Origin of the sequence: Acetatifactor muris, from assembly GCF_024623325.1 — a bacterium.
In the GTDB taxonomy this organism is placed as follows: Bacteria; Bacillota; Clostridia; order Lachnospirales; family Lachnospiraceae; genus Acetatifactor; species Acetatifactor muris.
In genome coordinates this window covers 57,672-115,342 of sequence record NZ_JANJZD010000006.1, presented here as the reverse complement: position 1 = coordinate 115,342, position 57,671 = coordinate 57,672, and the positions used below count along the sequence as shown (strand labels likewise).

The 57,671-nt window shown below is 47.4% G+C and carries 46 protein-coding genes and 1 pseudogene (2 of these 47 cut by a window edge); 33 read left to right on the top strand and 14 right to left on the bottom strand.

Features of this window, described 5'->3' with window-relative positions:
* Together NSB25_RS07430 and NSB25_RS07425 are read left to right on the top strand one after the other, a co-directional pair.
* A protein-coding gene (locus NSB25_RS07430) for a type 2 periplasmic-binding domain-containing protein (RefSeq protein ID WP_242982343.1) crosses the window boundary here: on the top strand, positions 1-450 show its final stretch. 1,212 nt of this gene lie to the left of the window's left edge; only the last 450 of its 1,662 coding nucleotides appear in the window; its start codon lies off the left edge, out of view; it ends in the stop codon at positions 448-450.
* Positions 451-611: 161 nt separating this feature from the next.
* The gene (locus tag NSB25_RS07425) at positions 612-1,403 is read left to right on the top strand and encodes a hypothetical protein (RefSeq protein ID WP_103238797.1); all 792 of its coding nucleotides are present in this window, start codon (positions 612-614) and stop codon (positions 1,401-1,403) included.
* A gap of 2 nt (positions 1,404-1,405) precedes the next feature.
* Here NSB25_RS07425 and NSB25_RS07420 read toward each other — a convergent pair whose 3' ends face one another.
* From NSB25_RS07420 to NSB25_RS07410, 3 genes are all read right to left on the bottom strand, one after another.
* Positions 1,406-3,658 (bottom strand): pectinesterase, encoded by a 2,253-nt coding sequence (locus NSB25_RS07420; RefSeq protein ID WP_103238796.1) that lies wholly within the window; start codon positions 3,656-3,658, stop codon positions 1,406-1,408.
* Between the two features lie 92 nt (positions 3,659-3,750).
* Complete coding sequence (locus NSB25_RS07415) at positions 3,751-5,256, bottom strand: response regulator transcription factor (protein ID WP_103238795.1); 1,506 nt, start codon at positions 5,254-5,256, stop codon at positions 3,751-3,753.
* A gap of 65 nt (positions 5,257-5,321) precedes the next feature.
* Positions 5,322-6,896, bottom strand: a complete 1,575-nt coding sequence (locus tag NSB25_RS07410; protein WP_172455002.1) for a sensor histidine kinase — start codon at positions 6,894-6,896, stop codon at positions 5,322-5,324.
* Positions 6,897-7,318: 422 nt separating this feature from the next.
* Here NSB25_RS07410 and NSB25_RS07405 point away from each other — a divergent pair, with 422 nt between their 5' ends.
* The 3 genes from NSB25_RS07405 to NSB25_RS07395 are packed head-to-tail and all read left to right on the top strand — an operon-like array spanning position 7,319 to position 10,495.
* Positions 7,319-8,683, top strand: a complete 1,365-nt coding sequence (locus tag NSB25_RS07405; RefSeq protein ID WP_103238793.1) for an ABC transporter substrate-binding protein — start codon at positions 7,319-7,321, stop codon at positions 8,681-8,683.
* Positions 8,684-8,734: 51 nt separating this feature from the next.
* A complete protein-coding gene (locus NSB25_RS07400; protein WP_242982342.1) occupies positions 8,735-9,640 on the top strand; it encodes a carbohydrate ABC transporter permease in 906 nt (301 codons plus the stop codon).
* 3 nt (positions 9,641-9,643) lie between these two features.
* Complete coding sequence (locus NSB25_RS07395) at positions 9,644-10,495, top strand: carbohydrate ABC transporter permease (RefSeq protein WP_330406071.1); 852 nt, start codon at positions 9,644-9,646, stop codon at positions 10,493-10,495.
* Between the two features lie 45 nt (positions 10,496-10,540).
* On the opposite strand, the pseudogene NSB25_RS29650 reads toward NSB25_RS07395, so the two are convergent.
* The 3 genes and pseudogenes from NSB25_RS29650 to tadA form a co-directional block, all read right to left on the bottom strand.
* A pseudogene (locus NSB25_RS29650) lies at positions 10,541-10,738 on the bottom strand (type II toxin-antitoxin system antitoxin).
* A gap of 2 nt (positions 10,739-10,740) precedes the next feature.
* A complete protein-coding gene (locus NSB25_RS07385; RefSeq protein ID WP_330406070.1) occupies positions 10,741-11,727 on the bottom strand; it encodes an SPFH domain-containing protein in 987 nt (328 codons plus the stop codon).
* 132 nt (positions 11,728-11,859) lie between these two features.
* Positions 11,860-12,387 (bottom strand): tRNA adenosine(34) deaminase TadA, encoded by a 528-nt coding sequence (gene tadA, locus NSB25_RS07380; RefSeq protein ID WP_103238792.1) that lies wholly within the window; start codon positions 12,385-12,387, stop codon positions 11,860-11,862.
* Between the two features lie 329 nt (positions 12,388-12,716).
* Between tadA and rhaM the strand changes: the two genes are divergently transcribed.
* Entirely contained in the window at positions 12,717-13,028 is a 312-nt protein-coding gene (gene rhaM / locus NSB25_RS07375) for an L-rhamnose mutarotase (protein WP_103238791.1), read from the top strand.
* A gap of 153 nt (positions 13,029-13,181) precedes the next feature.
* Here the strand turns inward: rhaM and NSB25_RS07370 are convergent, their stop codons facing one another.
* Both NSB25_RS07370 and NSB25_RS07365 read right to left on the bottom strand, forming a co-directional pair.
* Positions 13,182-14,171 carry a 2-hydroxyacid dehydrogenase gene (locus NSB25_RS07370; protein WP_103238790.1) on the bottom strand — a complete coding sequence of 330 codons (990 nt, stop codon included), beginning with the start codon at positions 14,169-14,171 and terminating at the stop codon, positions 13,182-13,184.
* Between the two features lie 120 nt (positions 14,172-14,291).
* Positions 14,292-15,515 (bottom strand): ATP-binding protein, encoded by a 1,224-nt coding sequence (locus NSB25_RS07365; protein ID WP_103238789.1) that lies wholly within the window; start codon positions 15,513-15,515, stop codon positions 14,292-14,294.
* 179 nt (positions 15,516-15,694) lie between these two features.
* Here NSB25_RS07365 and NSB25_RS07360 point away from each other — a divergent pair, with 179 nt between their 5' ends.
* Positions 15,695-16,144, top strand: a complete 450-nt coding sequence (locus NSB25_RS07360) for an AAA family ATPase (RefSeq protein ID WP_103238788.1) — start codon at positions 15,695-15,697, stop codon at positions 16,142-16,144.
* Between the two features lie 35 nt (positions 16,145-16,179).
* On the opposite strand, the gene NSB25_RS07355 is transcribed toward NSB25_RS07360, so the two are convergent.
* Positions 16,180-17,172: a pectinesterase family protein gene (locus NSB25_RS07355; protein WP_103238787.1), complete on the bottom strand. Its 993-nt coding sequence runs from the start codon at positions 17,170-17,172 to the stop codon at positions 16,180-16,182.
* 336 nt (positions 17,173-17,508) lie between these two features.
* Between NSB25_RS07355 and NSB25_RS07350 the strand changes: the two genes are divergently transcribed.
* From NSB25_RS07350 to NSB25_RS07270, 17 genes are all read left to right on the top strand, one after another.
* Positions 17,509-19,812, top strand: coding sequence for a helix-turn-helix domain-containing protein (locus tag NSB25_RS07350; protein ID WP_103238786.1), 2,304 nt, complete (start codon positions 17,509-17,511; stop codon positions 19,810-19,812).
* 240 nt (positions 19,813-20,052) lie between these two features.
* Positions 20,053-21,018: an ABC transporter permease gene (locus NSB25_RS07345; RefSeq protein ID WP_103238785.1), complete on the top strand. Its 966-nt coding sequence runs from the start codon at positions 20,053-20,055 to the stop codon at positions 21,016-21,018.
* A gap of 11 nt (positions 21,019-21,029) precedes the next feature.
* The gene (locus NSB25_RS07340) at positions 21,030-21,935 is read left to right on the top strand and encodes a carbohydrate ABC transporter permease (protein ID WP_103238784.1); all 906 of its coding nucleotides are present in this window, start codon (positions 21,030-21,032) and stop codon (positions 21,933-21,935) included.
* An 89-nt stretch (positions 21,936-22,024) separates the two neighbouring features.
* Positions 22,025-23,605, top strand: coding sequence for an ABC transporter substrate-binding protein (locus tag NSB25_RS07335; protein ID WP_103238783.1), 1,581 nt, complete (start codon positions 22,025-22,027; stop codon positions 23,603-23,605).
* 224 nt (positions 23,606-23,829) lie between these two features.
* On the top strand, positions 23,830-25,272 hold the full coding sequence (locus NSB25_RS07330) for a serine hydrolase domain-containing protein (RefSeq protein WP_172455001.1): 1,443 nt from the start codon (positions 23,830-23,832) through the stop codon (positions 25,270-25,272).
* 54 nt (positions 25,273-25,326) lie between these two features.
* Positions 25,327-25,548: a hypothetical protein gene (locus NSB25_RS07325; protein WP_103238781.1), complete on the top strand. Its 222-nt coding sequence runs from the start codon at positions 25,327-25,329 to the stop codon at positions 25,546-25,548.
* A 193-nt stretch (positions 25,549-25,741) separates the two neighbouring features.
* On the top strand, positions 25,742-27,304 hold the full coding sequence (locus NSB25_RS07320; protein ID WP_242982341.1) for a glycoside hydrolase family 43 protein: 1,563 nt from the start codon (positions 25,742-25,744) through the stop codon (positions 27,302-27,304).
* Positions 27,305-27,882: 578 nt separating this feature from the next.
* Positions 27,883-29,421 (top strand): glycoside hydrolase family 43 protein, encoded by a 1,539-nt coding sequence (locus NSB25_RS07315; protein WP_103238779.1) that lies wholly within the window; start codon positions 27,883-27,885, stop codon positions 29,419-29,421.
* A 276-nt stretch (positions 29,422-29,697) separates the two neighbouring features.
* Positions 29,698-30,114, top strand: coding sequence for a hypothetical protein (locus NSB25_RS07310; protein WP_242982340.1), 417 nt, complete (start codon positions 29,698-29,700; stop codon positions 30,112-30,114).
* Entirely contained in the window at positions 30,111-30,326 is a 216-nt protein-coding gene (locus NSB25_RS07305) for a hypothetical protein (RefSeq protein ID WP_242982339.1), read from the top strand. The genes NSB25_RS07310 and NSB25_RS07305 overlap by 4 nt, the downstream gene beginning before the upstream one ends.
* Positions 30,327-30,408: 82 nt before the next feature.
* The gene (locus NSB25_RS07300; RefSeq protein WP_103238778.1) at positions 30,409-30,852 is read left to right on the top strand and encodes a DUF4869 domain-containing protein; all 444 of its coding nucleotides are present in this window, start codon (positions 30,409-30,411) and stop codon (positions 30,850-30,852) included.
* Entirely contained in the window at positions 30,842-31,273 is a 432-nt protein-coding gene (locus NSB25_RS07295) for an ABC transporter ATP-binding protein (protein WP_103238777.1), read from the top strand. Before NSB25_RS07300 ends, NSB25_RS07295 begins: the two co-directional genes overlap by 11 nt.
* A 35-nt stretch (positions 31,274-31,308) precedes the next feature.
* Positions 31,309-33,633 (top strand): glycoside hydrolase family 95 protein, encoded by a 2,325-nt coding sequence (locus NSB25_RS07290; RefSeq protein ID WP_103238776.1) that lies wholly within the window; start codon positions 31,309-31,311, stop codon positions 33,631-33,633.
* A 227-nt stretch (positions 33,634-33,860) separates the two neighbouring features.
* Positions 33,861-34,823 (top strand): ABC transporter permease, encoded by a 963-nt coding sequence (locus NSB25_RS07285; RefSeq protein WP_103238900.1) that lies wholly within the window; start codon positions 33,861-33,863, stop codon positions 34,821-34,823.
* The gene (locus NSB25_RS07280; RefSeq protein ID WP_103238775.1) at positions 34,820-35,680 is read left to right on the top strand and encodes a carbohydrate ABC transporter permease; all 861 of its coding nucleotides are present in this window, start codon (positions 34,820-34,822) and stop codon (positions 35,678-35,680) included. Before NSB25_RS07285 ends, NSB25_RS07280 begins: the two co-directional genes overlap by 4 nt.
* Positions 35,681-35,735: 55 nt before the next feature.
* Positions 35,736-37,277: an extracellular solute-binding protein gene (locus NSB25_RS07275; RefSeq protein ID WP_103238774.1), complete on the top strand. Its 1,542-nt coding sequence runs from the start codon at positions 35,736-35,738 to the stop codon at positions 37,275-37,277.
* A gap of 173 nt (positions 37,278-37,450) precedes the next feature.
* Positions 37,451-39,565: a helix-turn-helix domain-containing protein gene (locus tag NSB25_RS07270; RefSeq protein ID WP_172455000.1), complete on the top strand. Its 2,115-nt coding sequence runs from the start codon at positions 37,451-37,453 to the stop codon at positions 39,563-39,565.
* A 139-nt stretch (positions 39,566-39,704) separates the two neighbouring features.
* On the opposite strand, the gene NSB25_RS07265 is transcribed toward NSB25_RS07270, so the two are convergent.
* From NSB25_RS07265 to NSB25_RS07255, 3 genes are all read right to left on the bottom strand, one after another.
* Positions 39,705-41,681: an oleate hydratase gene (locus tag NSB25_RS07265; RefSeq protein WP_103238772.1), complete on the bottom strand. Its 1,977-nt coding sequence runs from the start codon at positions 41,679-41,681 to the stop codon at positions 39,705-39,707.
* Positions 41,682-41,836: 155 nt separating this feature from the next.
* A complete protein-coding gene (locus NSB25_RS07260; protein ID WP_103238771.1) occupies positions 41,837-42,400 on the bottom strand; it encodes a TetR/AcrR family transcriptional regulator in 564 nt (187 codons plus the stop codon).
* A 46-nt stretch (positions 42,401-42,446) separates the two neighbouring features.
* Positions 42,447-43,013, bottom strand: a complete 567-nt coding sequence (locus NSB25_RS07255; RefSeq protein ID WP_172454999.1) for a TetR/AcrR family transcriptional regulator — start codon at positions 43,011-43,013, stop codon at positions 42,447-42,449.
* A 338-nt stretch (positions 43,014-43,351) separates the two neighbouring features.
* Here NSB25_RS07255 and NSB25_RS07250 point away from each other — a divergent pair, with 338 nt between their 5' ends.
* The 6 genes from NSB25_RS07250 to NSB25_RS07225 all read left to right on the top strand — a co-directional run bounded on the left by NSB25_RS07250 (position 43,352) and on the right by NSB25_RS07225 (position 52,484).
* On the top strand, positions 43,352-46,009 hold the full coding sequence (locus NSB25_RS07250; RefSeq protein ID WP_103238899.1) for an efflux RND transporter permease subunit: 2,658 nt from the start codon (positions 43,352-43,354) through the stop codon (positions 46,007-46,009).
* Positions 46,006-49,008, top strand: a complete 3,003-nt coding sequence (locus NSB25_RS07245; protein ID WP_103238769.1) for a GumC domain-containing protein — start codon at positions 46,006-46,008, stop codon at positions 49,006-49,008. The genes NSB25_RS07250 and NSB25_RS07245 overlap by 4 nt, the downstream gene beginning before the upstream one ends.
* A gap of 130 nt (positions 49,009-49,138) precedes the next feature.
* Positions 49,139-50,716 (top strand): cardiolipin synthase, encoded by a 1,578-nt coding sequence (cls, locus tag NSB25_RS07240; RefSeq protein WP_172454998.1) that lies wholly within the window; start codon positions 49,139-49,141, stop codon positions 50,714-50,716.
* 52 nt (positions 50,717-50,768) lie between these two features.
* The gene (locus tag NSB25_RS07235) at positions 50,769-50,990 is read left to right on the top strand and encodes a hypothetical protein (protein WP_242982338.1); all 222 of its coding nucleotides are present in this window, start codon (positions 50,769-50,771) and stop codon (positions 50,988-50,990) included.
* 373 nt (positions 50,991-51,363) lie between these two features.
* Positions 51,364-52,296 (top strand): hypothetical protein, encoded by a 933-nt coding sequence (locus tag NSB25_RS07230; RefSeq protein WP_103238768.1) that lies wholly within the window; start codon positions 51,364-51,366, stop codon positions 52,294-52,296.
* Between the two features lie 2 nt (positions 52,297-52,298).
* Positions 52,299-52,484, top strand: coding sequence for a hypothetical protein (locus NSB25_RS07225; RefSeq protein ID WP_103238767.1), 186 nt, complete (start codon positions 52,299-52,301; stop codon positions 52,482-52,484).
* A 12-nt stretch (positions 52,485-52,496) separates the two neighbouring features.
* On the opposite strand, the gene NSB25_RS07220 is transcribed toward NSB25_RS07225, so the two are convergent.
* Both NSB25_RS07220 and NSB25_RS07215 read right to left on the bottom strand, forming a co-directional pair.
* Positions 52,497-52,976 carry a DUF3021 domain-containing protein gene (locus NSB25_RS07220; protein ID WP_242982337.1) on the bottom strand — a complete coding sequence of 160 codons (480 nt, stop codon included), beginning with the start codon at positions 52,974-52,976 and terminating at the stop codon, positions 52,497-52,499.
* A gap of 9 nt (positions 52,977-52,985) precedes the next feature.
* On the bottom strand, positions 52,986-53,426 hold the full coding sequence (locus NSB25_RS07215) for a LytTR family DNA-binding domain-containing protein (protein WP_103238766.1): 441 nt from the start codon (positions 53,424-53,426) through the stop codon (positions 52,986-52,988).
* Between the two features lie 255 nt (positions 53,427-53,681).
* Here NSB25_RS07215 and NSB25_RS07210 point away from each other — a divergent pair, with 255 nt between their 5' ends.
* The 3 genes from NSB25_RS07210 to NSB25_RS07200 all read left to right on the top strand — a co-directional run.
* Positions 53,682-54,743, top strand: coding sequence for a glycoside hydrolase family protein (locus NSB25_RS07210; RefSeq protein WP_172454997.1), 1,062 nt, complete (start codon positions 53,682-53,684; stop codon positions 54,741-54,743).
* 125 nt (positions 54,744-54,868) lie between these two features.
* Positions 54,869-55,933: a response regulator transcription factor gene (locus NSB25_RS07205; RefSeq protein WP_172454996.1), complete on the top strand. Its 1,065-nt coding sequence runs from the start codon at positions 54,869-54,871 to the stop codon at positions 55,931-55,933.
* Positions 55,930-57,671, top strand: partial view of a sensor histidine kinase gene (locus NSB25_RS07200; RefSeq protein WP_103238764.1) — the 5' portion only. It continues 52 nt past the right edge of the window; only the first 1,742 of its 1,794 coding nucleotides appear in the window; it begins with the start codon at positions 55,930-55,932; its stop codon lies beyond the right edge, outside the window. The genes NSB25_RS07205 and NSB25_RS07200 overlap by 4 nt, the downstream gene beginning before the upstream one ends.

Below are 57,671 nucleotides of genomic sequence, written 5' to 3'. Positions count from 1 at the left end.
GATGGTAAAGTAGTATTCAGCAGTGCACTCTTCGATCCTCCTGTGACAGATCCTTTCATGCCTGGTAAGAGTACAGTAATGAGGAACTGTCCTAGACTGGACACCACAGCTCCTTATGTCAGTGTGGCCTCAGGCAAGGAGCCGGAAGGCGGCGACGAAATTCGTGCGGCGGCAGCTTTTGAGACAGCGCCGGATACCGCGGAAGGCTATGTGATTGCAGGACAGCATTCGGAAGAGCAGCTTTCCAATATGTTCAACAGCGCACCTACGGCGACGATGCAGAAGAAATGGGAACAGCTTCAGACCATGGAGAAACAGGTTTACACAAATATCATTTATGGAAAAGAGTCTATAGATGCGTTTGATAAATTTGTGGAAGACTGGAAAGCCCAGGGTGGTGACGATATTACGAAAGAAGTAAATGAATGGTATAAGAGTGTGAAGCAGTAAAGAAGAGCCTGCGGGCACTTGCAGGGAAATCAGGAAAACAGGCTGTGTCAGATGGCACAGCCCGTTCCTGTTCCCGGGAAACAAAAGTTTTTATCAGTTTTTGCCTTTGGTTTCTGAAATTATGATATAATATTCCCAGATTAACGAAGGGAGTCCTTGGGATGAAGAAGATAACCTCTATCTATATGATTTTTGTTGTTTATCTGGTGTTGGTATTTGCAGGATTTATTGTCCTGCATCGATACAGTACTACAAGTCTGCGGGATTCTCTGATGAGCGTGGCGAAGATGCAGGTGGATTACTCTGATGTGCTGCTGGACCAGAAGATACGGGAGATAGAGATTGAGGCAGACGGAATCCTGAACAGCGGAAATCTGCGGAATATGCAGGTAATTATGACGGAAAAATATGATGCCTATCGCTATGTGATGGGGGTCAGGGAGCTGAAGGAATATCTGAATACAAGGCAGAAGACCAATGTAGGTATGGCGGAATTCATTCTATACTGGCCCGGCGCCGGACGAATTCTGTCAACATCCACAGTACTCAGTGTCAAGCAGGGAGTTCTGGAACAGGCGGAGGACAATAAGTGGTTCGAGTATGACAGAGAGATTTATTTCTCACGAAAGTATCGGACAAACTGGGATTCCAGAGATGATGAGCCCTGTCTGATCATACGGATGGAGCGGGATTTCCTGTATAAGATTAAAAGTATGGCTCTGGATGTGGAAAATGGGGGTACGCTCCTGAGTCTTCCGGACGGAAGAAGTATGTTTTCCGTCAATGATACGGAGGCAGCGATTCTGGAGGAACTTCAGGAAGAAATCCAGGAAGAAGTCCGGGGGGCGCGTATGAGCTGTCTGTTGGAAGAGAGCAATATCAGAATAATTTTGGAATATAAAAAGTACCGCAGCTCAAAGGAGAGATGCGGTCGTATTGTTTGGCATAAATGAGATTATCTATATTGCAGGGTCAAATTCAGACTTTCTATTACAGTGCGGTTGCCCAGGGGTACTGTTCCGGTATGATGTATTTCCAGAGCACCCATCCCAAGCTCGGAAAGTGGAATGGAAAATGTGATGGGACAATCTGAAAAATCTGGTTTGTACCTGCCGGTAGACCAGATGGAATAAGTCATTGTCCGGGTTTGGGCGCAATAAGCGGCTTGGATGTGACAATCAGTCAGATAGTTTCTGCAGCTAATCTGTTCGCTCAGGAGACTGCCCACACCGTTCTCATAGTGGCGCAGAGAGAAGGTACAGCCTGTATCACAGGAAGGCACTCGCTCAATACGCAGGGCATAGCCGGTTTTGGTGCGATAGTCAAAAGGAAGGGCCACCTCCAGAAACTGGCCGTTAGCACTGCCAAAGCCATCTGCCATATATTTTTCAGGAGCGAGTACCAATTCCATACAGAGTTCTTCAGGCGCCGTTACCGGTAGATATCTGAGGGCAGCGCCCCTTTGGGCAGTGATAAAACCTTTGCAGAAGCGGGCACCGTCACGGCCTGAGCCATAGAGAAAAGCTTTTTCTGAGTCCCCGGAATTCCACTGGGCCACATGCGCTGTTTCACATCCCTGATAAAGAGGGCGATAGGCTGTCATGCACAGAAGGCCGGAGACGGCGTTTTCCGGTGTGACAGGAACTGGTCTGACAAATGCAAAATTGGAATAGGAAACGTATTCTATGGAAGGCAGAGGACGTTGCGGAACGGAGATAGCGCATGTCTCATAGTTTCTGGCTTCCGAATGGGGGACCAGAGGCCAGAAGACAGCCTTCAGCCGTTTGCCCCAGGCGGCATCAGGAAGTGTGATGAGCCTGAGTTCAGAGGCGTCTCCTTCAAGAAAGAGATACTCTTTATCGCCATCGACAACATACCACGACACTCTGGATATATCAGGCAAAAGTGTGTCAAGTGAAGCGTAAAGTACAGCCTGATTACCGGCCAGAGCTATGGCAAGAGGGGCTTTCAGACCCGGCTGTGGGACAGGACGGGCTTTAAAGAAGGTATGACATACGCCTTCCATATCTCCATAGATTACTTTTAATTCTGCCATAAAGCCTTCCGGATGCTGAGATGCAGGAATTCTGATACGATAGTCAGGGTTGATGGGTACGGGAATACCCTGAAATAAGGCTTTTATACCGGAAGGAAGGCATGGCGGGACCGTGATTACACGATATTCGGCATCCTGGCCGTAGCAAAGTTGTTCCGGACCTTCCACCCGGATTTTTATGGGAGCGTTGGCTGTTGTAAGGAAAGCTTTTTTGTCCAGGAGCCAATCTGAAAGCTGCGTGAGGGGGATAGAGTTTTCCGGCCGTGTCTGGCCGGGAATCACCGGACAGCCATTCAGGGTAATGTCTCTGTAGTAGGAGCGCTGCCAATATTCCGGCTGAAAAGCCCATTCGATCTGCCGGATGTTTCCATGAAAATCACAATGATCCAGGATGAGTTCACTGCCATACTTGGTCAGGTAAAGACTTTGTGACTGGTATTTGTCTATTTCCACATAAAAACTGCAGTTTGTGAATACTGTGGCCGCATTTCCGGCAATATACATGGGAGCCGGACCATATATGTAGATCTTGCAGTTGCTGTGGAAAATGCGCTCGCCACCAGCCAGAAAATCGTTTGTGCCGACCAGAGTGCAGTCTTCAAAGCTGACAGTCTCCGCCTGGATAGAAAGTGTGTCCAGCATACCAAGCAGCCGACAGTTCAGAAAACTCCAGTCAGTTACATTATTTCCGCCAATGGCATAGGCTTGTGTGATGGTTTCTGAGTATTTCTTTTCATTTTTGCGGGGATCGGCCGGGTAGATCAGATCCAAATTGCAGGTATTCATAATAGTTATGTTTTCACAATGTAAGCCATCCGCATTGCAGAGCACTGTGTGTGCCGGAGAATTGGCGGAGCCGTCTGCCGGGAAAGCATTTACCATATGGCCGCGGTTGTCAGTCAGAACCGTATCCTCCGGGGATGTCCCCAGACCGATCAGGGAAAGCCAGGGCTTATCGATGATCAGTCCCTGCCTGCAGGGAGTGCCGTTCATGTGGTAGACATCCGGCTCTATGCAAATGCATGTAGGATGCTCTCTGGTGCCTGCCGGAGCAGCCGAGACGGCTTCCTGCAGAGTTCGATAAGTAAAGGGGATGGGATCAGTCATTCGACTGTCCACATGCAGACAGGTTTCATTCCATGTCAGTTTCATTGAGATACCTTCTTTCTTTTTATTTCTGCGGGCAATAAGTCATGTGGACATGCTGGTGTGCATGTCGGATATATGCCGCAAGATAACTGAGTTTATAATGCGATGAAATCGCTTGGGGTTGTTCCTGTATACTTTCTGAATACCTGGCTGAAATATCTGGGGTTGTCTCCAAAACCACATCTTTGAGCAATTTCCTGGATGCTGATACCAGGAGTGCTTTTCATCAGATCTTTGGCCTTTTCCATTCGCAGCCGATTTAGATAAACGGAAAACCGTTCTCCTGTTTCCTGTACAAATTGTTTGCTCAGATAACCGCTGCTGACATAAAGCTGCTTTTCAGCCAACCATTTCAGAGATAATTGTTCGGAATCCAGATGGCTTTTCATGTACTGGATCATGTCCGGTATCAGGGTTCGAACCCTGTCGTCTTCCCTGGGGTGAATGCCTTTGCACTTTTCCAGATAGGAAAGCAAAATGGATTCAATGGAGGCAGAGGACACATCTTTCTCAGAAATTTTGCTGAGAAAAACAGATTTGTCTATTTCTTCCATGGAATCCTGATAAGGATCATGGAACAGGAGTGAAATGGCAATGGTTCTGGCCAGATCCGTCGAGGCAAGGCTGGCGAAAACAGGGTGAAGTATTTTCTGCAATTCGGAGGTGCAGGAGACCTGACATATTTGCCGGTGTAGCCAGCTCATTTGACTGGGATTTGTAATATTGTTGGTAATTTCTTCATGTTCTCCTGTCGTGTCGAGAAGTTGGATCTGATGATATCTTCTGATTTTATCAACAATAACCCGAAAAAGGGAGACCGTATCCGCATAGTGCCAGACTTTAAGCTCCAACGCCACATCCTGAGAAAACAGTGGCATATGGGAAAGGGACATACACAGAACATTTATGGCCGTTTCATCAGGGGACAGCGGAATGATCAACGCATTGTTTCTGACATAAATAATGGGAAAGGCAAGGCGGATATCGGTATTCCGCAGAGTTTTAAACAGCCTTTCCTGGAAAACGCCGAGGGATTTGGGCTGTAAATATGCCACATGCAGCACGATACTTAAAGTATCGGTAAGGTTAATCAGAGGGGCATATTTGGCTATGGAGGCAGGTAGCTTTTCCTCGTTGTCCAAAAGCTCTATCAGAAAATACTTCTGCAGATAAAACCGAATTCCTGAGAGTCTGGTCTGTCCGATTACTTTATATCGTTCAATATTTTCTTCTCTTTCGTAATGGATTTCATTTAATGCCTGGATAATCTGTTCTTTATTTGTGGGTTTCAGCAGATAGTGTTTCACCCCGTATTTCATGGCCTGCTGCGCATACTTAAAATCATCGAAACCGGAGAGAATGACATAACGAATATCGGCATCCAGCCTGACACAGTAATCGATCAGATCCAGACCGTTCATAACGGGCATCCGAATGTCTGTGATTACCACATCGGGATATTCGTCCCGAATGATATCGCAGGCCTCCATACCGTTTTGGGCCGTACCAATTAACTCATAACCTATAGAATTCCAGTCAATCATCTGGGAGATGGATTCCCGGATAATTTTTTCATCATCTGCCAATAATACACGAAGCATGGTAAATTCTCCTGTCAGTTTTCATAATCATATCCATGTGGAAACATCCGCAGAGCAGAAAGGGGTCAGCTTACAGGTAAAGTCAGCGCGACGACCGCCATACCGTTTTTATTGGAAAGTGTCAGACCGAAAGCTTCCCCATAAATCAGTTTAAAACGCTTATCAATATTGGAGAGACCGATACCGATGCCGGATGGAACTATTTTTCCGTTCAACAGTTTCTCCAAAAGGTGTTCTTCGAAGAAGGATCCGGTATTCATTACCTGAATTTGGTAAACATCATTTTTTCGAAGCATTTCCAGCTGAATGGTACAGACTTCCGGGTTGTCTTCCATGGCATGATGAATTGCATTTTCTACCAGAGGCTGAATGCACAGCCTGGGTATCATGATATTCATATATTGCTCGGAGATTTGCTGCTTAAAATCCAATCGTTCTTCAAACCGCAATTTTTGTATCTGTATATAACTGTCCAGAAACTGTAATTCCGAACGGATAGGAATCAGCTCTTTGGAATCTGTAATGGAAGCGCGAAACAAATTGGCCAGACTCTGCGCCATAGTGCAGATCTGTTCATCATGATCTTTCTGAGCCATCCAGCAGATAGAATCCAGTGTATTGTACAGAAAATGTGGATTCATCTGTTGCTGAAGCGCCTGTATCTGCGTTTCCTGCAGTAGTATTTGTTTGACATAGTTATCATTGACAAGTTCTTTGAAATGTAAAACCATCTGATCAAACTGTACATGAAGATGTCCGATTTCATCCTGCCTTTGGGTATAATCATATGGCACCTGCAAAGGTGTCAGATCACCGGTACCAAAGCGGTTCATTTTAGTTTCAAGAATCCGAAAGTGCCAGATTATGTGTCCAAGAATACAGGAACTTCCAAGTACTGCGCTCAGTGTCGTCAGAAAAAAGACCAATAGGCAAATAGACTGTGCGAAAGTAACAGCAGAGAAAATAGTGTTGTAATCGGAAAGATAGATGTAATTCCATCCGGTAGCCGGAATATTTCCAACAGCGATAAATTTTTTGCGGTGATCAATGGTACGGATCACGTAACTTCTGTTATTTTCAGTTAAATCCAGGATAAAGGAGGGATCCTGCAAAGAGGCAGAGCCTGATATATCTTTGCTGGAATAAATAATTTCAGCGCCGTCAGTCAGAAGAAACAAATTATTTTCATTATCCTGGTAACCGGCGTTTTTCAGTGCGTCTGTCACCAAAGTAAAAAAGTTGACCTCAATATAGAGGGTGGCCAGATTCCGTAATTTCAGGTAATTGATTTCCCTGATTTCCCGAATACAATATAGACGATAGGTTTCAGACTGTTCCGGATACCAGAAGGCAACACCTTTCAGGGCAATTGCTTTTTCGTTCAGATTATCCATATCCAGATGATTGGGATAAAATAATCCCCGGGTCAGAGAACGGCCGTTGATATCAAAGCCGATAGCCCTGATAATAGTCAGGGAGGAGACAATGGAATGAAGGGTCTTGTAGATTTCCGAAAGGCAATTTGCGCTTGTCTGAAGGTTTTCCGGCGCATTTATATCCATAGAATTCAATTTGGATAAGTTTTTCTGTATGACCGTATTACTTAAAATAGAAAAAGAGGTATCCTCAATATTTTCCATGGATGCCTGAATTCCTGATGCTACTTTTGTCATCTGACTCGAATAAGATTGATAGAGCTCCTGATTATAGGCATTACAAAGAATACTGGTACAGACCAGCATAACGATACAGAAAAAAAGAAATAGTGTCGTTATAAGTGTCATCATTTTTTTCTTTAAAGGCAGATTCTGTAAATAACTGCTCAAAGAAGTAAATATTTGCATGGGAAAGCCTTCTTTCCTGAAAATGTGGAATCAAAGTGATATAATAGCGGAGTAATACATAAAAACTCTGCAACCATACTATAACACCGACTAAAAATAAAATACAGAAATATCGTTTTTTTGAACATAACAGAGCTTTTTTTTTAATTACCTTTTGCCTGAAAAAAAGTAAAATGAAGGTGTAATAAATAACCTGATAACATAGGAGGATTTAGAGTATGAAAAAAAGATTGACCGCAGTTGTAATGACGGCATCCCTGGCTGTGGGACTGACGGCATGCGGAGGACAGGAAGCTGGGAATACGGATGTGTCCGGATCGGTAAGCACAGAGACTTCCGCTGATACGGCACTTGAATCGACGGAGGGGGATAATAAAGAACCGGTTACTTTAAGCCTGTATTTTTGGGGCAATCAGACAAGGAATGATTTGACACAGCAAGCGGTAGACCTTTATATGTCCGAACACTCTGATGTGATCATCAATGTGGAATTTACGGACTGGTCCGGTTACTGGGACAAGCTGGCAGCCACCACCTCCGGCGGCAACATGCCGGATATAGTACAGATGGATTATGGTTATCTGAATCAGTATACGTCCAGCAATTCTCTGTATGATATGACGGAATTTTTAAATGATGGCACCATTGATACCGCAGATATTGCGTCGAGCGTAATTGAAAGCGGATCCGTGGACGGCGGGTTCTATGCTTTCAGTCTGGGTAGCAATGTTCCCTGTTTTCTATATGATATGGAAATTGTGAAGAATGCCGGCGTTGAAATCAAAGAGCAGATGACTCTGGAAGAGTTTTATGATGTATGTGAGACAATTTATGAGAAGACCGGTGTGAAGACATACTTTGACGGCGGTGTCAATATGGCCACAAACATCTGCAGAGCAGACGGAAAATATATCTGGGATGAGGTATCTGCGGGAGAGGCTTCATCTCTGACAAAATTCTTTGCTTATGTCGATAAGTTTCAGCAGGCAGAGTTTTCGATATCACCTGAGATTCTGGTAGAGAAGAATCCGGATGTAGTGGAGTCCAAACCCATTCTTGATCAGACGACGTGGAATGATTTTGCTCACTCTAATCAGTATATTTCCATAGCAAGTGCCTGTGGCAGGGAACTTGGTATTTCCATGTACCCCACAACAGGAGACGCAGCAGTAAATCCGTTGTTTTTAAAACCCAGTCAGTTCTTTTCGATAGCGTCAACCAGTGAACATCCGAAGGAAGCGGCAGAATTTATAAACTGGTTTGTCAACTCCGTGGAATGTAATGAAATTCTTGGAGGGGAAAGAGGCGTACCTGTCAATTCTAAAGTCAGAGACGCATTGAAGGAAACCATGGCAAAAAGCGAGGAGACTGCAGTAAACGTGAAGATTTACGAGTATATTGACAGTGCCGCGGGGGTCGCAACACCGATAGATCCTCCCAATCCTGCCGGAAGCACCGAGGCTGGAACATTGCTGACAACATATGTGGAGAATGTGCGTTATGGGAAAATAACACCGGAAGATGCGGGACAGAAGTACATAGAGGAAGCAAAAGGTATTATGGAAGAGGCAGCGAAAAATTAATTGAGGGCGGTAAAGGTGAGAATGCAAAAGTCTGAAAAGAAAAAAGCAGAAATGAAACGAAAGACATTTGCACAACGGCTTAACAATGAGAAGGCGGCAGGGCTGATCTTTGTCCTGCCCTTCATTATTGGTTTCCTTGCATTTTTGGCCTATCCTATGCTGATGTCGCTTTATTATTCATTTACCAGGTACAGTATCTTAAAATTGCCGGTATTTATCGGCCTTGAAAATTACATTACCATGTTTACCCAGGATGATCTGTTCAGAAAGGTGTTCGGCGTGACACTGTATTATGTGGTTTTTTCTGTGCCGCTTCGTCTGATTATGGCTCTTGTGGTAGCGATGCTTTTGGTAAGAAGTACAAAATTATCCGGTTTCTACAGAGCAGTTTTTTACCTGCCTTCCATTATTGGTTCCAGTGTGGCGGTGGCATTGCTTTGGAAACGGATTTGGGCCAGTGACGGCGTAATCAACGCAATCCTGAACAGAATCGGGATTCATAGTGAAATTGCCTGGTTGGGACGTGAAAGTACGGCTCTTTGGGTACTGATTTTGCTGGCCGTATGGCAGTTTGGCTCCTCTATGCTGATATTTTTATCAGGACTGAAGCAGATTCCGGTCAGCCTCTATGAATCTGCCAGAATTGACGGAGGTACGGGGCCGAGGATTTTCTTCAAGATCACATTACCCATGCTGACACCTACCATATTCTTTAACTTGATAAATCAATTGATCAGCGGGTTTATGGCATTTACACAAAGTTATGTCATTACACAGGGAAAGCCGAACAATTCCACATTGTTTTTTGCTTATTATATGTATACCAGCGCATTTACAAACCAGAAGATGGGTTATGCCTGTGCCCTGGCCTGGACGATGGTAGCTTTTGTGGGAATACTTACGCTGATTCTTTTTAAGTCGCAGAAATATTGGGTTTATTATGAAGCGGAGGGATGAGGGATGAAAAGCTATTCTATGAAAAAGAAAATCCTCCGTATTATATATCATATTTTTACATTTTGCTTTGCGGTAATTATGATATATCCCCTGTTGTGGATGGTTCTGGGCTCCTTTAAGGATACAAAAGAGATCGTTCAAAACGCGGGGAAATTACTGCCTGATACTTTTCGGCTTTTAAAATACAGAGAGGGGTGGAGGGGATTTGGAGGGATTTCCTTTGCCGTTTTTTTCAAAAACTCGTTTATTATTTCCGGTCTGGCCACAATTGGTGCGGTAGTATCCTCTTCCCTGGTAGGATATGGATTTTCACGATGTAATTTTCCGACTCGGGGTATTTGGTTTACCTGTATGCTGATTTCCATGATGTTGCCCTTTCAGGTCATTATGATTCCGCAGTATATTATGTTTTCAAAGATGGGATGGATAGGAACATACTTGCCACTTATCGTTCCGTCCTTCTTTGGCGGCGGTTTCTTTATTTTTCTCAATATTCAGTTCATCAAAGGAATTCCGAAAGATCTGGATGAGGCGGCCAAAATTGATGGATGCTCTATTTATGGTATCTATTTCAGGATTATATTACCACTGATTAAACCTGCTATTGTGACCAGCGCTATTTTTTCTTTTATGTGGAAATGGGATGATTTCCTGGGATCGCTTCTTTTCCTGAAAGAACCCAGACAGTATCCGGTGGCATATGCACTGAAAATGTTTGCCGACCCTACAGCAGGGTCGGATTATGGGGCACTATTTGCTATGTCAACCTTATCAATCATTCCTATATTTCTGATTTTTGTGACAATGCAGAAATATCTGGTGGAAGGGATCGCCTCCAGCGGTATTAAGGGATAATAAAAAATGCGGGCGGGCAGAAAAAATTTTGCCCGCCCAATTTACTTATAAATCCAGCTGTGGGGGAACATCCAGTTCTTCCGGGGCATATTTTCCGTTCTTCTTGCGCTGTCTTACACATTCTGTCAACAGATATTCAATCTGCCCGTTTACGGAGCGGAAGTCATCCTCCGCCCAGGCGGCGATGGCGTCTTATAGTTTGGGCGATAATCTGAGCGGAACCTGCTTCTTGGTGTCTGCCATAATCAGTACAGACTCCCGGAGTTCACAACCGGCTGGGCGTCATGATTGCCGCACAGCACCACCAGAAGATTGGAGACCATTGCCGCTTTACGCTCCTCATCCAGCTGTACCACATCCTTCTCATTCAGGCGTTCCAGCGCCATTTCCACCATACCCACAGCGCCGTCCACGATCATTTTGCGGGCGTCGATAATTGCGGAAGCCTGCTGACGCTGCAGCATGACTGCCGCGATTTCAGGGGCGTAGGCCAGGTAAGTAATCCGTGCCTCTACAATTTCAATACCGGCTTCTGTCACGCGCTTCTGAATTTCATCCCGAATCCGGACGGCGACGATCTCGCTGGAACCGCGCAGGCTGCCTTCATCGGCCACACCGTCTCCGGTGGTATCCACATTGGGAGCCACATCGTAAGGGTAAATGCGGACCACATGGCGCAGAGCGCTGTCGCACTGCAGGGAAAGGAATTCCTTGTAATTGTCCACATTGAACACTGCTTTTGCCGTGTCCACAATTTTCCAGGTAACGGCAATGCCGATTTCAATGGGATTTCCCAGACAGTCGTTGATTTTCTGACGGCTGTTGTTGAGGGTCATAATCTTCAGGGAAAGCTTTTTGCTGCCATAATCACCGGTGAGGCTCATGTTCTGAGCACCGTTTACCAGTGCAGTCAGCCCGCCGGTCTCCGACACATCGCCGCTCTGGCTGAGCTTTGTCCTGGAAGCCGGATTGACACCCACGCAGAAGGGATTGACATAATAGAAACCATTTTCCTTCAGCGTGCCGATATATTTTCCGAACAGAGTCAGCACCAGTGCTTCCTGGGGCTTCAGCACTTTGAGGCCCAGCAGGAGAATCCATCCAAGACTGGTAACGACAATGCCCGCCACCAGACCGGTGATATTCAGGGCATTTGCGCCCTGCTCCAGACTGATGCCGGAGAAAATCATCGCGGCGATGGCGACAGCATACATCACAACAACGAGCAGCATACACTCATTCCGTTTTTCTTTCCATTTAAAATCTTCTCATACATGGATAATACCTCCTCTTTACAGATAGCTTTAATGGACATATCTTTATGATATTAAAATGATATCATAAAGGGAGAAGGAATGCAAGAATTATTTTGGGGAAGGAAGTTCAAAACCTGAAAGAGACTTCCGACCTTCCTTTTCCAGCTTATTGCGTTTCCGAAGCTCCGTAAAAAATAATTTCAGCAAATTACTGCATTCTTCTTCCAGAATCCCCCGGGTCACTGACGCCTGGTGATTAAATTCAGGGTTCTCCAGAATATTCAGAACAGACCCTCCGCATCCTGCCTTCGGATTCATACAGCCCATGACCACTTCCGGGATGCGGGCCTGAATGATGGCTCCTGCACACATCTGGCAGGGCTCCAGCGTAATGTAGATAGTACATTCTTCCAGCCGCCAGTCCCCTGTATATTTACTGGCTTTTCGGATGGCGGTAATCTCCGCATGGGCCAGGGTACTTTTGTCCGTGTTGCGTCGGTTATAGCCCCGGCCGATAATTTTCCCTTCGTGGACAATGACGCAGCCGATGGGCACCTCCCCCAGAGAATAAGCTTTTTTCGCCTGTGTTAAGGCCTCTTTCATATATTTTTCCTGAATGCTTTTGATGATTGCCATGATAGATGCAGCCTTTCTTTCTGTAGTCCGTTGCTGATGGCCGTAGGACACCGATGTATACCTGCCCTGTAGAAGGCGAACTGTCGGAATGATTGCCCGGCGGCACAACAGTTCGGCAGGTCGCTGAACTGTTACTATAATACAGTATAATGCGGCAAAAGGAATACGTCAATTGTTGACTGGGGTCGGAAGGCGAAGTATAATTTCAGTAATGGTTCCGTGCCTGGTCTGAACAGCTGCATGGAATCGGAACAGTGGGCGGAAGTCCTTTTGCAGAGATAGGAAAAGGAAGAAGAGGCATACAGAAAATAAAGCAGGAGGTACTTAGCATGATCAAAGGATTTAAAATGAAGCTTTACCCCGGCCAGGAGGCGGAATACGAGAAGAGACATAATGAACTGTGGCCCCAGATGCAGGATATGATTCACGAGCATGGCGGGAAGAACTATACGATTTTCCTGGACCGGGAGACACTGACACTTTTCGGTTATATTGAGATTGAAGACGAAGAGCTGTGGGCAAAGGGAGCGGATACCGCAATCAACCGCAAGTGGTGGGATTTCATGGCGGACATCATGGAGACAAATTCCGACAACAGTCCTGTGAGCGTTGACCTGAAGACGGTATTCCATCTGGACTGAATTTTATATTGCCGTCAGCATTGTTCTGGAATGACACGGAAAGCGTATCAGATGAAGGATATGTGACGAAATCTGGATTTCCGGGGAAGCGCTCCAGGCTTCCCCGGAGGGAGTTATCCTGCATGAAGGCTCATACGGGCGGCTGAAAGGTCCTTATTTTACATCGTTGGGGCTTGCTTTCCCGGCCAGAAAATCCACGGCATTCTGCAGGGTGGTGGTGGCAATGGCTTCCAGGGCTTCTCTGGTGAAGAAACCCTGATGGGAGGTAATCATCACATTGGGGAAGGAGAGAAGTCTGGCTGTGGTGGAATGTTCCAGTATCTCGTCGGAGCGGTCCTCGAAGACATTGTTGGTCTCTTCTTCGTACACATCCAGCCCCACGCCTGCGAATTTATGCATGCGGATACCCTCGATTAGGTCATCGGTTTTCACCAGGGCGCCCCGGGAAGTATTCACCAGGATGACACCGTCCTTCATTTTCCGGATCGTATCAATGTTAATGATGTGGTAAGTGGAGTCCATCAGCGGGCAGTGGAGAGAAATGACATCACTGTCGGAAAGTAGCTGATCCAGAGACACATATTCCACGAACTCTTTCAGGGCCTGGTTCTCATACACATCGTAAGCGATCACCTTCATCCCAAAGCCCCGGCAGATGTGGCACATGGCGGCTCCGATTTTTCCGGTGCCGATAATGCCGGCTGTTTTCCGATAGAAGTTAAAACCCATCAGGCCGCTGAGGCTGAAATCATTTTCACGGACTTTGTTGTAAGATTTGTACAGTCTGCGGTTGCTGGCCAGAGCCAGCGCCATGGCATGTTCTGCTACAGCTTCCGGAGAATAGCCGGGAACGCGCATGACGCGGATGTCATATTTTCCGGCGGTGTCCAGATCCACATTGTTGAACCCGGCACAGCGCATCAGCAACAGACGGATTCCCTTTTCATGGAGAATTTCCAGAGTCTGCGTGCTCACGTCGGAGCTGACAAAGGCGCATACGGCGTCAAAACCTTCCGCCAGAGCGGCGGTTCGCGGGTCCAGATCGGACTTTGTGTATTCAATGGTGATGTCCGAAAAGTTCTGTAAGCACGCCTCAAAGCTTTCTCTGTCATAATTTTTGGTGTCATAAAAAAGTATTTTCATCATTGTCCCTCATTTCCGGATGCACACAACATTGCCGGATATCCTTCCTTAATTTGTTTTCTTCTATAGTATAGACTGTTTTTCATTAAAAATAAACCCGGGGAACAGGCATTTATGACATTAAATCATCCAAATGGGAATAATATAATTATCGGAATTTATGGCTGACAGGGTGGGACGCATACAGAGAAGCCCCCCTTTTCCTCTGGCGGTGCTGCTCTTATTCAATATGTCAAAAGCCCTGATCAACTCCTTGCCTGGATTGACAGAACGTTTGATTTCCAACGGATGCAGCATCCCGTCGCTTTCCATGATCATATCGATTTCTCTCATTTCCTTATCCCGGTAATACCAGAGCAGACATTCTCTGGCATGGTTCTGATAGGTCTTCAGAAGTTCGGAGACCACATAATTTTCAAGGATTGCACCGCTTAAAGCGCCGTTTGCCAGAATATCGGGAGAACTGTATTTTGTAAGATAGGCTACAAGCCCTGTGTCAAAAAAGTACAGCTTTGGGGTTTTTACAGTTCTCTTTAAAAGATTATTGGAATAGGGACGAAGATAGAAAATAACGTCCGATTTTTCCAGAACCTGCAGCCAGCGTTTTGCAGTGTCATCAGATACTCCCACATCCTGTGCGATATCATGAATGTTTAAAACCTGACCGATCCGGCAGGCGGCGGAGCGGATAAAATCCTGGAAAATTAATTTATCAGTTAAATTGACAAGATCACTGACATCCCGGTCGATATAGGTTTGAAGATAACTGCTGTAAAAGACATCCCGGTCGGAAAAACGGCCGCTGATCAGTCCGGGCATCGAGCCCTTCCAGATTCGATGATAGATCTCCCGCATGTCGGCCGGTGCGTTTGTTTTCACTCTTTCTTTTAATGCATTCAGTTCTATGGTAAAGGGTGAAGTAGATCCACTGCCATAAATCTCGTGCTGCGATAAGGAGGGCATGTGGAGCAGGGCAACTCTTCCCGCCAGAGATTCCTGAGCCAGGTTCATCATACGGAATGCCTGAGAGCCTGAGAGCCAGAAACTTCCGGGCGCTGCCCCGTTATCTATTTCTATTTTAATATAGGAAAAAAGCTGTGGAGCATACTGAACTTCATCTATAAGAATCGGCCGATCGTGAAGCTGCAGGAAAAGTGCAGGGTCATTTCTGGCCATGGACCGGTCTTCCAGATCATCCAATGTGACATAAGCCCTGTTTTCCTGTTTTAACTGGCGTAAGACAGTTGTTTTCCCCACCTGACGGGGACCGGTGATAAGAATAGCAGCATATTCTTTTGATAAGGATAGAATCTTTTCCTCCAAATCCCTTCTGATGTAGGTCATGCGGAATCCTCCTGGCTAAAATACGATATAATCTTATTATAGCCAAAATAAATCAGATGTCAATATTTTATGCCAGGACACCCATTTTTATCAGATTGATTTATGAGAAGTTCTGGAGTATGATAAAGAATAGGCAGGATAATAAGAAAAATCAGCAGTCTTGACAGGAGGCGACAGGTATGGGGATTTTTGTAAATCGTGGGAATACAAGTTTCAGAAGTGCAAGGAAGTCGCAGATATATGTGGATAAATCAGGACTGCTTCAATATACAAATGCTGTAATCGATACGGAGCAGCGCTACATTTGCAGCAGCAGACCGAGAAGATTTGGCAAGACAATGACTGCCGGAATGTTGGCGGCATACTACGGAAAGGGTTGTGACTCGCGGACGTTGTTCGCGGACCTGAAGATTGCGGAGGATTCTTCCTTTGAGAAATTTCTGAACCACTATGATGTAATTCATCTGGATATTGCATATTTGCTGGTACAGGTGAAGGACCCTCTGGAAACAGTGGCCTATATTCAGAAAAGCGTCATTGAGGAATTAAGAGAGGCCTATGTGGAACTTCTTCGGGGGCTTTTTAAGGGAGAACAGTCGAAGGATTTCAGAAGGTCTACTCCTGTGTGATTGAAGAATGGAATAAAGGAGCGTTATGAGCTCCTTTATTCTCCATTCCACCCATCCTCGCCGGCCAGAACATTTTCTCTGGAATAATATTTGGCAAGGTCAGGATGGGTCAGCTGCCTGCTGAAGGAAGCCCTTCCCTGGGTACTGGCACCGGGGCCTGCATTGTCATATTCCACATAACCGCACAGGACTTCCGCCCTGGCTTTTCCCCAGTTCTGCCATCCTTCCGGGCAGATGTGCCCGTCCATATGACAGCTGACAAAAGCGGTTTTGGCGAAATCCCTCCAGGGTCTTCCCAGATAGACAGACTCCGGGTCTCCGTCGCCTGTGAGCCTGCAATGAGAGAATACAAGGCCGAATTCCTGTCCGGCCGGAGTGCTGGCGGCGGTGATAAAGGCGCGGTCTTCACTCTGGCGTTTTCTGGAAAAAATCTCGCACTGATCAAAAAATACCACATTCGGTCCAAAGATAAAGTCCACGTCGCCGCTGATATAGCAGTCTCTGAAATAATTGCGGAGAACAGGATAGTCAACGGGGACGGAAGAACGGCAGAAGAAGTCGGGAAGCATCAGGTTCTTCATCTTGCAGGAAATGGCTTCTCCGGCAAAGACAGTATCCTGCCATCCCAGGAAACGGCAGTTGCGGAAGCTGCACCTGTCTGCTGCCGCGTAGAGGGCCAGCGCCTGTCCGGCGGTGTGGCCGGGACCGGCAGTATTTTCCACAGTGATATTTTCCATGCGCAGATTCTTACCTGCCAGCAGAATAACGGCAGTATTGAAGGTCCCGTATTCTCCGGAATGGTCCGGGCGGGGCTTTCTTGCACCATCCCCGTAACGGAAGATGGTGGTCTCCGGGTTTTCTCCCACAATTTCCAGATTTTCCTTGCGGATAAAAACCTTTTCTTCATAAATCCCGGGGGCCACCAGAATCCGGATGGTCTCCTGACGGTGGTCCGGTACGGCCAGAACAGCTTCCTGAAGAGAAGAAAATGCATCCGCTCTGTTTTTGTCTACATAAATTGTCTGCATAATAAAATACCTTTCTGAAATGATTAAATTCTGAGCGGCAGCGGACTGCCTCAGCTGAAATCATTGTAAAATACAGTCTTTGGGACTGCAATTATAAAATTTTACACTACTATTGTGTTTTTGTCATTTTATTTTTTTGCGGCGGAGACATGATATAATGTGCGTACAGGGCAGAGTCAAGTGCCCGAAGAGACAGATGCCGAGATTGCTCGAACAACTGTCTCTTTGGGCATTTGACGAGCGAAGCGAACCCGAAACCCATGCTCCTGGGTTTCGGGGCTCTGCCCGGACCCTGTGCGTACAGGGCAGCAGACAAAGAACAGGCAGGGGACAATTATGGGAAAAGGCTTATTGAGCAAGTACAAAGGAAAGAAGATTTTCAGGAATATGTTCAGCGCAGTATTCATTTTGCCGGCGCTGTGCATTTTTCTGGCATGTATCTGGGGATTTTTCTGGTTTCGGGCAAGCCGGATTGAGACGGAAAAAGTAAATGACGGCAATACGCTCTATGCCTCCTCCCTGATGGTAAGTAATTATATGGATCTGATGGGAAATACGATGGAGGTACTTCGGAATGACACCTATGTGAAAAAAGCGCTGGCAAAATCGGATTTTTCCTGGGATGGGGATATGAGTGTGGCGGCACAGAAAGTGTTGAATATGGTTATGATTGATCCCATGTTCCAGTCTGTCTATGTGCTGAAAGGCAATGAATATCGGATTAAGTGCAGCAATCCGGCGTATCCCCTGGATGAGCAGGCGGACAGAATGATGATAGAGACCTTTTACCAGAGCCAGTTCGGCAGGTATGGGGTAAAATATTACATTGATATCTATGGATGCAGCCGTACCCTTTTGTATATAACAGCAGGGGAGCAGAATCCGGGCACAGGAGAGAAGGAAAGCGGTATCTTCATCGGACTGGACATGGGGAAAATTATGGAGAATATATTCCAGCCACGGCGACAGGGAGAGCAATATCTGCTGACGGATGCGGAGGGCAATGTGGTACATGTCTGTGGTGAGGGATATGCGAAAGGAGAGCAGTTACAGGAAGAAATACTTCGGACATATCTGGAGCACAGCGATGTGAGGCAGTCGGAAGTGACAAAGGTACGGGGGGGCAGTTATCTGGTTTCCTGCGTGAATATGGAAAACGGCTTTTATCTGATGCATTTTCTCCCTTATAAATATGTGGAGGCATCCATTGTTCACATGCGGAATACATTTATCGGAATTGTCCTGCTGCTGGTATTGCTGGTGCTGCTGTTTGCTTTTGTCATGTCAAACTGGGTATATTCCCCCATTGATGCGGCTATTCAGACCACCAATTCCGCCGGTACTTCCGGACAGCCTTCAGAAAATATATCGGATCGCGTGGGAAAAACGGAGCTGGCAGGTATAGTACAGACATATCGGACTATGGTGCAGACTATGAATGATCTCAATATCCGAAAGGATCAGGAAGAGATGGCGCGTTATCTGTGCAGCAGGGCATCTTCGGCAAAACTTCCGGAATGGGTGGAAGAAACTTACGGGAAGACAGGCATACACAGCAGGGTGATCTGTCTGCGCATCAGCGATATGAAAGATTTACAGGAGAATCATACGGAGGAGGCCAGAATCTTTGTACATCATACACTTGTCAACATTACAGAGCAGGCGCTGAAGCCTTTGGGAGATGTCCTGGTCAATCCTGTGGACGAAGAATATACGGCGGTAATTCTTTTTGCGGAACAGAATCTTCCGGAGGAAGAACTGACGGGAAAAATCAGGGAAATATTTTCTGTTATCAGAGACCTGGTTCACATAGGTATGGATGCCGGCATCAGCAATGACAAGGAGGGATTTGCGGAATTATCAGCCATGTACCAGATGGCCAGAGCGGCAACCGCCTACCGTTTTATGTACGGAATAGATGCTATTGTGACGGAAGAGCAAATGGCGAGAAAGGCCCTGGGAGGCAACGGAAATATTGACATCAGAAACCTTCTGTTGAGGTTAAAGGAGGGGAACAGAGAAAAGTTTGCTGAGGAATACTTTGAAATTACCAATGAACTGAAGGAATACTCTATTCAGACCGCACAGGACATTCTTCTGGATATGGCAGTGGAAATAATGAAGTATTACAATTCTCTGAATTTTCATTTCGAGACACTTTCCAGAAACGATTATGAAAAGCTGGCCGCGGAACTGGGAAAGTTCGGTTATCTTGACGACACCTGGGAATGGTTTTCCGGGATGCAGGATAAAATCTGCGAGCTGCTGGCAAGAGCCCGGCAGGGAGACAGGGAGGATGTGGTGGACAAGGCCATGGCTTACCTGCGGGAAAATTATGCGGATCCCAATATCAGCGCACAGTTTATTGCTGAAATGTACCATATTACGCCGTCCTATTTCAGCAGACTTTTCAATGAACGAAGCGGATATGCCTTTCCGGATTACCTTGCAACCCTGCGCATTGAGGAAGCCGGGAAGCTGCTGATGAAGGAGGCGAACAAGAGCATTCAGGAGATCTGCGAGATGGTGGGGTATACAAATGCTTCTTATTTTACGGCTACTTTCAAGAAAAAATTTGGAATTACTCCAGGGCAGTTCCGCAAAAAGCATGCTCAAAGTGCGGGAAATTTGCATCAGTAAAAAATTTTGATAGTTCTGATTTAACGGAATTTAACAGCTTTACAATTTTTTTGGATTGAGACACAGGCAGGAATATGATATCTCTTACTCAACGCCGCACGCACCACCAACTGCGGAACTGGAATCAGCAACCCGTTCCTTGCCCCAGAGAATTTACGGACGCATGGTCTGGCGGCCGGAAGTGAATCTATATGGGTGCATCGAGGGACAGCTGCGGAACTGGAATAGGAGGAAGATATCATGCTTGTGTCTCGACAGAAACAGGATCCGGGCAGTGTTCAACGCCCTGAAAACCGGGTTGCCGGTCACTTCAAAAAGTATCATCAGCTTTGGCTTCTGGCCCTGCCGGGTATCGTACTTACATTAATGTTTGCCTACATACCCATGAGCGGCCTGGTCATTATTTTCAAGGACTACAATTACAGAGACGGAATTTTTGGAAGTCCCTGGGTGGGCTTTAAAAATTTTGAATTCTTCTTCGCCAATTTTTCCAAGGCATGGAGGGCCACCGGCAACACAATTATTCTGAACCTGTGCTATACCGTGTTCGGCACTGCCATGGCGGTCATGCTGGCGATTATGTTCAATGAAATCCGTCATAAGAAGTATTTGAAAGCGACCCAGTCCCTGTCCATCATGCCCTACTTTATTTCCTGGGTGGTGGCAGGCGGTATTCTGCGGGCATTATTGAATTATGACGGAGGGGCCATCAATAATCTCCTGGTTTCTCTGGGATTCGACAGAGTAGACTTTTACAATGACCCGAAATACTGGCGCGTCATCCTCACGCTCTGCAATATCTGGAAAGGGGCGGGCTACAATGGTATTATCTATTTTTCCACAATTGCCGGATTTGACACATCTCTGTACGAATCCGCCGAGGTGGATGGAGCGAATCTGTGGCAGCGAATCCGGTATATTACGATTCCTCTGCTGAAACCGACGATTATCATTATGTTCCTGTTGTCCATCGGCAAGATTATGAGCGGTGACCTGACCATGATGATGTCCATCACCAATCTGTCCTCCATGTTGCTGGATACCACGGATATCATTGATACTTATGTGTATCGGTCGGTTATCGGTATGGGTGATTTCGTCATGGGATCGGCGGTGGGACTCTATCAGTCCATGTTCGGTTTTGCGCTGGTATTGTTCTCCAACTGGCTGGTGGGTAAATTCGATAAAGAATATCGTTTGTTTTAAGGAGGTGCGAGATGGCAGGAAACAAGCAAACAATCAAACAATCCAGATCCGACAGAGCCTTACGGATTTTCTTCTATATTTTTATCGGGTTTTTCGCCATTATCTGCCTGTATCCGCTTTTGCTGGCGGTGGGCACATCTTTTTCGGATGAGGTGGCTGTCACGGTAAACGGCTACAGCGTAATACCAAAAGTGTTCAGTCTGGAGGCCTACAAAATGATATTGGGATCTCTGGGAAAAAATATCATGAATGCCTACTGTGTCACAATCGCCGTTACCATATCGGGTACACTGCTTTCTGTGCTGGTATCAGCGGCATTTGCCTATGTACTGACAGTAAAGGAATTCAAACCCAGGAGCGCTCTGAACATGTTCCTCTACATTCCCATGATTTTTTCGGCGGGACTGCTGCCCTGGTACATTATGTGCACCAAATATTATCAGCTCACCGACAAATTCTGGGCCTTGATTCTTCCTTCCTGTATGAATGCATTTAATGTGTTCCTGCTGAGAAATTTCTTCAAGTCCATACCGGAGGAGCTGGCGGAGGCGGCGAAGATTGACGGTGCCAGTTATCTGAAGATTTTCGGAATTATTTATTTCCCTCTGGCAAAGGTGGGACTGGTGACGGTGGGACTGTTCTATGCCCTGAGCTATTGGAATGATTATTACCTGGCCTTGATGTTTATTAATAAACAGAAGCTTTATCCCCTCCAGTATTATCTGTATAATATGCTGGCCAACGTGCAGTTTATCGCAAATCAGGCCAATGCTTCCCTGGGGTATAACATTAACATTCCCCTGGAAACAACTAAGATGGCCACCATCTGCGTCACCATCGGCCCCATCATTTTACTGTATCCCTTTGCCCAGAAGTATATTACCAAGGGTGTGATTGTGGGAGCGGTCAAAGGGTAGGCGAAAGGAAATAAGGAAGAAAAGTAACAGTAAGCTAAAAACTCCCCCGGGAGTGATTTATAAATCAACTATAAGAATGGAGGAAAAGAATGAAAAAGAAATTATTATCAACAATCCTTGCAGGTACATTATTGCTGTCCGTATTGACAGGATGCGGCTCTGACGGAAATCAGGGCAGCACTTCTTCCGACACCGGAAATGCTTCCGGCAGCACAGAGGAGCAGAGCACCCAGCAGGAATCCACAAATGCATCCGAGAGTAATGACGAAACAGGAGATAATGAAGGAGAGGCGTCACTCAGGCCTGAAACACTGGACAAAATCACAGTGGTATTATTCGGCGAGGAATCTCCGAGAATGCAGGAGCTGATGGAAAATGAGTTCCAGCAGATGTTCATTGATGAGATTAACACGGAAGTGGAACTGATGTATCTGCCCTGGACAGAGAACGGAGCAGGAGGCAAGGTGGACCTGATGATTGCTTCCGGTCAGGAATTCGATGCCTGTATCGTGGATCCCAGATGGGCTGCAAGCAGCTACAGCAAGGGATATCTCCAGGATTTGTCAGAAGTAATTGATACTTATCTGCCTGACTGGCATGAGAATGTGGATCCTACCGCCTTCGATGCCTATCGCTTTGACGGCGGCGTCTACGCCATTCCTATCGGCAACAAGCCTACCGGCGGCGTGTACAGCACAGTCTGCGTGCGCCAGGACATTATGGATGCCATCGACATGGACAATATCAGTACTTTGGATGATCTGACAGCCTATGCGCAGAAAGCAAAAGAGCAGTATGGCCTGTATGCCACTTATGAGCTGGCTACCGCCGAGTATATTATCCGCGGAACCAGTGACAGGAATCTGATTCCCCTTTGTACCGGAATCTGGATTGATCAGGACACCAAAGAGCTGGTGAACTTTATTGAATCACCGGAATTTGAAGCGGCGGTGAAGCTTTACAATGACTGGTATGCCCAGGATCTGATTCCGAAGGATATTCTGACGAACACTGTGACATTGCCTTTCCAGGCCAATATGACTTCCTTCATGAGAGGAACCTGCGGTACCACTTTGATTGAAAATGAACCCGGACTGCAGAGTGTGGTTCCGGAGGCAAAGACTGCGGAGTATTACATTGCACCCGAGAAGCCGATTTACAAAAAGAGCTATGAAAACACAGCATTCCAGGTGCCTGTAACTTCCACAAAAGCGGACCGTGTGGCATTGTTTGTAAACCTGCTTCAGAAAAATACCGAGATGGCGAACCTGTTTGCCTATGGTGTGGAAGGAACAGATTATGAGCTGATAGACGGTAAGGTGTCCAAGATCAACACAGAAGAACTCTTTTATGAGTGGATGATTTATAATGTTAAGATTTCCACCCCTACCACCGCCTATACGGATGAGTTTATGGAAGTCTACAAGAACTGGGATGACAAAGCACTTCCCGCGCTGAGTTTTGGATTCAGCATTGACTATTCCAATGTTCAGACTGAAAAAGCACAGATTGACAGCGCGTGGGAAGAGCTTGCGACACCTATGCTGGCCGGTCTGAAGGATTATGACTCTAATATCGAGGAACTGAAAGCTGAATTGAAGAAGGCTGGCTGGGATACCTATATTGCGGAGATTCAGAGACAGTTTGACGAATTTCTGGCAAACAAATAAGGCGTGAAAGCGGAGAAAGAAGACAAGACGGCGGCAGTGCGGAAACGTGCTGCTGCCGTTTCCCGCGGTGACACAAGAGACCGGAGAAATGCATTCAGACAGTGTAACAGTTCAGACAGGGCACACTGCAAATTTGGATGAAACAGGGCTTATACATTGAAGTTTGGCCGGATGTTGTATATAATAGGAACGACAGGCGGCAGGAGAAAAGAGGGGAGATTATCATGCTGGAATTTAAAAATGTGAAACCGGAGAAATACGGTATTTCTTCCGCAGCGGTGAAAGGATTTGAAGAACGCCTGGCGCGTCTGGGCGTTCAAATGCACGGATATCTGCTTCTGTGTGGGAAGGATATTGTGGGAGAAAAGTATTACGCGCCTTACGGACAGGATACCTTGCACAGAATGTATTCCATTACCAAAAGCTTTACTTCCATGGCCGTGGGACTTTTGCTGAAGCAGAAGAAAATTGCGCTGGAGGATGCAATCTGTGACTATTTTCCGGAGAAGCTGCCGAAAGATGGCCCCCATCCCTGGTGTCGTGAAATGACCATACGGGAGATGCTGACCATGCGTACCTGTTATGCGTCCACTACCTTTAAGCGATATGATCGGGATGACTGGGTGGAATCCTTTTTCCGGGTAAAGCCGGATCATGTGCCGGGAACGGTTTTTTCCTATGACACTTCTTCCTCGCATGTGCTAGCGGCGCTGGTGGAAAAGCTGACAGGCATGGATATGCTGGATTTCCTGCGCCGGGAAGGGCTGGACAGGCTGGGATTTTCCGCGGAGGCATACATTCTGAAGGACCCTCAGGGAGTATCTCAGGGGGGCAGCGGGCTCATGTGCACCTTGCGGGATGTGGCAAGGGCGGCCTGGCTGTGCAGTCATTATGGCATGCTGGAGGGAGAGGAGCTGCTGCCGGCAGACTTTATGCGGCAGGCCACGGCAAACCAGGTGCCCACAGATCTGCAGCCTGTGCTGGATGAGCAGGGCGGATACGGCTATCTGTTCTGGATGCCAAGGAGTGTTCCCGGCAGGGAACATCTTCATGGCTTTACCATGTACGGCATGGGCGGTCAGCTGGCGCTGTGCTTCCCGGAATTGGATTTCTGCCTTGTGACCATGGCGGATACCATCGGCAATCCGGCGGGGTTGCAGATGATATACGACAGCTTTTACGATATCCTCTTTCCGGCGGTATGTGCCGGGCGAGGGGAGAAGGAAGGGCAGGACGGAAGCGCGCAGAAGGAGGAAGAACTGCGGAAAGGAACGATGCGCGGGGATGGCATACTGCCGGTGGAAGCTGCGGTCCGGCCTGAGCGATATGTTTTCCATGAAAATCCAATGAAATGGATCTGGCTGGAGTTTGACTGGAAGCAGGGAAAGCTTCGCTTTGAGGATCCGGATGGCGTGCGGGAGCTGGCCTTTGATACAGAAGACTGGCAGATGCAGAATTTTCCCGGTACCTGCTACCAATGTGAATGCAGGGGGGCGTGGAAGCATGGTCACTTTCTGCTGCATTGCTTTATAACGGATGAGGAACAGGGACATGTGAGCATGGATTTCGGGTGGAAGGATGAGAGACTCAGTGTGCGGATGGTGAGCACCGGGGAACCGTTTTTACAGTATTATAAGGGAACAGGTTCCGGACGTCGGGAGGTCTGAGAGAAGGGCTCTGGAAAGCCAATTGAAAAGGATGGGAAAGGAGGCCGAAGGAAAATGGATAATGAAAAACTGATAGAGGACATTCTGAATCATCTGGACCAGGAGACGCAGATGGGGGTGGTTCGAATGAGTGTGGAGATGGATGACGAGAAAAGTGTCAATGGGGAAGTGTCTCACAAATGCTGCAATATGTACGGTCGCCCGGCCAACGAGACAGTGGGCCTGCTGGACTGCTATACAGATATGAATGCCGGCCGCCCGGACAATGAGAGGTGACTTTGGAACAGGAATGGGACAGGAGAACAATGCTGAGAGTGTGGGAAATGTTTCTTGTTTTTCCTGCCTGGAAATGATACGCTTATATACATAAATACCTGTAAAAGGAACAGCAGAGTCTCTGAGGGATGCCGGAAATTCTTCCCTGAGATGGCATCGGAAGAGAACTGCGGAACTAAAATGAGGAGAAACAATGGAAAAAAAGAATGTGGAAAAAATGTGGATTGCCGATCAGGGGGACGGAACCTACCGCAACCCGATTCTGTACACGGATTATTCGGATCCGGATGCAATCCGGGTGGGGGAAGACTACTTTATGGTGGCTTCCAGCTTCAGCAACGCGCCGTCAGTGCCGCTGCTGCATTCCAGAGACCTGGTGAACTGGAAAGTGGTCAATTATGTCATGGACAGACTGCCCTATGAGCGGTATGATAAGCCGGCTCATGGCTGCGGCGCCTGGGCGCCTGCTATTCGTTATCACGAGGGCGTTTATTATGTGTTTATTCCTTTTCCAGATGAAGGGATTCTGATGTGCCGGACCAGAGACCCCTTCGGAAAGTGGGAAGAGCCGGTGTGTGTGAAGAAAAATATTGGCTGGATTGACCCCTGTCCGCTCTGGGATGATGACGGGAAGGCTTATCTGGTGAACGGCTTTGCCAACAGCCGAATCGGTTTTAAGAGTGCGCTGTATATTTCTCCTTTAAGTGAGGACGGCACAAAGGTTCTCGGCGGCGGAGAAGAGGGGCGTTTTGTGTATGACGGCCATGTCACCCAGCCTACCATCGAAGGGCCGAAGCTTTACAAGAGGAATGGTTATTACTACATATTTGCACCGGCGGGCGGAGTGAAGACAGGCTGGCAGACCGTGCTGCGTTCCCGGCATATATACGGACCTTACGAAGAGAGAATCGTTATGGGTCAGGGGAACAGTTCAGTCAACGGACCTCATCAGGGAGCCTGGGTGGACACGCCCCAGGGAGAAGACTGGTTTCTGCATTTTCAGGATGTGGGGAATGCCGGAAGAATTGTGCATCTGCAGCCCATGCGCTGGGTGGATGACTGGCCTGTAATTGGTGAGGACGAGGATAATGACGGCTGCGGAGAACCGGTGCTGCAGTACAGAAAACCGACCACAGGGGCGGAGAAAACGCAGCTTCCGGATGCTCCAGAAGACAGTGACTTTTTTGAGGGAAAAGAGCTGGGACTGCAGTGGCAGTGGAATGCCAACTACAGGAAAGACTGGTATTCCCTGGATGGGAACGGTCTCACTTTGTATGCACAGAATACGGAAAAAGACCTGCCGCTGTGCGATGTGCCAAATCTCCTTCTGCAGAAATGGCCTGCGCCGGAATTTACAGTTACGGTATGTCTGCATCTGGATGCCATGGAAGACGGGGATGTATGCGGAATGATTTCTCTGGGAGGCCGCTATGACAGCATTCTGGTCTGCCGCAGAAACGGGAAACTGACGCTGCACCAGAGAATCGGACTGTTTGAAACCAGAGAAGAGACGGATACAGAGCTGGAGGCTCTGGCCGGAGATACGTTGTATATAAGAATGCGTGTGGAGGAAGAAAGCAGGATATCCTGGGAGGCCGGAGACAGCGGGGAGAATCTGCATCCGGTGGGAACAGTGACGGAGGCTCTGCCCGGCAGATGGGTAGGTGTGAAGTCCGGCCTGACGGCCATGCATGAAGGAGAAGGCAGCTGTGGGAAACTGACAGTTGAGGGATTTGTGTATGGGAATCTGATGTAAGATGGTACAGTAATGAAAGTTTTACGAAAAACCATTGAAATCCAATATGGTATATGCTATATTGAATTCATGGAGTAACTGTATTACAAGGTGGTAGCCTCCCTAACTCGTAAGACTCATTGAGAAGGGAGGTGGTGTGGATGGAAATGTTTTCATTTCGGGATTTAATCTTGTTTGCAACATTTTTAATTACACTGCTTGCCTACATAGATAGGAACAACAAGCGAAAATAAATAAGCCTACCTTGTTACTTGGCCGGTACAGGTAGGCTTAAAAACCAACTGGAGGCTAGCCACTTTGTGGGCGGTTGCTCCTTCAATATCTATAATATAGCATATGTTGAAAGCTATTGCAAGATTTTTGTCAGCTTTCGGAATTATATTCTTTAGCGCCGTGGCGCAGCGACTATAAGCAGTCACGAAACAGTTCATGCCGGAACTATAAAAAGTAAAGACATGAAGGCGCACGAGAGGAACTTTCATGAGGGCACTTTCGAATGAAAGTTCCTCTCCTAAAGTGTGCGGCGAATGACTTTACTCTTTAGTGCCGTCGCGCAGCGACTATAATAGGAGAAAATAATGAACAGAACATATCAAAATCCAGTACAAAGGGGTTTTTTCCCCGACCCGTCCGTCATTCGGGTGGGAGATGATTATTACATGGTAAATTCCAGCTTTCAGTATTTTCCGGCCATTCCCATATCTCATTCCAGGGATATGGTACACTGGCATATCATCGGTCATGCCATTGCCAATTCTGAGTGGCTGGATATCAGCGATATCAGGGATTCTCACGGAATCTGGGCGCCGGATATTTCCTATGTGGATGGGAAATTTTACATTTTTGCCACACTTCGTCTGAATGCGGACGGAAAACGGGACAATAACGTAATGCGCCGACAGCTGGTAATGGTATCCCACAGGCCGGAGGGTCCTTACAGCAAGCCTGTTGCTCTGGAAGTAGATGACATTGATCCTTCTCACTTTGTGGATACTGACGGAAATCGTTATATGGTGATAGCTGCCGGTGCACAGGCTGTACCACTGACGGAAGACAGCCTGAAAGTTGCAGGAGAGAGGCGCACCGTGTGGAGCGGGACGGGAGAGCGGTGCCCGGAGGGCCCCCATATTTTGAAAAAAGGTGATTATTACTATGCCATGGTGGCGGAAGGGGGGACCGGATATGGGCACGGCATCAATGTGGCCAGAAGCAGAGAGCTGTTCGGAGAATATGAAGAATCTCCCTGTAATCCTGTGATGCGCCAGAAGGACCCGGAGGCACCCATCCAGCGGGCGGGACACGGAAAGCTGGTGCAGGACCAGAATGGTCAGTGGTGGTGCTATTACCTCTGCGGCCGGCCTAATGGCGGAAAGTATACCACCGTGGGTCGGGAGAGTGCACTGGATCCGGTGCAGTGGACGGAGGACGGATGGTTTACCGTAAACGGGGGCAGGGGACCCAGCCTGGAGCAGACAGCGCCTGACCTTCCCGAATGTGTGTATGAACGGAATCTTTTTGACGATTTTAACGATGATAAACTGAATCTGGAGTGGGAGTTTGTGCGCAATCCGGATAATGGTTCCTGGTCTCTGACGGAGCGCCCCGGATTCTTCCGGATATGGACAAGAGACGGACAGCTGAACGAAATCCGAGCGAAAAACACTCTGCTTCGGCGGGAGCAGGAACTTTCCTATCAGGCGGAGACAAAGGTGGAATTTTATCCTGACAAAAACGGCGAACAGGCCGGACTGACCTGTTATTACAGCACGGTGACCTACGCCAGATGTGCCCTGTGTTATGAGGACGGCAGGAAAATTCAGCTGGTAATCAACCGCAACCGCGGGGAGGAGCTGATTGCCGAAGTGCCGGAGGTGAGGGAATGTCCTGTTTACCTCAGGGTAGAGGCAGAGGGACTGACCAGAACTTTCTTCTACAGCTATGACGGAGCGGAATGGACGGAGATAGGCGTATTGGAGAACTGCATCTATCTCTGCGACGAGGGTGTGCCCGATGACCGCAAGCGTCACACCGGCACGCTGGTGGGAATCTATGCCAATAACGGTGGCTGCGGCAGCAGGAAAGCGGCGGATTTTGATTATTTTAGTTATAATGACTGAGGCTGTGCTTTTCAGGAATGGTGTATTAACATTCAGGCAGAGGGAAACAGTCGGCTCAGGGAATTAAGAGAATATGAAATTAAATACAGGGGCACCCTCCATAAAAATGGATGTGGTGTCCCTGTGTGAATGTGGGGCTTTCTTACCACCAGGTGTGGAAGCCGGGTCCGCCCTGTTTCAAAACGATGGACAAAGAGTCATAACTGGGGTATGATGAGAGAGCAGATATGGCAACAGTCTCTTATTGCATTATGAGGGGGAAGGAAGTGAATGCATATGTCTTCCAAAACATTTTTATGGATAGAGGACAGAAAGGGTAAAGCAAGTTACTTATTTTGGAGCAGTCTTTTGAAGCAAATATGTCCTGATGTTGAAGTGGAGAGTAAAAAGAACAGCAGTGAACTTGTAAAGGCTGTTAAGAACTTAGAAAATACAGATAATAGATATTTGATTGTACTTGATAATTCATTTGACAATCTACATGTGGTAATGGAACAGAAATTATTAAAGCAGTATGCAGATGAAAAGGAAAATGTAGTATTGATGGATATTATTTGCTTTGAGTATATTTTATTAGAATTTCGAAATTTGATTGACTGGATTTATGCAGCGGATGATGAATTCCGGGAAAAAGGGCAGGAGCAATATCGGCAAGAGCCAAATTGGTTAAATCTATTGAGAACGGAGACGTGAACTATAAAGAAATGAAGGAAATTGTGGAATATGATAAGCATATTACAGAACACAATATAGAGCAGTTCTCGGCAAAACTTTTATTTGATTTAACCAGAAATACAGGATTTGAAGTTTCAAAGGGGAATATTGGAGAATGCTGGATTAAACCATGCTGTGAACGGGACAATCGAAAAAAGATGATGTTTGCGGACTGGATGACAGAAGGATGACGATATATGATAAAATGAAAAGCATATATATGAATACATGCCTTGAGAAGCAATTTCAGGCAGCAGGGCTGGAGGTAGTAGTATGATTACAATTTTCAGAGACAGACAGGATATACCGCAAGGCATGGAATATATAGAATTAAATGATATATTTTTTAATCAAAATACGGCAGCTTTCATAGATAAGAGAGCGGAGAAGATTATTGAAATAATCGATGATGCGAGGCTGATAGGTAAATATAAAATCAGTTCAAAATTCAATGGTGTTATATTAGATATTGACAAGCTTTCAGCGGGTTGTAAAACAGTGCTGAATGTTTTGTATTACCCAAATAAAGCGTTCTGCCTGAAAGAGTGTGGAAATAATGCTTTAGAGCTTATGTATGCTTTAGAGAGAGGATATGTGTACAGCGAATATGCGTTGATCCCCTTTACCATGAAATCTGTTGTGGTACAGACTAAGGCAAGTAAAAAAGTAATAAGTGATTATGAAGAATTAAAGGAATGGTGGAACTATGAAGAGTGAGCCGAGAGTTATGGAACATTTTTCGACAGTCCACACTTCGTTTGTTGTGGACTTCACATTTAAAAATAATATTACAATTCTGATGGGAGATTCCGGTACGGGCAAAAGTGCAATATTTTCATTTATCAGAGAATGTGCGATTGCTAATCCGAAGATAATGTGCTTTAATTACCTGGATTATCAGAAGAATATAATAGAGCTTATAGGTAAGGCGGAAGGAAACCTGATTGTAATTGATAATGCAGATATTTTGCTGGATGATAATACGAGAAAGTATATCTCTCTTGATGAGAAAAATCAGTATCTGATTATGGGAAGAAATCCGAAAAATCTTTTTGCAACTAAGGAGAACTTATTTGAGCTTGTGAGTGAAAAGATCGGAGAACAGACGAGATTTACGATGAAGGAGTACTTACTTTAGTATTGAAAATACAAAATAATAGCAGGAGGTTACACATGAGCAGATTATGGTATGAGCAGGCAGCGACCTGCTGGGACGAGGCGCTGCCCATTGGAAATGGAAGTCTGGGCGCCATGGTGTTTGGCCAGGTGGGCAGAAAGCATCTGCAGCTGAACGAAGAGACCGTGTGGTACGGCGGCCCGCGGGACAGGCATAATCCGGATGCACGGAAGAACCTGGAGAAAGTCAGGCAGCTGATATACGGAGGAAAGATTGAGGAAGCGGAGGAATTGCTGAAGTATGCTTTTTCGGCAATGCCCCAGAGTGAGAGGCACTATCAGAGTCTGGGTGACCTGTGGATAAACATGCGGGGAGCAGAAGGGCAGACGGAAGGATACAGGCGGGAGCTTTCTCTGGAGGATGCCGTCGCCACAGTTTCTTATCGCGTGGGAGAAAAGGCATATACGGAGAAATATTTTGTATCTGCGCCTGCAGGAGTGCTGGCAGGGGAGATCAGTGTCTGCGGAGGAACCATATCCCTGGATATTATGCTGGAGCGGGAACGCTTTTATGAAAAAGTGGAAGGTGTGGGAGAAGATACACTGCTGCTGAAGGGCTGCCTGGGAGACGGTGGTCTGGACTTCCGCATGGGCTGTAAAGTAGCTGTGGAAGGCGGAACAGTGAGCCGGATTGGAGAGCATCTGCTGGTGAGGAATGCGGAGAAAGTGTTCCTGTATCTGAGCGGGGGAACTCCCTTCTGGCAGATTCAGCAGGACAGAAGGGACGTGCCGGATCAGGAGATCAGGCTGCCGGATCAGGAGAGGAAGGACTACATCAGCAGGCTGGATAGAGAGATTCTGGAGCGGCTGGAGAAGGCTGCGGCAAAGGATATGGAAGCGCTGTGCCGGGAGCATGTGGAGGATTACCGGGCTCTGTACGGCAGGGTGGAGCTGGAACTTCCGGAGGATCGGGAACTGGAAGCGCTGCCCACGGACCGGAGACTGGAGCGGGTGAAGAAGGGAAGTGTGGACACCGGCCTGGTGAAGACCTATTTTGATATGGGGAGATATCTGCTGATATCCAGCAGCCGTCCGGGAACGCTGCCCGCTAATCTGCAGGGAATCTGGAATGGGAGTATGAAGCCCCCATGGGATTCCAAATATACCATCAACATTAACACTGAGATGAATTACTGGCCGGCGGAGGCCTGCAATCTGGGGGAATGCCATGAGCCGTTGTTTGGGCTGCTGAGGAGGCTGATGAAAAACGGACGTCTGACGGCAGAGAGAATGTATGGGTGCAGAGGTTTTGTGGCCCATCACAACACGGATATCTGGGCGGATACGGCGCCTCAGGACATCTACATACCGGCTACCTACTGGGTTATGGGAGGGGCATGGCTGTGTACCCACATCCGGATGCATTATGATTATAACCGTGATATTCGCTGGCTTGCGGATATGGCGGATGTGCTGGAAGAGGCCGTACTGTTCTTCGAGGATTTTCTGGAGGAGAAGGACGGAGAATATCTGATCTGTCCTTCTGTTTCTCCGGAAAATACCTACATCATGGAGGATGGGACCAGTGGGAGAATGTGTGTCAGCTCCACCATGGACAACCAGCTGTTGCGGCAGCTGCTGCAGGATTATCTGTATGTGATGAAGGAGCTGCGGGAAAAGGACGCTTTGGAAGAGACAAAGGAACGTAAGGCTGTCGTGGAGAAGGCGGAAGAGATTCTGCGCAGCCTGCCCGAAGAACAGGTGGGCAGACATGGACAGATTATGGAGTGGCGCAGAGATTATGAGGAGAAGGAACCGGGCCACCGACATATCTCTCAGCTGTATGGCCTCCATCCGGGGAGACAGATAACCACAGACGGCACGCCGCTGCTTGCCGAAGCGGCCCGGAAGACTCTGGAGAGAAGGCTGCAGTACGGAGGCGGGCACACCGGCTGGAGCTGTGCGTGGCTGGTGAATCTGTACGCAAGGCTCTGGGACGGAGAGAAAGCCTGGGAGATGGTGCAGAAGCTTCTGGGCAATTCCACTTCGCTGAATCTGCTGGACAATCATCCCATGCGGGGAGGAACCGTATTCCAGATCGACGGGAATTTCGGCGCCTGCGCGGGAATCTTGGAAATGTTGGTGCAATGTGATGAAAGCAGAGCGGCGCTTCTGCCTGCCTGTCCTGAAATCTGGAGAGAAGGCAGGGTAAAGGGTGTAAAGCTGCAGGGAAATGCCCTTCTGGATATGACCTGGAAGGACGGGCGTGTCACAGAGTGCAGGCTCAGGGCTCTGAGTGACTGGAGCCGGACGCTGAAATGGAACGGGAAGGAGCAGGAGATCTGTCTGAAGGCAGGGCAGGAAGTCAGACCGGAGTGCTGATGGATACAAATGGCAAAGTTGGAAAATTGTATCTTTCTGAATAAATAAAATGAGATGAAAGAAAAGAGGCGCTGTTATATGCATATTGCATGTAGGGCGCCTCTTTTTTGGAAAAGATTCATTTTTTAATATTGGAAAACTGTATCTTGTCTGGGGATTGCAGATGTGCTTATAGTGAAGACAGGAACAACAGTTGTGACTGCGAAAAAATGAAGGAGGACATGGCTATGGCGCATGGCAGGACCGCAGGGAAAAAGCCGGCAGAAGGAAAGATAATACGTTCCGGCAAGGATAAGCCGCTGCGGGTACAGATTTATAAATATCGGTGGCTTTATCTTATGTACTTGCCGGTTTTTCTGGTAATGCTTGTATTTTCGTATATACCTATGGCAGGTATCGTGATCGCATTCTGTGATTACACCCCGTTTTCAAAGGGACTGGATTTTATCGGTCTGGAAAACTTTGAGGTATTATTCAGGAGCAGCATATTCTGGCAGTCAGTGAAGAATACGTTGATTATCAGCTCTGTGAATATTGTGCTGAGCCTCAGCACCTGTGTTATTCTGGCGCTTTTGATCGATGAAATCAAAACGGTGTGGTTTCGCAAGGCCGTACAGTCAATTGTTTATATTCCGCATTTTATATCCTGGGTAGTAGTGGCATCTATTTTCACCATGATTCTTTCACCCCAGGGCGGTCTGGTCAATGCCTTTGTCACGGCATTTGGAGGGGAACCCGTTTATTTCCTTGCAAGTCCCAGGTGGTGGAGGCCGATGCTGTGGATTATTGAGAGGTGGAAAGGGATCGGCTGGGGAACCATTGTCTATATGGCGGCGCTGACCGCCGTGGATCAGGAGATGATAGAGGCGGCTACCATAGACGGAGCCAGCAGATTGCAGAGGGTATTAAATGTTACGATTCCCTGTATCAGTCCTACGATTCTGGTAGTGTTTATTATGGATCTGGCAAAGATTCTGAATATTTTTGAGCCTGTATGGGTATTGCAGAATGCAGCTGTAATGGATGTTTCGGACGTTATTGCCACATATGTATATCGTTTCGGTATCAACAATGCACAGTATGGAATTTCTACTGCCGCCGGATTGTTTAAATCCGTGATTTCCGTAGTGCTGGTTCTCATTGCCAATAAGCTCAGCCGGAAGATCAGAGGGGAGGGAATTCTTGCATGAAGGAGAAGCTTTCTTTTAAAAAGGGGCACAGAGGCAGAACGGTTTTTCTCATCTGTGACGTGATATTTCTGGTACTGCTAATGGTGTGTATGCTTATCCCGCTGATGAAGGTGCTGGTAGACTCGGTGGATCCGTCCACCTATGGTCTGCGGCTGATTCCGAAAAAGGTCGACCTGGCAGCTTATAAGTACATATTAAGTAAATCTTCATTGTACCAGCCCTTGTGGGTGTCTGTTTATTCCACAGTGCTGGCCACCGTAATCGGCCTGTTGCTGACAACTCTGGCAGGTTATGTGGTCATTCAGAAGGAGATGCCGGGACATAAGCTGATTGTCGGTTCCATTATGTTTACCATGATGTTTTCAGGGGGCATGATTCCCACATACCTGACTATCAAGCAGCTGGGACTGATGAACAGGGTAATAACCTGTGTGCTTCCGGTATCCCTGAGTGCGTATAACATTATCCTGATGAAGAGCTTTTTCGAAGGAATTCCCGGTACGCTGTATGAGGCGGCAGAGCTGGACGGTGCGACACCCATGAGTATATTTGCCAGAATTGTCCTGCCTCTCTCCAAGCCGGCCCTGGCTTCCATCGGCCTGTTCATTGCGGTGGGAATGTGGAACAATTACATGAATTTCATCCTGTACATCACAGATGCAGATAAGAAGAATTTCCAGGTAAAGGTCCGGGAGCTGATTCTGAGTGACGGCCTGTCGGGAACAAATATTGGCATTTCCGAAGATATGTTGAAGAATGCGATGGTAATCATTGTGGTAATGCCATTCCTGATTATTTATCCGTTTTTACAGAAGTATTTCGTAAAGGGTGTTACCGTTGGCGCGGTAAAGGGATGATCAGGGTTCTAAACCCATAATCATAAAAAAGTTACTTAAAAGGAGGACATCAATCATGAAAAAGAAGGTGATCAGTCTGTTACTGGCAGGTGCGATGGTTTTCGGTATGTGTGCCTGCGGTAATGACAACGCCGCCTCGACAAACGGTTCGACACCGGCCCAGAGCGAGAGCGGGAGCAGCGAAAGTGTCGGCGGAGACAGCGAAAGCACAGCGGAAGCGTCCGGCAATGAAGGCGAAGCAGAGGAGAAGACTGTAGAGAAGCCGGCCAGCATCTCCTGGTGGACCCATGACGGATTGAATGAGGAGGATTATGTTGCCGAGTGGGATGCCGCATACGAGGAGCTGACAGGTATAAAGCTGGAGCACACGCCTGTATCTAATAACGAGTATCATACGCTGCTGGAAACTGCGTTTGCATCAGGAACGGAGCCAAACGTGTTCGATCTGTCTTCGGAGCAGAAGCTGACTTACTATGCAAGTCAGGGTGGTGTGGCAGACCTGACGGATCTGATCAGGAGCTCCGGTATCTATGACAGAGTAGAGCAGTCGGTGTGGGATTCTCTTGCCATAGACGGACGTATTTATGGAATTCCGAAGGAAATGCCTTCCGGTATTGTAATACATGTGCGTCAGGACTGGCTTGACAGACTTGGTATGAAAGTACCAGCCAATTATGAAGAATATCTGACCATGCTGCGGGCTTTCCGGGATGAAATCGATGAGTGTGAGATTCCCCTGACCGTTCCCGGACTCCATCTGGCTCAGAATCTTCCTGAATTTTACTGGGATGCGGAAGCCGACTTTGTATATAAGGATGGCAAGTGGGTGGACGGCATGTTGGAAGAGAATTTTAAGGATGCGATGCAGAGACTGCAGGATGCCTATGCGGAAGGACTGATTGATGTGGAAGCGGTTACAAATTCTACCAGCAACTGCCGTGACAAATGGTATTCGGGCAATACGGGAGTATTTGCATACTGGGCAGGAAAATGGACCAATACTTTGACCGAAAGATTAAATGAGAACTTCCCTGACGCAAAGGTGGCAGCCATCGATGTGATCGACGAAAGCTATTACAGATATTCCGCATTTAATGTGCTCTGCATTGACGGCAGACTGTCCGATGAAGAAGTGGAGCAGGTATTTACCCATTTCCTGAACGTCATTTTTGACGGAGAGGAAGGTTCGGCACTGCTTTATGCAGGCGCAGAAGGATATCATCATGAGACGGATGCCAACGGTAATATGACGTATCTGAATATGAACAGCTCACCGGATACACAGTTCCAGTCTGTATATGGTTCCCCCTGGAGCGCAGTGGTTTCCTTTACAGAGCCTGAAAAGTTCCCTCAGCCTGTGGAAACGATAACGGCATCCATGGAGATCCTGGAAAAGAATGCTGTGTTTAAGACCAATACGCCGGTTTCAGATACTTTGAACAAAGTGACGGCAGATCTCTCTTCAACCCGTCAGTCCATTATTGCAAAGATTGTCATGGGTGAAGTTTCTGTTGAAGATGGAATGCAGGAGTACTATAATAAAGCAGCAGAATTTAATGTGGAGCAGATCCTGAAAGAAATGAACGGTGAGTCTTAAGATACCTGAACAGAAAGGAAAAGGTGTCAGACAGGTTTTTCCTGCCTGGCATCTTTTTGATGAACAGAATGCGGAAGAAACCTATAATCAATAATTATATCGTATATCTTGGCCTGTCCTATGCAACAGTGTTGTTGATTCCCCTTTTAATTATTGTCACAGGGGTTTCAACCATGCTGTACTTATATAAAGAGCAGATCAAAGAAGCCGATCTTGACAAGCTTGTACATTGTGTTCAAATGATAGACGATGAGCTGATCTCCATGACTTACAGGGTTACACAGGTAGCGCAGAATGCGGATATCCGGACAATGGCAGAACTGGATAAAATTGAAAGCTCCAATATTCTGCAGTATAAGGAAGGCATCAGCGCACTGCAGAATATAATTAATTATGCCACACCCGGGCTGCAGAATGATTTGTACATTTACTGTAATAAGGCGGATACTGTCATCTATGACAGTACGCTTTATCGCACAGGATTGTTTGAAAAATATCTGGAGGGCTGGGGAATTTCAACGGAAGAATGGCATGAGAACCTGGTTTCCTCGAAATTTACCGGCGGGAAATATGTGCGGAGTCAGTCGGGTATGCTGCAGTATGTACAGCCGATCAATGCTAAGATGAACAGCAGTGCCAATGACGGTGTGGTGGTTTCTATTATCAATACCAGCAAGATAAATCAGTATTTTTCCATTTTGCTGGAGTATGGCGATTATTCTCTCTACATTATAGATCCGAAGTCCAATCTACTCTATACAAATAATACGGAATATGAGTTGACGGTAATAGACGATAAAAACGGCTTTCCGCTGGAAAAGGCTTCGGATAGTGTGATAAGCCTCACATCCGCATATTGTGGCTGGAAATATTATATTGTGCTTTCGGAGCGGGCACTTTTCCGGAAAATGACTTTGATCTATTCCATAGGTATCGGAGCCGGCATTTTGACCATTGGCATCATGTTGATTATGATGGTACATCTTTCCGTACATATCGGGAAGCCCATTGATAATCTGTTTGCGCTGATTGACAAGGAAAAGGTAGAGAAGCGTAATTCCGCGAAATTCAGTGAAATTGTGGCACGGATTTTAGATTCTAACGAACAGCTGCAGGAAGAGATGGAGAAAAATAAACCAATGCAGAGGAAAGCTTTTTTTCATGATCTGCTGTCGCTGGACATAACAAACCCAAAGGAACTTCGCTATATGGCGGAAAACGTAGGGGTGAATATTGATTATGAGATCTGCTGTATCGCCTCCGTCAAATTGTATGCGAACAATGATTTTTATGAGATTGACGAACAGACGCTGAGTGATGCCAGAGTCATGGTACAGGCATTGATGGAACAGTTTGAAGCTCTTGTAGGAGAAAATGTCTGGAGCTATCAGCGGAACTATCTGTGTACGCTGTTCATCTTCGGGGGGGTATCGGCGGAAGGGGTGGAGGAGCTGGTGAAAGAGATGCAGAATCTGCTGGAGGAGATGTTCGGTGCGGAATCCAACTGGGGAATCAGCGGGAACTGCGATAATATTCTGCGTCTGTGGAAATATTGTGAGGAAGCGGAGATCGCCAGGGAGCATTGCAATTTTCACAAGCCTGTTGTCCGTTACACTACAGATCTTGAAGACAAGAACAGCTTTTATTTTCCGGAAGCTGCAGAGGAAAGAATATGCAGCAGCGTAAAAGCCGGGAACAGTGAGACGACAAAGGATATCCTGAATATTGTGTTCACTGAGAATTTCGAGAACAGAATCATTACACGCAGCAGTTTAATGAAATTAAACGGAAAGCTGACGGATTTGCTGGCTTCCCTCAGAATAGAAGAGGAAGAGACACTGCACTATATTTTGCGTTTGAATGACTTTATGGTGCACCCGGAGAATTTTCGAGGTGACAGTTATTTCGAGCTGGTGCGGGAGGCGTTTCTGAACCAGTGTGGTTCTGTCAACAGAGAAAAAAATTTCCAGAAAAGTCAGATGGCTGCCAGAATTCAGAAGTATATTCTGGAGAACTGGCAGAATGCGGAGCTGGGGCTGACTATGGTGAGCCGTATGTACCAGATTTCAGAAGGGTATGTGTCCGCATTGTTTAAGGAGCAGACGGGGGTTAATTTTGCAAATTATGTGGAGAATGTCCGTCTGGAACATGCCTGTGAGCTGCTGAAGACGACGGAGATGAGTATTGACGAAATCAGTGGAATGGTGGGATATAACAGTGTACAGTCCTTTCGGAGAGCATTTAAGAGAGTATACAATGCCAGTCCCAAGGAATATCGTCAGGGCTAGAAATGTACAGCAAATCCATCGGAAATCTGATGGATTGCATATCTCAATACTATTTACAAAATCTGTCTGAAGACAGAGGAAGAAGTCAGGCCGGAGGGCTTTGCATAAAAAACGGGGGCCGAAAAGCCCCCGGATTGTGTCAGAGCATCCCTTCTTTCAGGACATCATGATCACGCAGTATTTTTTCGATTACGGTACCTTTGATAAAATGAAGAAGCGGTTTTTTCAGTGCGTTTAAAGGTACGGGCAGCCCGATTTCCAGCGGAGATCTGCCGTCCATAAGTTTTACACTGCTGTCAAGAAGCTCACGGATGTCATAAACACTGCCCCAGACTTCGGGTACGCCTCTGTCCACGCCCAGCAGTCCGTATACGGCTTCCATGGCGGTACGCACGGAATATTCGGTGGTGAAGACGGTATCTCTGGGGGTTTCTGCAAACTGTCCCAGGAAAGCAAAATTGACACAGCCGTCAGGAATGACATCAGGGCGGTCTCCTTTGGTTCTGGGCATGAAGAATGCAGTGATATAAGGCATCATGGTGGGAACGCAGACGGCGCTGTGTTCTGCCAGTCCGGGGATTTCTTCCACGGGCACACCCATATGATAGAGCCATTCTTCTGTGATTTCCTTACCGGTACATTCCCGCATGGGCTTTTTCACATAATTGCCGGGAACATCTGTAAACAGGCCATATACCCAGACGCAGACTTTTTCTTTATCCTGTTCTTTGAACTGGCCCTGCCTGTTGATGGTCCAGCTCAGGAGCCAGGAGGAATCTTTGCAGCTGACAATGCCTCCGGTGACAACTCTGCCGCTTCTGGGGTCACGTTTGCAGATCTCAGTGATATAAGGCAGAATTTTGTCGTCAAGAGTGGTGATGGTGGCGGATTCCCAGTTGGTTTTTGCCACATCGGAACAGAATTTTTCCGGATGGCCGAAAGCGGGATCCTGTCCGGCAATATTTTTCCACAGGCTCCAGCAGCCGCTGGTCCGCACTTCCGCATCTCCGTTGGGGGCATGATTCTGATCGCCGTAAACAGTACCTTCCGTACAGCTTCCGTTGGTTACGAAAACCAAATCATTTTCCGTGAGCATAATGCCTTCTTCCACGCCTCTGACTTTACATTCGATGGCCTTTGCCACTTTTTTTCCGTTTTCTTTCTCGAAGATTACATTGGTTACTTCCGTGTTGAAACGGAAGTCCACACCTGCCGCTTCCAGATACTTCTGCATGGGCAGAATCAGGGATTCGTACTGATTGTATTTGGTAAATTTCAGGGCGCTGAAATCCGGCAGGCCGGCAATATGATGGATGAACCTCTGGAAATACAGTTTCATTTCCAGGGCGCTGTGCCAGTTTTCAAAGGCAAACATGGTTCTCCAGTACAGCCAGAAGGTAGAATCGAAGACCTCCTCGTCAAACACATCTTCGATAGTTTTGTCGTACAGGTCCTCGTCTCTGGTCATGAACAGTTTCATGATTTCCATACAGCCCTTTTGACTTAAGTTGAATTTACCGTCCGTATGGGCGTCTTCTCCCCTGTTTACAGTTGCCCTGCAGAGGGAGTAATTGGGATCTTCCTTATTCAGCCAGTAGTATTCGTCCAGCACAGACACGCCGGGCGTCTCCAGTGAAGGGATACTGCGGAAAAGATCCCAGAGGCACTCGAAATGATTCTCCATTTCCCTGCCGCCCCGCATAATATAGCCTCTGGTAGTATCATAGATGCCATCGCAGGCGCCGCCGGCGATATCCATGGACTCCAGAATGTGGATGTGGGAACCGGGCATCTGACCGTCTCTTACCAGGAAACAGGCTGCTGCCAGAGAAGCCAGGCCGCTGCCTACAATGTAAGCATTTTTCTCATCCACACCTTCGGGTTTGCGGGGCCTTGCAAATGCCTCATAATTGCCGTTGGTATAGTAAATGCCTTTTCTGTTTTTTTCCTGTTTTCCCAGTTCCGTATTGCGGTATTCTGTTTTCCGAGAGGAAGAGGCAGCTTTCTTTAGGGCCGTGTTCTGGGCCGTTTTATGTTTTTTAGCTGCGATAGCTGCCGCGCCTGCACCTGCTGCCAATGCTGCCACACCGATTGTGAGACTTTTATTTTTTGCCATATGAAAATCCATCCTTTCCTAACCATTCTGTCCCGGGACAAACCGGGGATTTGTTGTTCCTTATGACGACAGAATAACGCTTTCAAAAGGATTTTCCAATTTACAAACCAATCTGAATGATAAAAAATTAATCATCTGGGCCGGTTTGATAAAATTTATTTCTGCAGCTGCTCAAAATTATGGATGGAATTGGCAATGTTGCCCCGCAGAACAATGCCGATTCTGTTTGTAATCTCCATATAATCCGCCTTCATTCCCTGGGCAATCCAGTCCAGCATGATTCCCACAAATCCATATTTATAGAATTCGGCAATAAAGGTTTTGTCTTCCTCTGCCAGTGTGATTTCCCCGCATTTTTCATCAACAACCCGGGCAATCAGGCTGTAGGTTAGTTTGTACAGGTAGCTTTCAATTTTATCTTTACTGACACAGCGGTATACGTTCTGAATAAATGGTTTATTTTCCAGTACCGCTTCAAATATCTGACACAGGCCCTCCTGCCAGGTGTCATATGTCTTCTTATCCTGAAGCGCTCGCTTTCCGTCTTCCACGCACACCCATTCCACCAGGTCATAGATATCTTTGAAATGGTAGTAAAAGGACATGCGGCTGATTCCGCAGTCGGCCGTAATGTCATTTATGGTGATTTTGTCCAGAGGCTTTTTCAGCAGAAGCTTCTTCAGGGAGGCCTCCAGCAATTGTTTAGTGATGTTCGACATAGCATTTTCATCCTTTTTTGTTATGGGATTCTGTGTTCTGACAGATTTAATTTGGCATGAAGCCGTTCTCCAGCATATTTCCGCAGATAACCGCCATTATGTCCGGTGTGGGAGGCACGGGCTGGGCCAGCCAGGTTTCAATGACGCCGATGCATCCGGATACGGCGAATGCCTCCAGATAGCAGCCGTCACCGGAAGCCAGCTTTGATGCCAGAATGCTGTCCAGGCGTTTCTGCACCAGGTTTTTCAGACGGTTTACAAAGGCCAGATCACCATGTGGGCTTATCATGACCCGGGCGATTTCCCGGTGGCGTTCCAAGAAAGAAAACACTTCAAAAAGTGTGGTCTGAGGGCAGTGAGCCGCCGAATCGGAAGGCAGAGTCCGATCGATAATGTCATAAAATTCTGCGAACAGTTCGTCTTCCAGCTGCTTCAGCATATCGTAAATATCGCTGTAATGCAGGTAGAAGGTGCCTCTGTTGATATCCGCCAGATCCGACAATTCTTTTACGGAGATATCCTTTACATCTTTTGTCTCCATCAATTGTATCAGCCCCTGCTGCAAAAGGGCTTTTGTCCGCCGGACGCGCCGGTCTGTTCTGTTGTCTGCCATTGATATCTGCCATACCTTTCCGAGGCCATGCCTCATGATTCGGGTAACAATTCTGACAGGTTCTGAACTGTTACGGAATTGCACCATTTCTAAATATTTCATAAATAATCGACAAAATATAACACAAATGTTCAAAATCAAACATTCTGATAGAATTTGTTTATTGCTATCTGCCTTGATTTCATTATAATTACTTTTTGAAGAGAAATCAACTGTTGTTCAGTAAAAGACATGCATTTGGATTATAGACAGACATATGTTTAACGGGCAACGGTTCCGTAATCGGCATCACCTGTTGCCGGATGGAACTGAACATCAGAGAAAGGCGGAAACACTTTATGGAAAAAGAAAAGAAGGATGATTCCTTTATGATGAAGCTTTCCACTTTGATTGTGGATAAGAGAAAGGGATTTTATCTGGTTTTCATTCTGGTGATTTTGTACAGTGTGCTTTCCATGAACAGGGTAAAAGTCAATAATGATCTGACCGCTTACCTGCCGGACACCACAGAGACCAGGCAGGGGTTGGACCTGATGGAGGAACAGTTTATCACTTACGGCACTGCCAGGATTATGGTGTGCAATGTGACTTATGAAGAAGCGGAAGCGCTGGCAGAGCAGATTCGTGAGATGGATGGAGTCAGCATGTTGGACTTTGACAACACGGAAGATTATTATCATGATATGGAGGCTCTGTTCAAAATTACCTTTGACGAGGAGGCGGGGGATGAGGTTTCTCTTGCGGATCTGAACGGTGTTCTGGAAGCACTTTCAGCATATGATGTTTATTATTCTTCCGATATTGGGCAGGAAGAGCGGGATGCGGCGGATCTGAGCAATGACATGATTATTATTTTGCTGCTGGCAGGTGTGGTTATTGTGGCAGTGCTGCTGTTCACGTCCTCTACGTATGCGGAGATTCCCGTGTTCCTGATGACCTTTATCGTGGCAGCCATTCTGAATAAGGGGACGAATTACTGGTTCGGCACCATCAGCTTTGTTACAGATTCTATTGCTGTGGTGCTGCAACTGGCGCTGGCAGTGGATTATGCCATCATTCTCTGTCACCGGTTTATGGAAGAACATGAGGATAAGGATGCCAGAGAGGCCGTGATTGTGGCATTGAGCAAGGCCATTCCGGAGATTTCATCCAGTTCGCTGACAACTGTGTCAGGCATGGTGGCTATGATGTTCATGCAGTTCAGAATTGGCTATGATATGGGTATTGTACTGGCGAAGGCCATTGTGCTGAGCCTGATTTCCGTCTTTTTCCTGATGCCGGGACTGTTGCTGACCTTTGCCAATGCTATTGATCACTCCCATCACAAAAGCTTTGTGCCTAACATAACACTGGTGGGAAAGTTCTGTGTACATACGCGAGTCATCGTCCCGCCTCTGCTGCTGGCAATGGTGATTGCCGGAGCCATTCTTTCCGGCCGGGCGGATTATGTATATGATGTTAATACGCTGGAATCCAAGACCATGAGCGAGAATAAATTCTCAGTATCCATGGTCAATCAGGAGTTTGGAACGGTGAACCAGCTGGCGGTGATCGTGCCCAACGGTGATTATGAAAAAGAGGGGCAGGCACTGCGGGCTCTGGAAAGAATGCCGGAAGTGAATTCCTGTATGGGTCTGGCAAATATTGAGGCAATGGATGGCTACATTCTGACACAGCAGCTTTCGCCCAGAGAATTTGCAGAGTTGATTGACATGGATATTGAGGTGGCAGACCTGTTCTATTCGGCCTATGCGGTAGATAACAGTAATTTTGGAGCAATTCTGGGAGGACTTAATGAGTATAAGGTTCCCCTGATTGACATGTTCCTCTTTATCTATGATCAGAAGGAACGGGGCAATATTACACTGGAGGATGATCTGGAGGAGACACTGACAGAAGCTTATTCTCAGATCAGCATTGCACGAGACCAGTTGCTGGGAGAGCGCTGCAGCCGCTTTGTCCTGGAGCTTGACCTGCCGGCGGAAGGAGAGGAGACATACGAGGCGCTGGAGAGAATCCGTGCCACAGTGGCGAAATACTATAATTATCAAGATATTTATCTGGTGGGCAATTCCACAAGCAATAAGGATTTAAGTGATTCTTTTGCCACTGATAACAGTATTATTACGGTGCTGACAGCACTGTTTGTCATGGTGATTCTGCTGTTCACATTCCAGTCTGCAGGTTTGCCGGTGTTGCTGGTAGTGACCATTCAGGGAAGTATCTGGATGAACTTCTCACTGCCGTATCTGACGGGAGAAGTGGTATATTTCCTGGGATATCTGGTGGTATCAGCCATTCAGATGGGGGCCACCATCGACTATGCCATTGTGATTACCAGCCGTTATATGGAGCTGAAGGCTTATATGCCGATTAAAAAGGCTATTGTGGAGACCTTGAATCAGGCATTTCCCACTATTGTGACCAGCGGCTCCATGCTGGTGGCGGCAGGGTTTATCATCAGCAATGTATCCACGAATGCGGTGGTGGCCGCAATCGGTCTGGCGTTGGGAAGAGGTACGCTGACTTCTATCGGTCTTGTGCTGCTGGCTTTGCCGCAGACTCTGTTGATTGGAGATATTATCATTGAGAAAACTGCGTTTACATTAAAACGGGATATTACAAAACCGCTTCCTGCAGGCGGAAGAATCCGCATGTCAGGCCATATCAAGGGTTATGTAAAGGGTGTTATAGATGGTGAATTCTCCGGGGTAATTGACGGTGAGATGGGAGCGGTTATACGGGCAAAAGACAATGTGGAAAAGCTGACAGCCGAATTGCCAGAGGAGAACAGCAAAACTCAGGCGCAGCCGCCAGAGCTGGAGGCTGTGGAAATCAAAGAGACCGGGGATGATCAGAATCAACATACCATATCCGGGAAGGAACCGGACCGGGATGCGGGGATGGAGATCCCGGACGGAAATGGTACCGAAGGAGAACACAGCCTCAGGAGAAGGAGAAGAAGCAGAAGGAAAGCAGGAGGCAGTGAGAGATGAAGCATAATAAGAACAAATATATGGCATATGTATCTCTGGCCTTAGCCGGTATCATGGTAACAGGAAATGCCTATCCTGTCATGGCGGCGGAATATCCAACATTTGGTCAGTTTATTTCCGGGGAGAAGGCAGGAAACCCGGCGGAAGAAAGTGGGTACACTGTGATTTCACTCTCCACAGAGGCAGATTTGCAGCAGCTGGTACAGGAATGTGAGGTGGACTCCTGGTCCCGGGACAAATATATCAGTCTGGAGAATGACATTATTCTTCAGGAAAATCGGGAGATCATTATCCCCAGCTTTGGAGGCATCTTTGACGGAGGAGAGCATACGATTTCCGGATTGGAGATAACGAAGGTCGGATCTTCCACAGGGTTGTTCCGATATGTGCAGGAAGGGGCAACCGTACGGAATCTGAATGTTTCCGGAAAGGTAAGTCCCCAGGGAAGCAGAAGCCGAACAGGGATTCTGGCGGGTGTGAATTATGGAAAAATAATCAATTGCAATGTCTCCGGAAGTATAACAGGAGCGGATGAGATCGGCGGCATTGTCGGTGTCAACGAAGCAACCGGAGAAATCAGGAGATGCTGCTCGTCCGCCATAGTGACCGGGGAACATTATACCGGAGGTATCTGCGGCACCAACAGAGGAATATTAAATAACTGCACCAATACCGGGAATATCAATACCCACAGCACAGAGGTGACCTATAGCCTGGAAGATATCACCATGGAAGGTCTGGAGGATATAAACAGTGTGGAAAATGTGGCGGTGCATACGGACACGGGTGGTATTGCAGGGTATTCTGAGGGAAAGATTTACTATTGTACCAATTCGGGTACCATAGGCTATCAGCATGTGGGATATAATACCGGAGGCATTGTGGGAAGGCTGCATCAGGGGTATCTGCAGAACTGTACCAATACGGGACATGTGCTGGGCAGAAAGGACGTGGGCGGCATTGCAGGTCAGATGGAGCCTTTCCTGGAGATCCTGTATCTGAATGACAGGCTGAGCGAAATAGACAGGGAAGTGAATGTTTTCTTTGACCTGCTGGAGGCTTCTCATGAGGAATTAAGCGCTTACAGTGCACAGGCGTCTTCGCTGGCCGGAAGTATCAGCGATCATTTGACCAACGCTTCTGCCGCGGCGGGAAACCTCACCGGGACAGCCAACGAACTGTGGTATATTTACAATCAGGAACTGACGGGAATCAATGATGATCTCAGCCGTCTGACCCGGGAATGGGCCGAACAGGCGGAAATCGACGAGGAAAAGGTGCAGGAAGAGCTCACTGACCCTGGCGACAGCAAGTTGCCGGACAATCTGATTCAGGCAGGTTCCAAAGTAGATGTGGAAAGCTATCTGGCCGCATTGAGGAGATTCGGGGAAGGTACCAGCACGCACCTTTCCAATATTACCTCTGCCACAAATGACAGAAGCGGGGGAATCAACGGCAATCTGGATACCCTGAACAGGGAACTTCAGGAGGCCGGCGATCAGCTGCAGCAGTTTGCGGATGTGCTTCGACAGGGGACGGACAGAACTTCCGCCAATGTGGATGCCCTGATGGCCCAGGCAAAAGTACTGCGCCGTAGTATCAATGAACTGAGGGATGATTTGTTCCGCTATGAGGGCATCACAGTGGAGGATGCCTCCGACGAGGAAGCCGGAGGTAATCTGGAGAATGTGGGCGCTCCTGAGGCGGAAGAGGAAGAAGCTTATTATGATACCACTTCTTTTCAACAGGGGAAGATAACTCTTTCCGTCAACCAGGGAACTGTGGAAGCAGACACCAATGTGGGCGGCATCGTGGGACAGATTGCCACAGAGTATGATTTTGATCCGGAAGATGACATTAGTGTCAGCGGCGTGGAAAGCTTCAATATTGAGCAGACCGTGAAGGCGGTCGTCAGAGAGAGCCGTAACCTGGGCAGTATAATCGGAAAGAAAGATTATGTGGGGGGGATTGCAGGGAAGGCAGATTTCGGAGCGGTGGTTTCCTGTGAGTCCTATGGCCCAGTAAGCAGCGCGGGAGGAAGCTATGTGGGAGGCATCGCGGGCTCTTCGGCTTACTGTATCAGAAGCTGTTATACCATGGGACAGATGAGCGGAAAGAATTACGTCGGAGGCATCGTGGGAAAGGGCTGCGACATTTTTTACAGCTATGCATATCCTGAGCTGGAGTATTCCGGAGAATATACAGGGTCTGTGGCGGGATATCTGGAAGAGGAGGGTGTCCTTTACGGGAATTATTATGTGCGGGGAAAAGTTCCCGGGGTAGATTCCATCGGATTTGAAAATGGAGCCACACCGTTAGATTATGCCGAGTTCTGCAGCAGCGAGGGTGTGCCGGAGGCTTTTTCCCGGTTTACGGTGCGCTTTCAGGTCGAGGGGAAAGAGCTGGCTTCTTTTCAATGTTCCTATGGAGAAGCCCTTGACAGGACTCTGATTCCGGAAGTGCCGGAAAAGGAAGGTTTCTATGGTGTATGGCCGGAATTTGATGATACCTGTATCACTGGGAATCTGGTACTGGAAGCAGGGTATGAGAAATGGATACCTTCGTTGTCCAGTGAAGAAAAAGATGTGGAAGGCAGGACACAGGTTCTCGTACAGGGAGAATTTCTGCCGGAAACCAGACTGACGCTGGAACAGGGACAGGACGGTGGGACGAAGCTTGTCATTGCGTCTGCCGACGGGAACGGGGAAACAGAGCAATATCATGCCCCTGTCCTGGTACGGGCACTTTGCGAAGATACGGAACATGCATTGGTGGAGGTATGGACAGATACCGGCTACAGCCAGATTCCGAATACAGTGCTGGGAAGCTATCTGGAATTTTCCATGGAGGAGCCGGGGACGTTCCGGGTGACCATTGTAGAGAAGGATAACAGAGGGAAAATTATTGCGGTATGTGTGGCGGGCGCAATGGCGATGCTGTTTTTCACAGGGATATTGATCGGAAAAAAGAAGCTGTTGTCTGGTAAAGATTCCTCTTGACGGTACTGTAGCTGCATGGTTTATACTGATAAGAGAATATTGTTGTGATGGCCCCATGAAAGTTGATAAAAGTAAAATCCGATGAATGAAAGAGGCCAACTCATACAAAAGCAAAGGCAGGGACACAATCATGCAGACAGACTATAAGAACAGGGGACTGACGCTGTTAAAAAAGGGACAAAAAGGTATTATACACGCTATTTTCAGCCGCTTCGGGCTGATGCTGCTGTTGCTGGTGATACAGCTTCTGCTTTTCTTCACAGGCTTTCAGTGGTTCAGGGAGTTCAGACCCCATTATTACAGTGCGATGCAGCTGTTCTCCTTTATTGTGGGGCTCTGGATTCTGAACAGCCGTATCAACCCCACGGCGAAGATTACATGGCTGATAGTGATTGCACTCATGCCGGTGTTCGGCGTCCTTCTGTTCTTATATATGAAAAGTGACATCGGACACAGGGTGCTGAAGAGACGGGTAGATCACATTATTACGGAGACGAAAGAGAACATACCGCAGGACCCGGAGACCATGGAACATCTGTCGCAGGAAAACAGGGCTGTGGCCGCACTGGCCCATTATATCGGCAGGAGCAGCTGTCATCCGGTGTATGACAGAACTGCTGTGACTTATTTCCCGTTGGGGGAGGATAAATTTGAGGAGATGTTGAAGCAGCTTCAGGCGGCGGAACATTTTATATTCATGGAATATTTCATCGTGGCGGAAGGGCTGATGTGGGGCAGGGTGCTGGAGATTCTGGCACAGAAAGCGGCGCAGGGAGTGGAAGTTCGTTTTATGTATGACGGTTCCTGTGAATTTGCATTGCTGCCCCGGGACTATCCCAGACGCCTGAAGGCCCTGGGGATTTGCTGCAAAGTATTCGCACCTGTGACCCCATTTATTTCCACTCACTATAATTACCGGGATCATCGGAAAATTCTGGTGATTGACGGACATACGGCTTTCACCGGCGGTGTAAATCTGGCGGATGAATATATCAATCAGGAAGAGAAATTCGGCCACTGGAAGGATACGGCCGTCATGGTGAAAGGAGAAGCGGCTAAGAGCTTTACCCTGATGTTCCTGCAGACCTGGGGAATAGACGAAAGAGAACAGGATTACGCACATTTTCTGTCCTGTCCCGCACTGCCGGTGGAGAAGGCGAAAGGATATGTCATTCCTTACGGGGACTGTCCTCTGGACAATGAGAAGCTGGGAGAGCGGGTATACATGGATATCCTGAACCGGTCACTCAGATACGTACATATCATGACGCCCTATCTGATTCTGGACGGTGAGATGGAGACCGCTCTGAAATTCGCGGCGGAAAGGGGCGTTGAAGTGGCGCTGATTCTTCCGGGTATTCCGGATAAGGCAATTCCCTATGCGCTGGCGAAAACCCATTATCTGTCATTGCTGGAATCCGGGATTAAGATATACGAGTATACGCCGGGGTTTGTTCATGCCAAAGTATTTGTCAGTGACGACCGGGAGGCGGTGGTAGGAACGATCAACCTGGACTATCGCAGTCTGTATCATCATTTCGAATGTGCCTCCTACATGTATGACACAGACTGCATTCCGGATATTGAGGCGGATTTTCAGGCCACACTGGCGAAATGCAGGGAGGTATCCCGGGAGACAGTCCGCAGGGAAAAGTGGTATGTGAAACTGACAGGATGTCTGGCGAAGGCGGTTGCGCCGCTGCTGTAGAGGGCGCTCTGTCTGAACGGGCATGCCTGTACATGGCAGAGGGAAAGAGGCAATGTCGGTTTTTGCTGACATGCCGGTATCCTTCTGCTATTCTCTGCTTATACCGGTGGACACTAAAACTGTCCGGAAAGCAGGAAACTCAGAATCAGAAAAGGATGGAATATCCCATGGCATTGGCACAGGAAAGAACATATACATAGAAGATATTTATGCCCTTCCGGATGGCCAGAGGGCGGAGCTGATTGACGGCAAAATGTTTATGATGGCTCCGTGAAAACTGCGGCATCGCATGAAAGGGACTGCGGCGACTGATGCAGTTTTTCATTCATTTTGTCAATATTACGCCTGCCGAGGATACATTCCAGGGGGCTGGAAGATCATAACAGAAAAACGATAGAATGAAACGTAAAATTGACAAAAGAGTGAAAATGCGATTGACACATCCGGCATTTTCTGCTAGAATAAATCCATCTATTTCGGGAACATCTAATGAAATTTTCATAACCATTTCGGTGACGCTCCCTGTATGAGAATGGAATATGCCTGTTCCAAATGAATATGGCGGATTGCGGAGATGTGGTGATGGGGATTTTATGAACAGGCATCATACATGTTCTTCTATTCGCCAAATAGGAAAGGAGAACGGTATGAGAGAAAAAGGCATGAAAAAGAAACTGGAGGAGATGAACCTGCTGGATGATTTCCTGTTTGGTTCCATGGTGACATACCCGGAGATCGGGCAGAGATTTGTGAAGATGCTTCTGAAAACGATTTTGGGCAGGGAATTTAAGCATCTGGCGGTGACGGCCCAGAAACCATACTATGGTGCGGATGCGGATCTCCACGGAGCCAGGCTGGATGTCTATCTGGAACCGGAGGAGGATGCCGGAGAACGGGTGACGGTTTATGACATCGAGCCGGATCTGAAGGACAGGGATTCGGATGTCAGGGCGCTGCCGCGTAGAATGCGGTTTTATCATGGAAAGATTGCCGCAAGGAATCTGGATTCCGGAGCAGATTACGACAAACTGAAAAATGTGGTTATTATCATGATTATGCCCTATGATCCCTTCGGGCACAACCGTATGGTGTATACGGTGAAAAACAAGTGCGTGGAAGTGCCGGACATGGCATATGAGGACGGTGCAAGTACCCTGTTCCTGTATACAAAGGGGACGGAAGGGGTTCCGAACGAGACGATAAGGCAGCTGCTGCATTACATGGAGGATACAACCTATAAAAATGCGGTAAATGAAGAATTGCGGGAAATGCACAGGATGGTGGAGACCGTAAAGAAAGACCCGGAGGTGATCGGAATGCGGATACAACTGGTGGAAGATGTCATTATGCTGAGAGAAGAGAAGGCGAAATTGACGGAAGAGAATGCAAGGATGACAGAAGAGAATGCGAAGATGACAGAAGAGAATGCAAGGATGACAGAAGAGAATGCAAGGATGACAGAAGCGAATGCGAGGATGGCAGAAGAGAAGGTAAAATTGAAGGAAGAGAATGCAAGGATAGCGGAAGAACTTATAAAACTGCGGAAAGAACTTGCCGGAAGAGAGACAGAAACTCCCTGAATATGGCTCAAATATGGGAGGAACTGGCAAGGGGAGAAGCGGCGGACCTGGCCATTCACGGGAACCAGAATTTAAAACAGGAAGGAGCAAACAGCATTTACGATTTTATCCGCCAGTACCTTGATGAAGGGCTGGCGGTGAAAGGAATTCAATATGAACTGTTGCCACTGCTGGCAGAAATTCGATGAGGACGAAAAATGTTACTTTTCTTCCTGTCGCGACTGATGCAGTTTTTCATTCATTTTGGCAATATTACGTCTGCCGATGATGCATTCCAGGACCCATATCAGAATGAAAATTGCGGCAAACATTCCGAAATAGCGAAGGAAACCAATAAAGCTGTGTTCCATCCAGCGGGTAAACCAGGCCACAGGCATCATGACAATGGAATTAATCAGAAAATAAATTCCGGTCTGTTTTACAAGGCTCCAGTTTTCCATTTCCCATAGGACCGAGGTGGCCGAAAAGCTTAAACCCAGTAAGGCACAGAGAGCGGTCTGAAGAACGACTGCACGGATTTCGCTGCCCAAACTTAAGACCAGCTCGGGCACGCAGGGAGAATAATAGCCCTGGCCCCACATCAGAGAACCTGCAATGGAAATAAGATATCCTATGGTGATTCCGATGGGAATTCCAAACAGACTGCGTAAAATAATTTTTTTCTTTATTTTTTTCTGCATATTTTCACCTCATATTCCTAATATTTTCTTGATTCTGGAAACATATCTTCTGGAAACATAAGTTACTGTTCCGTTCAGGAGTCTGACACAAATCGTACCTGTAAAACTCAAATCAAAATGACGGACTTTTTTCAGGTTGATGATTTCCGAATTTGAGATACGGACAAAACTGTCTGCATCCAGACGCTGCTCAAATTCGTAAATTCTGAGACGGCAGGTGTATTCGCCGCTGTCTGTCACGGCAAAAACTTTTCCGTTATGGGCATAGACTCGTATCAGATCTGCCTGTTCCAGTACTTCGATTTTGCCGTTTCTACTGCCTGAAATTACCTGCGGCGTATTTTCCGACAGCTTTTCGACAATGCGGCTGACTTCCTCTGTCACGGAAGCAGTTCTGATGAGAATCTCAGGTTCCGTACAGGAACTGTCTATAACAATTTCAACCCGCATCTGACCACCACCTTTATATGATTTTGAAATGGAAAAAGCTTTTTCATAGTCTGTATTATAGAAAAAGTGTACGCTGATTTCAACAGATTTACCATAGTCGGTTGATTGGGAAGGATAAGTGGCTATTGCCTTCCGACTGAGAACAGTGAAGAAAAAAATCCAATGGTACAGGAAATAAATTAAAGCATGATAAAAAAATATATGTTATGCTTTAAATATGGGAATCTGGATAAACAAGGTAAGGAGTGCAGAAGAATGGAGATACAATTAAAGGAGAGAATGCTGCCGGTACCGTTACAGGGAGGATTTCGCATGAAAGATTTCTGGGTATGGTGCGGGAGTGTGGCAAAGGGGGAGGACGGAAGGTATCATATGTTTGCCTCCAGGTGGCCTAAAGCGTTCCCCATGCATCCGGGATGGCTGCTGGTATCCGAGGTAGTGCGGGCCGTTTCCGATACCCCGGAAGGTCCTTATCGGTGGGCCGGGACGGTGCTGCCTGCAAGAGGGCCGCAGTATTGGGACGGACGAATGACCCACAATCCCCATATTACCAGGCAGGGAGATAAGTGGGTGCTTTATTATACGGGCAGTACCCATCCTTTTGCCGATTTGACTTTGGGGGAAGATTTGCGGCCGGAGGATCCCAGGGTTATCGTTGCAAGAGCCAATAAGCGGGTAGGCATTGCGGTGGCGGATCATATTACAGGGCCCTGGAAAAGGTTTCCGGCGCCGGTGCTTCCGGTAAGGCCCGGCCATGGGGATAATATGCTGACCTCCAATCCGGCGCCCTGCGTGGAGCCTGACGGAAGCGTCCTGTTACTTTATAAATCCAGAGCATATAAGCAGCCGCCGTATTCAGGTCTGCTTCATGGCGCGATGAAACTTCACACAGCGCGTGCTCTCAGATATGACGGGCCTTACACGGAGCGATCGGAGGAGGCGCTGTTTGACCGGGATGTGGAGCTGGAGGATCCGTTTCTATGGAGGGACGGCGCCATGTACCGGATGATTGCCAAGGACATGCATGGTAATGTCTGCGGGGAAAAATATGGCGGGGTATATGCATGGTCAGAGGACGGGGATCACTGGCAGCTGGTGAGGGGAGAGCAGGCTTATTCCCGCAGAATCCTTTGGGAAGACGGAAGGACGGAGCTTATGGGGAATATGGAAAGACCCTTTCTCCTTTTTGAGGAGGGGAAGCCGATCTGCCTGTTTTTCGCTGTTTCCAATGGAACAGACAGTTTTCGCGATGCCACGGATACCTGGAATATGGCGGTTCCGTTGAGATATACTGCAGACCGCCAGGATTTACAGTAGTGTCTCCGGGAAAGTACTTGGCTGGCAGGTCTAAAAGTCACTGCTTAAGGCAGTGACTTAGTCGGGTCGCACTGCAAATTTAACCGATGCGCAGTATAAATTCATCTGTGAGGATGGGGGATAAAATGTATTCGATATTATTAGTGGACGATGAGCCGCTGGCGCTGCGGGGAAACCGAATTATCATCGAAAGATCCGGTCTTGAAATTGCCGGGCTGTATGAGGCGACAGACGGACAGGAAGCGTGGGAATTTCTGGAAAATCATACGGTGGATCTGGTCATTACGGACATCAAAATGCCCAGGATGGATGGGGTATCGCTGTGCAGGGAGCTTTTTCTGGCGGGAAAGCAGGTAAAAATGGTGATTGTATCCGGGTATGCGGATTTTCAGTATGCCAGGGAGGCCCTGCGGTATGGGGTGAAGGATTATATTCTGAAACCGGTCCAGCGGGAAGAACTGATTCAGTCAATTTCCAGCGTTCTGTACCGGCCGGATACGGCGAAAAAGGATGAGTTTGCCTATATTCCCCACGGTGAACTGGACAATATACTGACGATACTTCAGCAGGGGCTGTGGATGGGGGACGAAGGAGATATAGAGCAGGGCCTTGCCATGTACCGGGAGTCCATGAAGCAGATCAGGGAGGATTATTGCCTGAAAGCTTCGGGTGATTTCTGCAGACTGCTGTCGGAGAAGCTTTCCCTGAAAACGGGACATACCCTGACGGCGCGGCCGCAGCTTACGGAAGGCTGTACAAAAGAGCAGATTCTGATGCTCACGGTAGATTTTGTGACGCTGTTAAAGAAGGAACTGCGCAGCCGCAGAGAGACGGATTATACAGATGTGCTGCTGGATATGGCAAATAAGTATCTGGAGGAAAATTACGCCCAGGATATTACCCTGGCCGACCTTGCGGCCAAGACAGGCTTCAGCACAAATTACTTCAGCAGTATCTTCAAGGAGAAGATAGGAAAATCTTTTGTGCAGTGCAGGACGGAATACCGGGTAGAAAAGGCAAAGCAGCTGCTTTGCTGGAGTGGAAAGAGTATAACGGAGATCGCGGCGGAAGTGGGATATAATGATTTTACTTATTTTAACCGTGTATTCAAGGAACTTACCGGACAGACCCCCGGAGGATTTAAAAAGAGCAATGCTGTCCGGAAAGCAGGCAGAGAGGAAAAAATATGAGCCGGCTGGTTTTTTTTTATAAAGACAGGCCTCTATTTCAGCAGTTCATCATTGCGTTTATCGCTGTGATTTTATGCCCTATTTTATTTATGATGATGTTCAGCTATTATAACGGGGCCAACGAGATAAAAAAGAGGTATGAAGAATCCTTCTGGAAGGCGGCGGAGGCGGTTAACAGTGATATCCGTGAAAAAATCGAAGAGCTGAACGAGCTGACGCTGCAGATGGTAAGCCAGAAAGAAATTAAATATTTCGCATTGCAGAGATCGGACAATTACTATGAAAAATATGTAGTAAAGCAATGGGGGGAGCGGCAGCTGTTTTTAAGGCGGTTCTTATCACAGAATAATTATATCGGGCGCGTGAGCATTGTGGGGGATACCGGGATAGAATACAGCTTTTACGGGGATGAGGGACAGGAATATGACGGCGATTTGTACGATCACGCAAGTATTGTGGAGAAGGCGGATAAATACCGGGAGATTCTTCCGGCGGATGGCAGGAGCGCAGTGTTTCTGAGCCATTTAAAAGAAGGGGCACATGTAAATTATCTCACGGTGGCAAGAAGATTTTCGGCGGATTCCTATTTTCAGATGGGAGGAACGATTTTTGTGGAAATACAGGCCGCCATGCTTCCCCATATTATGAGCAGTGTGGCGGCGGGGGAAGTCTGGGTGGCGGACGGCGACGGCTATCTGGTATATCAGCCGGATACAGGTAAAATCGGTTCCCATATCAGTGAGTATATGGAAATGGAGCTGTTTGACGAAGAGAGGGGGAGCTTTACGGTAAAGCTGGGGGGAAAGCCTTTCTTTATGGCGTACGTGAAGGATTTTCCCAGTGGGTGGATCAGCATATTTACCATTCCGGTGGACCAGATGGAAAAGCCGATTCAGTATCTGAAGACACTCCTGCTCTATACTTTGGTTATTGCCCTTCCTCTTACTTTGCTTTTGGGATATTATTTCTCCAAATCTATTCTGGAGCCGATCCATCAGCTGGAATGGTATATGAAAAGGCTGGGGCAGGAAAAATGGGAGAAGGTCATCGGGAGTATTCCGGGCAATGAGATTGGGACGCTGATGCTGCAATACAACGAAATGGTAGAACAGATGCAGGAGCTGGTGGAAAAGGTGTATAAAGCGGAACTGCAGCAGTCTCAGGACAAGCTGGCAAAGCGGAATGCTCAGCTCCAGGCCCTGCAGACGCAGATTAACCCGCATTTTCTCTATAATACTCTGGGTGCAATCAATACGTATGCCATGGAAGCGGACCAGAGGGAGATAGAGCAGATGGTCAATATGCTGGGGAAGATGCTGCGCTATGCGGTGCAGAACCCGCTGGAGCCGGTGAAGATCGCGGATGAGGTGGATCATCTGCAAAGCTATCTGACCATCATGAAATATCGCTATTGGCTGATGCCGGAAATAATCTGGGATGTGGATTCCTGTATGGAACAGCCCATATTGCGCCTGACCATTCAGCCGTTGGTGGAGAATGTATTTCAGCATGCATTTGGAAACGGTATCAGGGAAGGACATTATATCTGTATCCGAACCCATAAAGGAGATCAGGTTCTGGTGGAAGTGGAGGATAACGGAATCGGCATAGACGGACTTGCGCAGGGAAAGTATTATCGCCTGGATGAGGTCCCCGGCGTTACATTCGGCATAGGGCTGAATAATGTGAACAAGCGGATACAGCTGATCTATGGAGAGGCGTATGGAATTATTCTGTA

What these genes read in the sequence shown, in the direction of transcription:
- NSB25_RS07425 (WP_103238797.1), top strand. Translation starts at nt 612, where the DNA reads ATGAAGAAGATAACCTCTATCTATATGATTTTTGTTGTTTATCTGGTG.
- NSB25_RS07420 (WP_103238796.1), bottom strand. Translation starts at nt 3,658, where the DNA reads ATGAAACTGACATGGAATGAAACCTGTCTGCATGTGGACAGTCGAATG.
- NSB25_RS07415 (WP_103238795.1), bottom strand. Translation starts at nt 5,256, where the DNA reads ATGCTTCGTGTATTATTGGCAGATGATGAAAAAATTATCCGGGAATCC.
- NSB25_RS07410 (WP_172455002.1), bottom strand. Translation starts at nt 6,896, where the DNA reads ATGGAAAATATTGAGGATACCTCTTTTTCTATTTTAAGTAATACGGTC.
- NSB25_RS07405 (WP_103238793.1), top strand. Translation starts at nt 7,319, where the DNA reads ATGAAAAAAAGATTGACCGCAGTTGTAATGACGGCATCCCTGGCTGTG.
- NSB25_RS07400 (WP_242982342.1), top strand. Translation starts at nt 8,735, where the DNA reads ATGAAACGAAAGACATTTGCACAACGGCTTAACAATGAGAAGGCGGCA.
- NSB25_RS07395 (WP_330406071.1), top strand. Translation starts at nt 9,644, where the DNA reads ATGAAAAGCTATTCTATGAAAAAGAAAATCCTCCGTATTATATATCAT.
- NSB25_RS07385 (WP_330406070.1), bottom strand. Translation starts at nt 11,727, where the DNA reads ATGCTGCTCGTTGTTGTGATGTATGCTGTCGCCATCGCCGCGATGATT.
- tadA (WP_103238792.1), bottom strand. Translation starts at nt 12,387, where the DNA reads ATGGCAATCATCAAAAGCATTCAGGAAAAATATATGAAAGAGGCCTTA.
- rhaM (WP_103238791.1), top strand. Translation starts at nt 12,717, where the DNA reads ATGATCAAAGGATTTAAAATGAAGCTTTACCCCGGCCAGGAGGCGGAA.
- NSB25_RS07370 (WP_103238790.1), bottom strand. Translation starts at nt 14,171, where the DNA reads ATGAAAATACTTTTTTATGACACCAAAAATTATGACAGAGAAAGCTTT.
- NSB25_RS07365 (WP_103238789.1), bottom strand. Translation starts at nt 15,515, where the DNA reads ATGACCTACATCAGAAGGGATTTGGAGGAAAAGATTCTATCCTTATCA.
- NSB25_RS07360 (WP_103238788.1), top strand. Translation starts at nt 15,695, where the DNA reads ATGGGGATTTTTGTAAATCGTGGGAATACAAGTTTCAGAAGTGCAAGG.
- NSB25_RS07355 (WP_103238787.1), bottom strand. Translation starts at nt 17,172, where the DNA reads ATGCAGACAATTTATGTAGACAAAAACAGAGCGGATGCATTTTCTTCT.
- NSB25_RS07350 (WP_103238786.1), top strand. Translation starts at nt 17,509, where the DNA reads ATGGGAAAAGGCTTATTGAGCAAGTACAAAGGAAAGAAGATTTTCAGG.
- NSB25_RS07345 (WP_103238785.1), top strand. Translation starts at nt 20,053, where the DNA reads ATGCTTGTGTCTCGACAGAAACAGGATCCGGGCAGTGTTCAACGCCCT.
- NSB25_RS07340 (WP_103238784.1), top strand. Translation starts at nt 21,030, where the DNA reads ATGGCAGGAAACAAGCAAACAATCAAACAATCCAGATCCGACAGAGCC.
- NSB25_RS07335 (WP_103238783.1), top strand. Translation starts at nt 22,025, where the DNA reads ATGAAAAAGAAATTATTATCAACAATCCTTGCAGGTACATTATTGCTG.
- NSB25_RS07330 (WP_172455001.1), top strand. Translation starts at nt 23,830, where the DNA reads ATGCTGGAATTTAAAAATGTGAAACCGGAGAAATACGGTATTTCTTCC.
- NSB25_RS07325 (WP_103238781.1), top strand. Translation starts at nt 25,327, where the DNA reads ATGGATAATGAAAAACTGATAGAGGACATTCTGAATCATCTGGACCAG.
- NSB25_RS07320 (WP_242982341.1), top strand. Translation starts at nt 25,742, where the DNA reads ATGGAAAAAAAGAATGTGGAAAAAATGTGGATTGCCGATCAGGGGGAC.
- NSB25_RS07315 (WP_103238779.1), top strand. Translation starts at nt 27,883, where the DNA reads ATGAACAGAACATATCAAAATCCAGTACAAAGGGGTTTTTTCCCCGAC.
- NSB25_RS07310 (WP_242982340.1), top strand. Translation starts at nt 29,698, where the DNA reads ATGTCTTCCAAAACATTTTTATGGATAGAGGACAGAAAGGGTAAAGCA.
- NSB25_RS07300 (WP_103238778.1), top strand. Translation starts at nt 30,409, where the DNA reads ATGATTACAATTTTCAGAGACAGACAGGATATACCGCAAGGCATGGAA.
- NSB25_RS07295 (WP_103238777.1), top strand. Translation starts at nt 30,842, where the DNA reads ATGAAGAGTGAGCCGAGAGTTATGGAACATTTTTCGACAGTCCACACT.
- NSB25_RS07290 (WP_103238776.1), top strand. Translation starts at nt 31,309, where the DNA reads ATGAGCAGATTATGGTATGAGCAGGCAGCGACCTGCTGGGACGAGGCG.
- NSB25_RS07285 (WP_103238900.1), top strand. Translation starts at nt 33,861, where the DNA reads ATGGCGCATGGCAGGACCGCAGGGAAAAAGCCGGCAGAAGGAAAGATA.
- NSB25_RS07280 (WP_103238775.1), top strand. Translation starts at nt 34,820, where the DNA reads ATGAAGGAGAAGCTTTCTTTTAAAAAGGGGCACAGAGGCAGAACGGTT.
- NSB25_RS07275 (WP_103238774.1), top strand. Translation starts at nt 35,736, where the DNA reads ATGAAAAAGAAGGTGATCAGTCTGTTACTGGCAGGTGCGATGGTTTTC.
- NSB25_RS07270 (WP_172455000.1), top strand. Translation starts at nt 37,451, where the DNA reads ATGCTGTACTTATATAAAGAGCAGATCAAAGAAGCCGATCTTGACAAG.
- NSB25_RS07265 (WP_103238772.1), bottom strand. Translation starts at nt 41,681, where the DNA reads ATGGCAAAAAATAAAAGTCTCACAATCGGTGTGGCAGCATTGGCAGCA.
- NSB25_RS07260 (WP_103238771.1), bottom strand. Translation starts at nt 42,400, where the DNA reads ATGTCGAACATCACTAAACAATTGCTGGAGGCCTCCCTGAAGAAGCTT.
- NSB25_RS07255 (WP_172454999.1), bottom strand. Translation starts at nt 43,013, where the DNA reads ATGGCAGACAACAGAACAGACCGGCGCGTCCGGCGGACAAAAGCCCTT.
- NSB25_RS07250 (WP_103238899.1), top strand. Translation starts at nt 43,352, where the DNA reads ATGGAAAAAGAAAAGAAGGATGATTCCTTTATGATGAAGCTTTCCACT.
- NSB25_RS07245 (WP_103238769.1), top strand. Translation starts at nt 46,006, where the DNA reads ATGAAGCATAATAAGAACAAATATATGGCATATGTATCTCTGGCCTTA.
- cls (WP_172454998.1), top strand. Translation starts at nt 49,139, where the DNA reads ATGCAGACAGACTATAAGAACAGGGGACTGACGCTGTTAAAAAAGGGA.
- NSB25_RS07235 (WP_242982338.1), top strand. Translation starts at nt 50,769, where the DNA reads ATGTCGGTTTTTGCTGACATGCCGGTATCCTTCTGCTATTCTCTGCTT.
- NSB25_RS07230 (WP_103238768.1), top strand. Translation starts at nt 51,364, where the DNA reads ATGAGAGAAAAAGGCATGAAAAAGAAACTGGAGGAGATGAACCTGCTG.
- NSB25_RS07225 (WP_103238767.1), top strand. Translation starts at nt 52,299, where the DNA reads ATGGCTCAAATATGGGAGGAACTGGCAAGGGGAGAAGCGGCGGACCTG.
- NSB25_RS07220 (WP_242982337.1), bottom strand. Translation starts at nt 52,976, where the DNA reads ATGCAGAAAAAAATAAAGAAAAAAATTATTTTACGCAGTCTGTTTGGA.
- NSB25_RS07215 (WP_103238766.1), bottom strand. Translation starts at nt 53,426, where the DNA reads ATGCGGGTTGAAATTGTTATAGACAGTTCCTGTACGGAACCTGAGATT.
- NSB25_RS07210 (WP_172454997.1), top strand. Translation starts at nt 53,682, where the DNA reads ATGGAGATACAATTAAAGGAGAGAATGCTGCCGGTACCGTTACAGGGA.
- NSB25_RS07205 (WP_172454996.1), top strand. Translation starts at nt 54,869, where the DNA reads ATGTATTCGATATTATTAGTGGACGATGAGCCGCTGGCGCTGCGGGGA.